Source organism: Clostridium senegalense (assembly GCF_018916625.1).
GTDB classification, from domain to species: Bacteria; Bacillota; Clostridia; order Clostridiales; family Clostridiaceae; genus Clostridium_J; species Clostridium_J senegalense.
On the sequence record NZ_JAHLNC010000013.1, the window covers coordinates 1 to 55,926 of the forward strand.

The 55,926-nt window shown below is 27.2% G+C and carries 38 protein-coding genes, 1 pseudogene, 1 riboswitch and 1 other annotated feature; of the genes and pseudogenes, 37 read left to right on the top strand and 2 right to left on the bottom strand.

What is annotated here, in order from left to right; genetic code table 11:
- The 9 genes and pseudogenes from KQI36_RS16140 to KQI36_RS16180 all read left to right on the top strand — a co-directional run.
- Positions 1-266: pseudogene (locus tag KQI36_RS16140) on the top strand (transposase); the annotation flags it as partial.
- Positions 267-649: 383 nt separating this feature from the next.
- Positions 650-1,168, top strand: a complete 519-nt coding sequence (yyaC, locus tag KQI36_RS16145) for a spore protease YyaC (RefSeq protein ID WP_216451796.1) — start codon at positions 650-652, stop codon at positions 1,166-1,168.
- A 96-nt stretch (positions 1,169-1,264) separates the two neighbouring features.
- Positions 1,265-1,505, top strand: a binding site (T-box leader).
- A gap of 263 nt (positions 1,506-1,768) precedes the next feature.
- The gene (locus KQI36_RS16150; RefSeq protein ID WP_010295622.1) at positions 1,769-3,022 is read left to right on the top strand and encodes a dicarboxylate/amino acid:cation symporter; all 1,254 of its coding nucleotides are present in this window, start codon (positions 1,769-1,771) and stop codon (positions 3,020-3,022) included.
- Between the two features lie 157 nt (positions 3,023-3,179).
- The gene (locus KQI36_RS16155) at positions 3,180-4,220 is read left to right on the top strand and encodes a GIY-YIG nuclease family protein (RefSeq protein ID WP_280527043.1); all 1,041 of its coding nucleotides are present in this window, start codon (positions 3,180-3,182) and stop codon (positions 4,218-4,220) included.
- Entirely contained in the window at positions 4,217-5,575 is a 1,359-nt protein-coding gene (locus KQI36_RS16160; RefSeq protein WP_244991629.1) for a replication-associated recombination protein A, read from the top strand. Before KQI36_RS16155 ends, KQI36_RS16160 begins: the two co-directional genes overlap by 4 nt.
- Positions 5,576-5,805: 230 nt before the next feature.
- The gene (locus KQI36_RS16165; RefSeq protein WP_216451798.1) at positions 5,806-6,984 is read left to right on the top strand and encodes an alanyl-tRNA editing protein; all 1,179 of its coding nucleotides are present in this window, start codon (positions 5,806-5,808) and stop codon (positions 6,982-6,984) included.
- Between the two features lie 154 nt (positions 6,985-7,138).
- Positions 7,139-7,366 (top strand): DUF1292 domain-containing protein, encoded by a 228-nt coding sequence (locus KQI36_RS16170; protein ID WP_216451799.1) that lies wholly within the window; start codon positions 7,139-7,141, stop codon positions 7,364-7,366.
- Positions 7,367-7,416: 50 nt separating this feature from the next.
- A complete protein-coding gene (locus tag KQI36_RS16175) occupies positions 7,417-7,566 on the top strand; it encodes a hypothetical protein (protein ID WP_155844760.1) in 150 nt (49 codons plus the stop codon).
- Between the two features lie 272 nt (positions 7,567-7,838).
- On the top strand, positions 7,839-9,629 hold the full coding sequence (locus KQI36_RS16180) for a MutS-related protein (RefSeq protein ID WP_216451800.1): 1,791 nt from the start codon (positions 7,839-7,841) through the stop codon (positions 9,627-9,629).
- 57 nt (positions 9,630-9,686) lie between these two features.
- Here the strand turns inward: KQI36_RS16180 and KQI36_RS16185 are convergent, their stop codons facing one another.
- Positions 9,687-9,842 (bottom strand): hypothetical protein, encoded by a 156-nt coding sequence (locus KQI36_RS16185; RefSeq protein WP_010295613.1) that lies wholly within the window; start codon positions 9,840-9,842, stop codon positions 9,687-9,689.
- Between the two features lie 182 nt (positions 9,843-10,024).
- Between KQI36_RS16185 and KQI36_RS16190 the strand changes: the two genes are divergently transcribed.
- From KQI36_RS16190 to KQI36_RS16320, 27 genes are all read left to right on the top strand, one after another.
- On the top strand, positions 10,025-11,362 hold the full coding sequence (locus KQI36_RS16190) for an MATE family efflux transporter (RefSeq protein ID WP_216451801.1): 1,338 nt from the start codon (positions 10,025-10,027) through the stop codon (positions 11,360-11,362).
- Positions 11,363-11,766: 404 nt separating this feature from the next.
- Positions 11,767-12,084: a thioredoxin gene (gene trxA / locus KQI36_RS16195; RefSeq protein WP_010295608.1), complete on the top strand. Its 318-nt coding sequence runs from the start codon at positions 11,767-11,769 to the stop codon at positions 12,082-12,084.
- 21 nt (positions 12,085-12,105) lie between these two features.
- Positions 12,106-12,990, top strand: coding sequence for an NAD(P)/FAD-dependent oxidoreductase (locus KQI36_RS16200; RefSeq protein WP_010295606.1), 885 nt, complete (start codon positions 12,106-12,108; stop codon positions 12,988-12,990).
- A 131-nt stretch (positions 12,991-13,121) separates the two neighbouring features.
- Positions 13,122-13,427: a rhodanese-like domain-containing protein gene (locus KQI36_RS16205; protein WP_010295603.1), complete on the top strand. Its 306-nt coding sequence runs from the start codon at positions 13,122-13,124 to the stop codon at positions 13,425-13,427.
- A gap of 322 nt (positions 13,428-13,749) precedes the next feature.
- Positions 13,750-16,353, top strand: a complete 2,604-nt coding sequence (gene clpB / locus KQI36_RS16210; protein WP_216451802.1) for an ATP-dependent chaperone ClpB — start codon at positions 13,750-13,752, stop codon at positions 16,351-16,353.
- Between the two features lie 734 nt (positions 16,354-17,087).
- Positions 17,088-19,946, top strand: a complete 2,859-nt coding sequence (locus KQI36_RS16215; RefSeq protein ID WP_216451803.1) for a DEAD/DEAH box helicase — start codon at positions 17,088-17,090, stop codon at positions 19,944-19,946.
- A gap of 225 nt (positions 19,947-20,171) precedes the next feature.
- A complete protein-coding gene (locus KQI36_RS16220; protein WP_216451804.1) occupies positions 20,172-21,464 on the top strand; it encodes an NCS2 family permease in 1,293 nt (430 codons plus the stop codon).
- Between the two features lie 342 nt (positions 21,465-21,806).
- Complete coding sequence (locus tag KQI36_RS16225) at positions 21,807-23,000, top strand: pyridoxal phosphate-dependent aminotransferase (protein WP_216451805.1); 1,194 nt, start codon at positions 21,807-21,809, stop codon at positions 22,998-23,000.
- A gap of 146 nt (positions 23,001-23,146) precedes the next feature.
- Complete coding sequence (locus tag KQI36_RS16230; protein WP_216451806.1) at positions 23,147-24,964, top strand: S8 family peptidase; 1,818 nt, start codon at positions 23,147-23,149, stop codon at positions 24,962-24,964.
- Positions 24,965-26,674 (top strand): S8 family peptidase, encoded by a 1,710-nt coding sequence (locus KQI36_RS16235; RefSeq protein WP_216451807.1) that lies wholly within the window; start codon positions 24,965-24,967, stop codon positions 26,672-26,674.
- A gap of 258 nt (positions 26,675-26,932) precedes the next feature.
- A riboswitch (cobalamin riboswitch) is annotated at positions 26,933-27,104 on the top strand.
- Positions 27,105-27,238: 134 nt separating this feature from the next.
- Positions 27,239-28,687, top strand: a complete 1,449-nt coding sequence (locus tag KQI36_RS16240) for an ABC transporter substrate-binding protein (RefSeq protein ID WP_216451808.1) — start codon at positions 27,239-27,241, stop codon at positions 28,685-28,687.
- A gap of 29 nt (positions 28,688-28,716) precedes the next feature.
- The gene (locus KQI36_RS16245) at positions 28,717-29,745 is read left to right on the top strand and encodes a FecCD family ABC transporter permease (protein ID WP_216451809.1); all 1,029 of its coding nucleotides are present in this window, start codon (positions 28,717-28,719) and stop codon (positions 29,743-29,745) included.
- Positions 29,742-30,941: an ABC transporter ATP-binding protein gene (locus KQI36_RS16250; RefSeq protein WP_244991630.1), complete on the top strand. Its 1,200-nt coding sequence runs from the start codon at positions 29,742-29,744 to the stop codon at positions 30,939-30,941. The genes KQI36_RS16245 and KQI36_RS16250 overlap by 4 nt, the downstream gene beginning before the upstream one ends.
- Positions 30,942-30,986: 45 nt before the next feature.
- On the top strand, positions 30,987-34,739 hold the full coding sequence (gene cobN / locus KQI36_RS16255) for a cobaltochelatase subunit CobN (protein WP_216451810.1): 3,753 nt from the start codon (positions 30,987-30,989) through the stop codon (positions 34,737-34,739).
- Positions 34,732-35,772 carry a radical SAM/SPASM domain-containing protein gene (locus tag KQI36_RS16260; RefSeq protein ID WP_216451811.1) on the top strand — a complete coding sequence of 347 codons (1,041 nt, stop codon included), beginning with the start codon at positions 34,732-34,734 and terminating at the stop codon, positions 35,770-35,772. The genes cobN and KQI36_RS16260 overlap by 8 nt, the downstream gene beginning before the upstream one ends.
- On the top strand, positions 35,766-36,605 hold the full coding sequence (locus tag KQI36_RS16265) for an ABC transporter ATP-binding protein (RefSeq protein ID WP_216451812.1): 840 nt from the start codon (positions 35,766-35,768) through the stop codon (positions 36,603-36,605). Before KQI36_RS16260 ends, KQI36_RS16265 begins: the two co-directional genes overlap by 7 nt.
- Positions 36,605-37,339 carry an ABC transporter permease gene (locus tag KQI36_RS16270; RefSeq protein WP_216451813.1) on the top strand — a complete coding sequence of 245 codons (735 nt, stop codon included), beginning with the start codon at positions 36,605-36,607 and terminating at the stop codon, positions 37,337-37,339. The genes KQI36_RS16265 and KQI36_RS16270 overlap by 1 nt, the downstream gene beginning before the upstream one ends.
- 31 nt (positions 37,340-37,370) lie before the next feature.
- Complete coding sequence (locus KQI36_RS16275) at positions 37,371-38,411, top strand: magnesium chelatase ATPase subunit I (RefSeq protein WP_216451814.1); 1,041 nt, start codon at positions 37,371-37,373, stop codon at positions 38,409-38,411.
- Positions 38,412-38,428: 17 nt separating this feature from the next.
- Positions 38,429-40,363, top strand: coding sequence for a magnesium chelatase subunit D family protein (locus KQI36_RS17930; protein ID WP_342357405.1), 1,935 nt, complete (start codon positions 38,429-38,431; stop codon positions 40,361-40,363).
- A gap of 38 nt (positions 40,364-40,401) precedes the next feature.
- A complete protein-coding gene (locus tag KQI36_RS16285) occupies positions 40,402-41,451 on the top strand; it encodes an ABC transporter substrate-binding protein (protein ID WP_216451815.1) in 1,050 nt (349 codons plus the stop codon).
- On the top strand, positions 41,441-42,454 hold the full coding sequence (locus KQI36_RS16290; RefSeq protein WP_216451816.1) for a FecCD family ABC transporter permease: 1,014 nt from the start codon (positions 41,441-41,443) through the stop codon (positions 42,452-42,454). Before KQI36_RS16285 ends, KQI36_RS16290 begins: the two co-directional genes overlap by 11 nt.
- Before the next feature lie 30 nt (positions 42,455-42,484).
- The gene (locus KQI36_RS16295; protein WP_342357406.1) at positions 42,485-43,273 is read left to right on the top strand and encodes an ABC transporter ATP-binding protein; all 789 of its coding nucleotides are present in this window, start codon (positions 42,485-42,487) and stop codon (positions 43,271-43,273) included.
- A gap of 35 nt (positions 43,274-43,308) precedes the next feature.
- Positions 43,309-47,058 carry a magnesium chelatase subunit H gene (gene bchH, locus KQI36_RS16300; RefSeq protein WP_216451817.1) on the top strand — a complete coding sequence of 1,250 codons (3,750 nt, stop codon included), beginning with the start codon at positions 43,309-43,311 and terminating at the stop codon, positions 47,056-47,058.
- 43 nt (positions 47,059-47,101) lie between these two features.
- The gene (locus KQI36_RS16305) at positions 47,102-50,854 is read left to right on the top strand and encodes a cobaltochelatase subunit CobN (protein ID WP_216451818.1); all 3,753 of its coding nucleotides are present in this window, start codon (positions 47,102-47,104) and stop codon (positions 50,852-50,854) included.
- A gap of 32 nt (positions 50,855-50,886) precedes the next feature.
- Positions 50,887-52,029 (top strand): adenosylcobinamide amidohydrolase, encoded by a 1,143-nt coding sequence (locus KQI36_RS16310; protein WP_216451819.1) that lies wholly within the window; start codon positions 50,887-50,889, stop codon positions 52,027-52,029.
- Positions 52,030-52,206: 177 nt separating this feature from the next.
- Positions 52,207-53,178: a TIM barrel protein gene (locus tag KQI36_RS16315; protein ID WP_216451820.1), complete on the top strand. Its 972-nt coding sequence runs from the start codon at positions 52,207-52,209 to the stop codon at positions 53,176-53,178.
- A gap of 460 nt (positions 53,179-53,638) precedes the next feature.
- A complete protein-coding gene (locus tag KQI36_RS16320) occupies positions 53,639-54,358 on the top strand; it encodes a hypothetical protein (protein ID WP_216451821.1) in 720 nt (239 codons plus the stop codon).
- 57 nt (positions 54,359-54,415) lie between these two features.
- On the opposite strand, the gene KQI36_RS16325 is transcribed toward KQI36_RS16320, so the two are convergent.
- Complete coding sequence (locus tag KQI36_RS16325; protein WP_216451822.1) at positions 54,416-55,105, bottom strand: hypothetical protein; 690 nt, start codon at positions 55,103-55,105, stop codon at positions 54,416-54,418.
- 399 nt (positions 55,106-55,504) lie between these two features.
- On the opposite strand from KQI36_RS16325, the gene KQI36_RS16330 reads away from it, so the two are divergent.
- On the top strand, positions 55,505-55,926 hold a 422-nt coding region (locus KQI36_RS16330), incomplete at its 3' end, for a transposase (protein WP_216451823.1).

The following is a 55,926-nucleotide window of genomic DNA, read 5'->3' on the forward strand; positions in this document are numbered from 1 at the left end:
AATTTATAGCAAAAGAAATAGGCTTAGAAGTAGAAGAGCTATTAATTAAGAATAGAAGTTATAATAAAGATATGAGAGCAATATTTGCGTTAATGGCTACATCACTATGTGATGTAAACTCATTAGATATAGGAAGAGAATTAGGAGGAATAACTGCAAGTAGGGTATGTACATTAACTAATGATGGAATAGAGCTTATCCGACATAATAGTAAATATAAAAATATATTTAAAAAGTTTATAGAAAAAGAAGCCTCAATAATTTAGTGTTTTTTGGAAAAAATAAAAAATGTTATTAGAGTAATTTATAAGTTGTACAAGCTATAAAAAATTAGTTAAAAAGGCTAATCTTTATAAATTAATGAACTAAATACTAAAAACTAAAGTATTTAAACTATATTTTTAGTGACGGTCATTTAAATATTAAATAAATAATTATTATAAATAGTGACAGACATTAAATAAAATTAATAATTGGTAAAATTTATATTTTATATATTTATGGTAACATATTAATAGTATAATATAAATTATACTATTAATATGTTTTTTTAAAATTAATAGAGATTAAAATTTTTGTTTAAAATAAAATAAATGCCATTTATATAAGTTATAATAATCTAGAATTTTTTTAAAATGAAGGAGGAATAATGAAAGAAGTAGTTTTTTATGATAGTATAAAGCTTGATATATTAAATTGCATTGAAGATATAAATGACAGAGAAATAATAATTTTAGCTATAGGAACAGATAAAATAATAGGAGATTGCTTGGGTCCGTTGACCGGTGAATTTTTAGTTGAGATGAACTGTCCGTGTGTAATTTACGGAACACTTAAAAATCCTGTTGATGCAAAAAACTTGAAAAAGACTTTAAAAATAATAGAAAAAAATCATGAAAACCCATATGTAATAGCTATTGATGCTTCAGTTGGTAATTTAGATGAAATAAACAAAATAATGGTTAAGAAAGATTCTATATTTCCAGGGTTAGGGTTTAAAAAGAAGCTTCCAGAAGTAGGAGATTTATCTATAACTGGTATAGTTGGCACAGAAGAAGAAATGGTTTATGACCTTTTAAATAATTTAAGATTGAACCAGGTTTATACTATGGCTAAAACAATATCAAAAGCTATTATAGCAGCGTTAGATGAAAGTAAACTATATTGATTTTTAATTTTATTTTAAATTTAGGTAATAAAAAATACAAAAAATATATTGACACATATATTTTTTGTAAGTATAATAAATTTCAACAAGATTTAATATAACACGTTGAGTAGGGAAAGTAAGTTAATGTATTTACTACAGAGAAAAACTCATTTGCTGAGAGAGTTTATAAAAAAGTTAGCCCAAGTGCCCCTAGGAGTGGAAATGCCGAAATTTGTAGTAGGCTTTTACGGGTTCTCCCGTTATAGAGATAGGGTATACATGTACCTAAAATGAGATGAGCATACTATGTGCTTAATTAGAGTGGAATCGCGGAATTGTATCTTCTGCCTCTGAGAATATCAGAGGTAGGAGATTTTTTTATTTTCAAGATTTTAAAAGTTAAACATATTAAAAATGCATAACATTTCATTATTTGTACTAATAGCACTAATATCAATATTACTTGGCCAAGGAAAACATTGATAAAAACAGATTTATAGATAAAAAATTCTGGAATAAATTTACTGGAATTTGTATATCTACATAAAACTCTAATTTGGAATCTTGTTTCATTATAAGTTTTACAATTAATTAAAAATAGAAGATGGAGGAAGAAATATGAATTTGTTTATATCAACATTTATCTTAGCAGTAGTTATGATTTTTTTATATTGGTTAAAATTTAAGGAAGTAAACTTTTCTTTGAGAATTTTAGTAGGGTTAGGTTTAGGTGTAGTTGCAGGAATTATATTTAAAGAGAAAATATCTTATGTTCAGTATGTAGGTACTATATACATATCTTTTATTAAGATGCTTGTAATACCTCTAGTTATAGTTTCTTTAATTGGAAGTATAACTAATTTGAAAGATGGAGAAAAGTTAAAGTCTTTAGGCATAAAAACAATATTTTTCTTATTGTTAACAACAGCTATTGCTACTGTAGTAGGGATTTTTATAGGTAAAGTTTTTAATGTGGGTAGTGGCATGAATTATATAGCAGCAGAAGGGTTTAAAGCAAGAGAAATACCTAATTTTAGTAGTGTTTTAATGGACATGCTTCCAACTAATCCTATACAATCAATGGCAGAAGGTAAAATAATACCTGTTATCATATTTTCACTTTTTATAGCAATAGCCATGGTTATTGAGGGAAATATATATCCAGAAAAAATAAAACCATTTAAAGATTTTATTTCAGCTTTAAATGTAATCTTAGTAAGAGTAACTAGAATTATATTAAATTTCACACCATATGGAGTATTTGCATTAATGGCAAAATTGTCAGCGGAAAATGGTATTTCAACATTACTACCATTAGGAACAATGATTATAGCGGTGTATGTAGCATGCATAATACAAATAGGGGTAGTTTATAGTGGCTTGATATTAGCTATAAAAAAGAAGAGTCCTATACACTTTTTTAAAGCAATTTCTCCAGCACAAATAGTAGCTTTTACTACACAAAGTAGTTATGGAGCATTACCTGTTACTATTAAAAGTCTAGTTGAAAGAGCAGGTATTCCAGAAGAAGTTGCAAGTTTTGTGGCACCTCTTGGTTCTACTATAGGTATGAATGGTTGTGGTGGAATATATCCAGCAATTGTTGCTATATTTGTAGCAAATGTATTTGGAATAGATTTAACGATAACTCATTATGGATTGTTAGTAGTAACAACAGTTATAAGTTCTATAGGTATTGCAGGAGTTCCGGGGGCGGCAACTATGTCAACAACAGTAGTTCTTGCTTCTTTAGGTTTACCAATAGAGGGGTTAGCTATGGTTATAGGTGTTGATGCTATCATAGATATGATAAGAACAATGACAAATGTAACTGGATCATCTGTAGTAGCGTTATTAGTTTCAGAAGAATAGCAAAGTTGTTTTAATTTAACATAGCTAAAGGTAGAGGTACTGAAAAAGTACCTCTATTTTTTAGCTATAAGAAAGCTTTTTTTATTAATGATATATTTTTACTTTATAGTTTCCTTGTGTATAATAGTACTAAAGATAAGATGAAAGGATTTCAAAAATGCTTAAAACAAAGGCTAAGAGTTTAAAAGAATACCCTGGAGTTTATCTTATGAAAGATAAATTTGATATAGTTATATATGTAGGGAAATCTAAAAATTTAAGGAATAGAGTATCGAGTTATTTTAGTAATATTAAAAATCGTACAAGTAAAGTGGAAAAGCTTATTAAAAATATAGCAGATTTTGAATATATATATTTAGATACTGAGGTTGAAGCATTACTTTTAGAAAAAGAGCTTATAGATAGGTATAAACCAACTTATAATAGACTATTAAAGAATACTAAGAGGTATCCATATATTGAGATTACCTTAGAGGAAGAATATCCAAGGATTTTGGTTAGTTATGAGCCTACAAGTGAATATAATCTTTATTTTGGCCCTTTTACAAGTTTAAGTGTGGTAGAAAAAGTATGTTTTAGTATAAGTAAAACATTAAAATTAAGAACTTGTAATAGAATACTAAAATCTAGCTGTCTAAATTATAATTTAAAAAACTGTTTAGGTGTTTGTACAAATCCTAACATAAAAGAAAAATATTATAATAACTTGAATATAGCGATAGAATATTTAAGTTTATTAAATACTAAACTTTTAGATGTATTTCAAAGTGAAATGAAAAAGGCCTCTTTGACTTTAGATTTTGAAAATGCAATTAAATTTAGAGAGGATATCAAAAGTTTAAATTTTATAAGAGAATTACTATTAAACTCTGTTAAAATAAAGAATAAAAATGTACTTATGGTAGAAAATTTAGATAAAAATACATTTAAAGTGTTTTGTATATATAATAAGATATTTTACTGTGAAAAGTATAATAAAAAAGATGTGAATATAACAATGTTAGAGAGAACAATAAGAAGCATTTTTAATACTTTTGAGAAAAATTCTTATGATAATAAAAAAAGTAGCATTGATATTACGCTTATAATTAATCGTTATTTAAATAATAATAAAGTTAATTTTTTAGAAATAACAGACCAATCAGATATAAGTTTATTTTTAAATGGATTTATAGAATTACAGAAAGGATTAGAATGAGTAAGATGAATTTTGAAAACATTAGTTTATTTGACCGTGATAATTCACAAAGTGAGAGCAATATAGAAATTAAATACAATTCACCGTTAGCTGAAAGATTAAAGCCAGAGACTTTAGAAGATTATATAGGGCAAGAACATATATTAGCTAAAGATAAACTTTTATATAGAGCTATAAATGCAGATAGACTTTCTTCACTAATACTATATGGCCCGCCAGGTATAGGAAAGACTAGTTTGGCAAGAATAATAGCGAAAACTACAAAAAGTAAATTTAAATCATTAAATGCAGTTACAAGCAATTTGAAAGAACTAAGAGAAACTATAGATGAGGCTGAAAACAGCTTAAATATGGAAGGTAAAAAAACTATAGTATTTATAGATGAGATACATAGGTTTAATAAAAATCAACAGGATGCTCTTCTTCCTCATGTAGAAAAAGGAAGAATAATTTTAGTTGGTGCTACAACAGAAAACCCTTTTTTTGAAGTTAATAAGGCATTACTTTCAAGAGCTATGATATTTAAATTAGAGCCTTTAAATAAAAAGCATATAGAAAAGATGATAAAAAGAGCACTTAATAATAAAGAAAAAGGATTTGGAAATATAAATATAAATCTTCAAGATGATGCTCTTAATTTTTTAGTAGAATGTTCAAATGGAGATGGTAGAAGAGCATTAAATGCTCTTGAACTTGCAGTACTTACTACAAATAAAGACAGTAATGGAATAATTGATATAGATTTAAAAACTATAGAAGAATGTATACAAAAAAAACATATAAATTATGATAAAAATAGTGATAATCATTATGATGTAATTTCTGCTTTTATAAAAAGTATGCGCGGATCGGATCCAGATGCAGCTATACACTATTTGGCAAGAATGCTTTATGCAGGAGAAGACATTGAGTTTATAGCAAGGAGAATCTTAATAGCTGCTAGTGAAGATGTAGGAAATGCAGATCCATATGCTCTGCTTGTTGCAAAAGCTTGTTTAGATGGAGTAAAGGAAATTGGTATGCCTGAGGCTAGAATACTTTTAGCACAAGCAGTAACCTATGTAGCATCTGCACCTAAAAGCAATTCTTCTTATAATGCTATAAATTTAGCACTTAAAGATATGGAAAAAGAAGATATAGGAGAAGTGCCTAATCATTTAAGAGAAAAGGGTTACAACGGAGCTGAAAGGCTGTACAGTGATAAAGAAAAATATTTATACCCACATGATTATAAAAATCATTATGTAAAGCAACAGTATTTACCATATAAGATAAAAAGTAAAAAATATTATAATCCTAGTGATTTAGGATATGAAGGTAAAATTAAGTTAAGATTGGAAAAATTAAGATATTAGATTAATTTGTAAAAATAGTATATAATAGTTCGTAATGTAAAGAATTATTATGTAAAAAATATATATGTAATTAAAAAGTTTATATTTAATTACACTAAATATATTATATAAATTAATATATTAATGAAAAATTAACATTTTTTTGGAGAAATATTTTTAAAAACTGTTGAAAATTTCATTGATAATTATTAAAATGTTTAAAACAATTAATATTGCAGAGAGGTTTATTTATGACTATAAAATTATATTATGATAATTTATATTTAAAAGAATTTGATTCTAAAGTAGAAAAAATAGAAGAAATTGATGGAAAATATCATGTTGTTTTACAGAGAACAGCTTTTTATCCAGAAGGCGGAGGACAGCCTTGTGATATAGGAACAATAGATGGATTAAAAGTTATATATGTATATGAAAAAGATAATTTAATTTACCACGTTATGGAAGAGAAAATTAATAAAAAAAAGGTTAAAGGAATTATAGATTTTAATAGAAGATTTGACTATATGCAACAGCATACTGGTGAGCATATATTATCAGGAGTGTTTAAATATCTTTATGGTGCTAACAATGATAGTTTTCATTTAGGTGAAGAATATGTAAGTATAGATATTGATATTAAAAATTTAACTAAAGATATGGTTTCTAAAGTAGAAGATATAGCAGATAGTATTATATCAATGGATTTACCAGTAAAAACATATGTGGTAGATGATTTAAAAACTCAAGAAATTACATTAAGGAAAAAGGTTAATGTTGAGAAAAATATTAGAGTTGTTCAAATTGGAAATTTTGATTTTAGTGGATGTTGTGGAACACATGTAGAAAATACTTGTCAAGTTGAAACTATAAAAATATTAAAATGGGAAAATTATAAAGGAAAAACTAGGGTGTATTTTAAATGTGGAGAAAGAGTTAACAAAGATTATAATAAAAAACATGAGATTCTTTCTACAGTTTATCAAATTTTAGGGTGTAAATTAGACCAAGTAATTCCAACAACAAGAGAAAATCAAAATGCTATAAAATCTTTAAATAAGGAAGTTAAAGACTTAAAAGAAAAAATAGTATTTTTAGAAACTAAGGAGATATTAAGAAATTTAGGTGAGAAAAAATTAATAAACAAAATTTTTAAAGATGAAACATTACAAGATATAGAATTATATATAAAAGAATTAAATAAAAATAAGGAGTGTATCATTTTAGCATTATCTGAAGTAGATAAACAAGTAGTTTTAACTTATAATGGAGAGTTTCCTATAGAGTGCGGCAAAATATTTAAAGAAGATATAAAATCCTTTGATGGAAAAGGTGGAGGAAATAAAAAAAGAGCACAAGGTGTATTTGAAAGCAATGAAAAGGCTTTAGAATTTTATAATTACCTTTTAGAAAAAATACCAGCATTATAGCTGGTATTTTTTCTTTTAATAAAAGTTTATATTAGTTTCATCCCTATATTTCCTATAAGTGCAATTAAAACTTGTTATATATTTTATAGAATTTGCACATCTTAAATATGTAATGAAAAATATTTTATAAAACTTAATTAAGGAGGTATTTAATATGGCAGAAATATTTAAAATTAACGATTCTCATGGTAATGAAGTTGAAATGGAGCTTATAGATAAGCTGAAAGTAGATGATAAGGAGTATATAATTGCAGGACCTAAAAATGCTAATGAAGCATATGCATACAGAATTACACGATTAAATAATGAAATACAATATACTTCAATAAGTAGAGGCGATGAATTTAATAAAGTACTTAAAGCTTATAATAAAACTGCTTAGAAATAAAAATACTATTCCTGTTAAAAATAATTAGGAAGAAGGTGAATCCTATGAAAACTTCAAAAGAAATAAAAGATAAAAATGAAAAGTATTATAAAGAAAAATTTGAAAATTCTGGACACCTTCCAGATAAAAACACTTTTCCAAATCATCAAGAAAATCCTGGAACACAAAATTATCAAATAAATAATAGACGTTAATATTAATTTAAAGACTATTTCAAAATAAAATTTATATTTTGAAATAGTCTTTTTGCATATCTGTTTTATTAAAAATATAATAAAAATTTAAATTATGAGGTATAATATGTTAATATATAAATAAATTTCTAGTTGTACTTTATTATATAAATATGGAATTTAAAAATTTAACTTATAATTAAATTTAAAATAGTAATATAAGTTAAATTTCTAGTTTTAATTATATTATTAAAAGGAAACTAAATTAAAAGTATACATAAAGGAGAAGTTAAATGGTTTTTGAAGAAAGATTAAGTCATTATAAAAAAGAAGCTAAGAGTCTTACTAAAACTTATAATATTTTAGGTATACTAAGACTTATAGTGTTTATATTAGCTGCTTTTTTTACTTATGCTGTATGGAAGCTAGGGTTTAACCTAACATATGGAATATGTTTAGCTATAAGTTATGTAGCTTTCATAATACTTGTGGTATATCATAAAAATATTAGCGATAAATTACAATATGCTAAAGGTATGATAGGTATAAACAAAAATTATATTGATAGGACTAATGGGAAATGGGTAAATTTCAAAGATTGTGGTGAAGAATTTATAGATAGAAATCACCCATATTCTTTTGATTTAGATATTGTTGGGAATAAATCGTTGTTTCAACTTATAAATACTACCAATACTTTTATAGGTAGAGAAAAGTTATCTAAATCACTATTAAATCCAGATTTTGATATAGAAATTATAAAGAAAAGACAAGATGCAATAAAAGAATTATCCTCCAAATTAGAATTTTGCCAAAGCATAGAAAACTCTGCGTATAGAGATAGAGAAAAACTACAAAATCCAACATTCTTATTTGAATATGGTAATGAAAAAAAGAAAATTATTAATAAAGGGTTTATAAAAAGAATACTATATATACTTCCAATTATAACAGTACCAATATCCTTGGCATTAATATTGTTTAAAGGCACTTTAGGTTTTAAACTAGCATTTCTTATAATAGCGATTCAACTTTTAATTTGGGTAATGGGGTTAAACAAAATAAATGAAAGTTTTTATGAGATATCTAAATTTAAAAGTGGATTTGATGGATACTATAATTTGTTAAAACTTATAGAAAATGAGGAATTTAAAAGTGAATTACTTAAAGAATTAAAAGAAAAACTTTTTGAAACTGGAAATGAATCTTTAAAGGGAATGAAAGATTTAAATAAAATAATGAATAAGATAAATCTTAGGTTTAATACTTTTTTTATGGTACCCCTAAATGGAATATTTCTTTGGGATTATCAATGTATATTTCATCTTGAAAGTTGGAATGAAAAATATGGGGATAATATAGAAATGTGGTTGAGTTTAATAGGTGAATTAGAAAGTTTAATAAGTTTTTCTGTACTTATGCATATAAATGATAATATTACAATGTGTGAAATAAATGATAAATCTTTAAAGATAAAAGCTATAAACTTGGGACACCCACTTATAAATTCTTCTATCAGGGTATGTAATGACTTAAATATGGATGATGAGATATTTGTAATAACCGGATCTAATATGTCAGGAAAAACAACTTTTTTAAGAACAATAGGAATTAATCTTGTTCTTGCTTACAATGGAGCACCAGTGTGTGCGAAAGATATGGTAGCATCTAAAGTTCAAATATATACATCTATGAGAATTAGTGATGATTTGAAAAATGGAGTATCTACATTTTATGCAGAACTTGTAAGGATAAAACAAATAATTGATTATTCTAATAAAAATAGCAAAATGATATTTTTAATAGATGAAATTTTTAGAGGGACTAACTCTGTAGATAGAATTACAGGAGCTAAAAATGTATTAGCAAATTTAAATAAGTTAGGAGCAATTGGATTAATAACTACTCATGATTTAGAACTTTGTGCTCTTGAAACTAAAAATAGGATAAAAAACTTTCATTTTGCAGAACATTATAATGAAAATAAAATTCTTTTTGATTACAAATTAAAAAGTGGAAGGTCCACTTCTACAAATGCGAAATATTTAATGAAGATGATAGGAATAAATATATTAGAAGAGTAAAATTATATATTATAAAAAATAATCGCCAACAAAATGTAGACGATTATTTTTATTGTTTTAAAACCCTTTTTTCTTAGCTATAATCCCACTTTCGTTAGTTCCAGGCTCTTCTATTGTAGTGTTAAAACTATTTTTGGCAAATTGATTTTGAGTTTTATTACCATTTTTTAAATAGTTTTCTTTAGTATATTCTTTTCTATTTGTAGTCTTCATAACTGTCACCCTTTCATTATTAAATTCATAATTAGTATGTGAATAAAATAAAAGAATATTCTGTGTCTTGTATAAGAAAAATTTTATTTTAAAAATATAGAATATAAAATAAAATTTTGATACAATAATCAATATAGTTATAGAAATATAACTGTATATTAACTATAATTTAAGGGGGCAATATGAAGGATTTAACAGAAGGACATGAAGGAAAGCAGATTTTTACTTTCGCATTACCAATGCTCATAGGAAGTTTATTTCAACAATTATATAATACAGCAGATAGTATAATTGTTGGTCGCTTTATTGGTAAGGATGCAATGGCTGCTGTTTCAGGGGCAAATCCAATTATGTTTTTATTAACATCATTACTTATGGGAGTTACTCTTGGGTTTTCAATTTTAGTATCTCAATACTATGGTTCTAAAAATATGAGGAAAATAAAATGCACAATTGATACAACATATATTTTTATATTTATAACATCGATTATTATTACTGTAATAGGTATAATTTTTAGTGAACCTATATTGAAAATTATGAATACTCCAGATGTTATAATGAATCAGTCAAAAGAATATCTTATTATTATTTTTGCAGGGACTATTTTTTCAGCAGGATATAATTCTGTAAGTGCTATATTAAGAGGACTTGGTGATTCTACTAATCCACTAATATTTCTTATAATATCTACAATTTTAAATATATTTTTAGATATAGTTTTTATATTAAATTTTAATATGGGGGTAAATGGTGTTGCATTGGCAACTATAATAGCCCAAGGAATTTCTTTTATATTTAGTATAATTTATCTTAATAAAAAACATGAAGTGTTAAAAATAAGATTTAAAGGATTAATATATGATAATGATATATTTAAGAGAGGATTAAAACTTGGAATCCCTAGTGCTATTCAGCAGATGTTATTTTCTTTTGGAAATATAGCGCTTCAATCATTAGTAAATGGTTATGGAACATCTGCTATGGCGGCCTTTGGGGCAGGAACTAAGGTTGAAACTTTTATATCTATACCAATAATGAATTTAGGTGCAGCAGTATCTACTTTTGTTGCTCAAAATATGGGAGCAGGGAAGTTAGATAGAATAAAAAAGGGCGTAAAATCATCTTTATTTATGGCAGCCTCATTATCAATAGTTGTTTTAATAATGTTTTTAATGTTTAACAAAGAACTTATAGGGCTTTTTAATACAGATAAGGAAGTTGTAACAATTGGAGCGAGATACTTAATGACTGTCGGACCTTTTTTTATAGCAATATCTACATCTTTTATGCTTACAAGTGCTATAAGGGGCGCAGGGGATTCAATGTTTTCATTGATAAGTTCCATGATTTCATTATGGGCTGTAAGAATTCCATCATCTTATGTGTTTTCTAAATATTTAGGTGTAAATGGTATATGGATAGGAATACCGGTAGGATGGATTGTAGGTTGGTTTGTAACTTTTTGGTATTATAAAAGAGGAAGGTGGCAAAAAAAATCCGTAATTAAAAACTCATAAAATATACATATTTTTTTAATATATAGAGTATTAATTTGCTTTATTGTATAGGGTTCCAAGTTAACTCTTAAAGTTATCCATTTCAAAATTTGGATACCTAAAATAGTGAGGCAGGCATTGAATAAATTTAAGTTAGAGCTTGTTTCCCTATATTTTCACATAAATTAAAAAGTTATAATTTGTAATTAATTTCTTTTCATATAAGATACTAAAAATATTTTTAAAATATATTTTAATATTTGAATATATGAATGTTTTATGATAAAATATAGTTAAAGGATAAGGAATCTTTGTTGATAAAAATTATTATAGTCTTTAAATTTTATTAAAATTTAAAAAATATAAGTATATCAATTATGTATTTGCATAATCTAATATTAAGTTTATTTAAAGGAGTGGTAAAAATGATAAAACATATAACAGATAGTAGTTTTAATGAAGAGGTTTTAAATTCAAAAGGGTTAGTTTTAGTAGATTTCTGGGCACCATGGTGTGGACCATGTAAAATGCTTGGACCTGTTTTAGAAGAATTAGCAGGAGAGATGAATGAAAGTTTAACTATAGGCAAAGTAGATGTAGATGCAAATGTTGAAAAGGCATCTGCTTATAAAATATCAGCGGTTCCAACTATGTTATTATTTAAAGATGGTGACTTAGTAGATAAATTTAGTGGTTTTGCACCTAAAGAAATGTTAGTTGAATTTTTAAACAAACATATGTAATAAAGAAAGGCATGGTTTAAAATGGAACAGATGAAACAGTATGATGTAGCTATTATAGGAAGCGGTCCTGCAGGAATTAGTGCTGCATTAAATTTAAAAATAAGAAATAAAAGCTTTGTAATTTTTGGTCAAGAGAATCTTAGTAATAAGTTAGAACTAGCTCCAGAAATAGATAATTACCTTGGCTTCCCAGGTATAAGTGGAAAAGAACTTACTAATAATTTTAAGAAGCATATAGATAATATGGGAATAGAAATAACATATGAAAAAGTAACAAATGTTTATTCAATGGGAAGTTTCTTTGCTGTAGTTTGTAATGATAAATCTTACAAAGTAGATGCAGTTATATTAGCAACAGGAGTAAATTATGGAAAATTACTACAAGGGGAAGAAAAACTTATAGGAAAAGGTGTAAGTTATTGTGCAACCTGTGATGGTCCATTATATAAAGGAAAAGAAGTAGCTGTTGTTGGTTATAATCAAGCTTCTTTAGAAGAAGTTGATTATTTAAAAGGAGTGGCATCTAAAGTATACTTTGTTCCAATGTTTAAAGGCCAATTTAGTTTAGGTGATAATGTAGAAGTTATTCACAGTAAAATTAAATCTATTGAAGGTGAAAATTCTTTTGAAAAGATAATATTTGAAGATAAAGAATTAACAGTATCCGGATTGTTTATATTAAGAGATAGTGTAGCACCAGATGTGTTAATGCCAGGACTTAAATCTGTAGATGGTCATATAGAAGTAAATAGAAATCTGGAAACAAATATAAAAGGAGCCTTTGCAGCTGGTGATTGTATTGGAAAACCTTATGGTTATATAAAATCAGCTGGAGAAGGTCAAATTGCTTCATTAAATGCTGTAAGTTATTTATATGAAAAGGCGATTAGTAATAAAAATAAATAGTGAAAAACTACTTTAAAATGGATATTAATCTTATTTTAAAGTAGTTTTTTTTTATTTAAATAGAGCAATTATAGATAACTTAGTATAATATATTATAAAGATAATTTAAAAGCTTGCTAAGGAGTGAGTTTATGAAAAATATAAGTAAATATGAAGCAATAAATTTTTTAAACAATAGAGATGCTATATTTTTAGATGTAAGATCTTATTCTGAATTTGAGTATGGTCATATACCTAATGCAATATCTATACCAATAGATGAGCTAAATGAAAAAATTGATTTATTAGAACCATATAAAAATGAAAACATTGTTATTTACTGTAGTTCTGGTTCAAGAAGTTTTACAGCAAGTTCATTTTTAAGTAGAAATGGATTTAGATATATATATAATTTAACTGGTGGAATTAGCCCGTTACAAAATTATTTAGTAAGATAAAAAAATCAATTTATAAATCTATAAGTTAAATACGAAAAGTACAATAAGATATTTTATATAAATGTCTTATTGTGCTTTATTTTAGGTAAAAATAAAGGAAAAATAGACTTTGACTTTCTTTGACTTTTATATTATTATAAATATAACAAAGTATTTAGTTGTGTAAAAGTTTATTATATGTATAACTTTTATATGCATTGAAAAACTAATATAAAATAGCTTTAAAGTATTTTATTAAATAATTAAAAATGAAGAGATTTTTATTAAAGGAGGTGAAATGTTGTAATAAGTTTTATTAAAATTTATTACAACATAAGAATATATGAATGTGGATAAAATGACTGTAAGAGTACAACAAAGTTTAAATGATGCATATAGTGAGGCTGTAAAATATAATCATCAACAAGTAGATGTAATACATTTATTTTCAGCACTTGTAAATCAAGAAGATGGATTAATTCCTAATATTTTTGAAAAAATGTCAGTTAACATAAGTGTACTTAGAAATGATTTGCATACTGAGCTAGATAGGATGCCTAAAGTACTAGGTGAAGGAGCTCAAAATTCAGGTGTAGTAGCTACAAGAAGAATAAATGAAGTTTTAGTTAAAGCAGATGAAATTGCAACAGAATTTAAAGATTCATACATTAGTGTGGAACATGTGATGATTGCTATTATGGAAGTTGACAAAAAAGGTGCAGTTGGAAAAATATTAGACAGATTTAATATAAATAAAAATGAATTTTTAAAAGTTCTATCAGATGTAAGAGGTAATCAAAGAGTTGATACGCAAGATCCAGAAGGAACATATGATGCACTTAAAAAGTACGGAACAAATCTTATTGAACTTGCTAAAAAACACAAACTAGATCCCGTAATTGGACGTGATGAAGAAATTAGAAGAACAATAAGAATACTTTCAAGAAGAACAAAAAATAATCCTGTATTGATAGGAGAACCTGGTGTTGGTAAAACTGCTATTGTTGAAGGTTTGGCAGAAAGAATAGTAAGAGGAGATGTTCCAGAAGGGTTAAAAGATAGAATTATTTTCTCATTAGATATGGGTGCATTGATTGCAGGGGCTAAATATAGAGGCGAATTTGAAGAAAGATTAAAAGCAGTATTAAAAGAAGTTCAAAGTTCAGAAGGAAGAATAATACTATTTATAGATGAAATTCATACAATTGTAGGTGCTGGAAAAACAGATGGAGCAATGGATGCAGGTAACTTAATTAAACCATTGCTTGCAAGAGGAGAACTTCACTGTATTGGGGCTACAACTTTTGATGAATATAGACAGTATATAGAAAAAGATAAGGCGTTAGAAAGAAGATTCCAAACAGTTATAATAGAAGAGCCAACAGTAGAAGATACAGTTTCTATTTTAAGAGGACTAAAAGAAAGGTTTGAAATACATCATGGAATAAGGATACATGATTCAGCTATAGTAGCTGCAGCAAAACTTTCAGATAGATATATTCAAGATAGATATCTTCCAGATAAAGCTATTGATTTAATAGATGAAGCTGGTGCTATGATAAGAAGTGAAATAGACTCTCTTCCAACAGAACTTGATATTATAAGAAGAAAAAAATTAATGCTTGAGACAGAAAGAGAAGCATTAACTAAAGAAAATGATGAAGCTTCACAAAAAAGACTTAAAAATTTAGAAAAAGAACTTGCTGAATTAAAAGAAAAAAATGATGAAATGACAGCAAAATATGAAAAGGAAAAAGGCCATATTTTAGAAATAAGAAATTTAAAATCTCAACTTGATAATGTTCGTGGAGATTTAGAAAAAGCTGAAAGAGAATATGATTTAAACACTGTTGCACAGCTTAAATATGGAACAATTCCAGAACTTGAAAGACAAGTAAAAGACAAAGAAGAAGAAATGAAAAAAAATTATGAAGGTGCTCTTTTAAAGGAAGAAGTAACAGAAAGTGAAATATCTGAGATTGTTTCGAAATGGACTGGTATTCCAGTTACAAGATTAATTGAAGGTGAAAGACAAAAACTTTTAAGATTAGAAGAAGAACTGCAAAAAAGAGTAGTAGGCCAAGAAGAGGCAACAAATGCAGTATCTAACGCAGTACTTAGGGCTAGAGCAGGTCTTAAAGATCCTAATAGACCTATTGGTTCATTTATATTCTTGGGACCTACTGGTGTTGGTAAGACAGAACTTGCTAAAACTCTTGCAAGAAACTTGTTTGATAGTGAAGAAAATATTGTAAGAATAGATATGTCCGAATATATGGAGAAATACTCAGTTTCAAGACTTATAGGGCCACCTCCAGGATATGTAGGTTATGAAGAAGGAGGACAATTAACAGAAGCTGTTAGAAGAAATCCATATTCAGTAATACTATTTGATGAAATTGAAAAAGCTCATGAAGACGTATTTAATATATTTTTACAAATACTAGATGATGGAAGACTTACAGATAATAAAGGTAAAACTGTAGATTTTAAAAATACAATTATCATTATGACGTCTAACTTAGGAAGTAGCTATTTGTTAGAAAACCAAGATGAAAGTGGAATAAGTGAAGATGCAAGAAATGCTGTAATGAATGAGATGAAGTTAAGGTTTAAGCCAGAATTCTTAAATAGATTAGATGATATTATAATGTTTAAACCTTTAAGTGGGGAAGGTATCAAAAAAATAATAGATATCTTCTTAAAGGATGTAAGAATAAGACTAAGTGATAGAAATATAACCTTACAAGTAACTGATTATGCAAAGGATATATTAGCAAAAGAAGGCTACGATCCAGTTTATGGTGCAAGACCATTAAAAAGATATATTGGAAATGTGTTAGAGACTAAAATAGCTAGAATGATAATTTCAGGGGAAATTTATGATGGTTGTATAGTTCTTGTTGATGGTAAAGATGAAACTTTAGAAATAACAGTTAAAAATTAATTAAATAGAAAAAGCTATTTTATAGTGATATAAACTTGAAATTAAATTTATTCAATAACTAATAATTATAGTATTGAATTTAGAAAATTTAAAGTTTATATCACTTTTTAGCTATTTATTATAGAAATAAAAGCTTGTTTTTTATAGCAGTCATAGAATTTGTATATTAAAAGTTAGAATACAATAGTATATCGAATATAACTTTTTAAAAATTTTAATATATAATTTGAATTTAAAAAAATGTATTGGAAAGAATCATATATATGATTTAAAATAAGCAACTATTGAAAAAAATAAAAAAATGCGTTAAAATAGTATTTAAAAACCTCATATATAAAAATAAATACTATTTTATTAAGTAAATTTTAAAGGTTAATATGTTTTTATGAAGAGGTTAAATTAAATTTATAAAATTAGTGATAAAAGTTAATATATAATAATATAGTATTATATTAAAAGGAAACCTAAAAGTTCTCATTGAACAGTTTTAGGTTTTATTATGTATTATAATTTTATATGAGTATAGGAATAAAATGGAAATTAGCATTGTTTATAAATTTAAAAAAGTGTTATTATTATGACTATTTTTTATCAATATTTAAATTTAAATAAGAATAAATTAAAAATAAACTTAAAAACCTATAATAACTTAGGATAAATAAAAAAGTGATTTATGAAAAATTGTAAGTGAATTTAAAAGTTATATAAATTACGTTTAATGATTGGTGATGAAAATGATTGATGATTTTATTAATTTAGATATGAAATTAGAATTAAACCTTAATAAGGAAGTTAAAAATACCTTATTAAGGTTTAATGTTATAAGAAAAAATGAAATAGGGGAAAGTTATAAGTTAAAAGAAATACTTAAAAATACAAAAGATGATAAAATAATAAACATTAATAATAGTTTTAAAATATCTTATAAAAATTTTTATGAGCAGTATAATAATTTCTATAAGGTTTTATTAAAAGAGAATTGTTTAGAAAATGACAGTATTATTTTAAATAATGATGAAGAAGTTGAGGTCTTAAAATTCTTTGAAAATTGTAAATTTGATTTAATTGTAAATGGTAAGAAGTATTTAAATAAAAAAATACTAAATAGGAACTTAGATTTAAAGTTTAAATTATTTGTTGATGAGGATAAAGTAAAGTTAACCCAAATTAGTGACATTCCTGATTACAGTACAAATAATTTTGAATATTTTTTGTTAAGTGATGATATTTATAAACCAGAAACAATGCAATCTTTTAGATATAGCACTTTTTATAAAAATTTTAATACATTAAAATCTTCTACATTAACTTTTAAAAATAAAAATTTAGAAAAAACAATAGGATTGATATCTTTTAAATTAAAAGAGGTTAGTAATTATTTTTATATAGAAAAACCTAAAAATAAAGAAAGTCAGCCTTTAAAAGTAGATTTTTATATAGACAGTAATGCAAATGAAATTACAGTGAATCCTATATTTACTTATGGAGATATTGTAATTGATATTTGTAGTGAAGATAAATTTATTCAGTCTAAAAAAGTATCCTCAAGAGACTTGGATAAAGAGAAAAAAGTAAATGATGTATTGAAAAAGTGTAATTTTGATATGAGAAAAATAGGATTTGTTTTAGATAACACAAAAGATATAGTAGATTTTATATTGCATGGAGAAGAAAAGTTAAAAGAATTGGGAACAATTCATAAAAGTGATGATTTTAAATGTAAAAAGGTATATAAAGAAAATGACTATGAGCCCATTATGGATGTTTACAATGAATATATAGAATTTAGTTTAGGTATTGAAGAGATAACTTTTGAAGACATTAATAATATTTTTAATGCTATAGAAAATGAAGAAAAAATAATAACAATGAAGAACGGTTCTTATATATATTTAAATAATAAAAAATTGTTTAAAATTTATGAGGGAGTAGGATCAAGAAATTTTTCAAGTAGTAAATCTAAAAATGGAACATTTTTGGTGTCAAGAATTGCTTCTGTCTTTGTAAAAGGTGGAAGTGGAAATTCTCATACTCAAAAATGGAGAAAAACAGCTAATGATATAGCGGAAAATGAGGCTAATAACAAACTTTATATAGAAAAAAAGGAAAAATTAAAGGAATTTATATATAAAATAGAAAGTGTAGAAGATGATTTTAAACTGCCTAAAAACTTACAAGGGGTTATTCGTAATTATCAAATTGTAGGATTCAAATGGCTTAAAACTTTGGCTTTAAGAAATTTAGGTGGAATACTTGCTGATGAAATGGGACTTGGAAAAACTCTTCAAGCAATATGTCTAATACTTGATTATGTAGAAAATTCTATAGATATTAATAAAAAATGTCCATCTATAGTAGTAGCTCCTACATCGTTGATTTATAATTGGGAAAATGAAATATTAAAATTTGCGCCTAATTTAAAAATTTGTGTTATTTATGGATTAGCTAAGGAAAGAAGGGAATTGTTTAAGACAATAAATGAATATGATGTAGTAGTAACATCTTATAGTACCTTAGCAAAAGATATTGATTATTATAATAATATAGAATTTCAATATTCTTTTATTGATGAAGGACAACAGATTAAAAATTCAAATACATTAAATGCAAAAGCTGTTAAATTAATAAATGCAAAGGCTAAATTTGCGTTAACAGGTACACCTATAGAAAATTCTCTTTTAGAACTTTGGTCTATTTTTGATTATATAATGCCAGGGTATTTGTTATCAAAGTCAAAATTTTATAGAGGATTTCAATATCCAATAGAGAAATTTGGAGATAAGGCTGCATTAGATACCTTAAATGAAATTATAAGACCATTTATATTAAGAAGAATGAAAAAAGATGTACTTTTAGAGCTTCCTGAAAAAATTGAACAACAAATTATAATAGATATGCCTAGTAAACAGAAAAGAGCTTATGATGTGTGTTTAAAAAATGCTAGAAATTTAGTTCAAAATGAAATTGAAGATAAGGGAATAAATAAAAGTCAAATACACATATTTTCATTGCTTACAAGGCTAAGACAAGTATGTTGTGACCCAGCAGTAGTTTTAGATGAATACAATGGTCCCAATGGGAAGATGGAGATATTAAAAAGTATTGTAAGGGAGTCAATAAGCAATGGAAGTAAAATTTTAATATTTTCTCAATTTGTAACCATGTTAGAAAATATTAAAAATGAACTTGACAGTGAGGGTGTAGATACATTAATTTTAACAGGAAAAACAAAAGTTAAAGATAGACTTTCTCTTGTTGAAAAGTTTAATGAAGGAGAACAAAATGTATTTTTAATATCTTTAAAAGCTGGGGGATATGGATTAAATCTAACTTCTGCAGATGTGGTAATACATTTTGATCCATGGTGGAATCCAGCTGTGGAGAGCCAGGCAACGGATAGGGCCCATAGAATAGGGCAAGATAAAACGGTTAAAGTATATAAATTAATAACTAAAGGAACAATTGAAGAACGAATAATAAAACTTCATAGTTTAAAACGAAACATTATAGATAACGTTTTAAAAGATAAAAATTCTGAAGGTAGTTTTATTTCAAGTTTGTCAAAAAGGGAAATAGAACAATTATTTTCATAATACTTTATAAATACAAAAAACTACAGTTGAGAGTTAAAAAATCACTGTAGTTTTTATTAATAAAGAAAAATGCAGAAATTTATTAAAAAAATTAAAAGAAAGAACGTATGAAAACAGATTATTTCTATAAAAAATAAAAAAATATTCGCAAAAACTCTTTTCACTTAAAAAGAATTATGCTATTATAATAAGCGTGTTCAAAAAAAGGTAAAGTGAGTGATAGATATGGAAAAGTATTTTAAGCTTAAAGAGAACAATACTAATGTTAAGACAGAGATAATAGCGGGAATGACTACATTTATGACAATGGCGTATATTTTAATAGTTAACCCATCTATTCTGTCAGTAGCAGGTATGGATTCTGGAGCAGTATTTACAGCAACTGCATTGTCAGCAGTAATAGCAACACTTATAATGGGGCTTTATGCAAAATTGCCTTTTGCACAGGCACCAGGAATGGGATTAAATGCATTCTTTGCTTTTACTATAGTTAAAGGCATGGGATATTCTTATCAATTTGCATTAACGGCAGTATTTTTAGAAGGATTAATATTTATATTTTTGACGTTATTTAATGTTCGTGAAGCAATTGTGGATTCAATACCAGAAAATATTAAAAAAGGAATATCAGTAGGTATAGGTCTATTAATAGCATTAATAGGGCTTGAAGGAGCTGGGATAGTAGTTCATCCAGATGGTGGTGGAACAATAGTTGCACTTGGAAATATTATTTCAGGTCAAGGGCTTTTAGCAATAATAGGTGTAATACTAACATCGATATTATTAACTAGAAACATAAAAGGGGCACTATTTATAGGAATGCTTCTTACAGCAGTAATTGGTATACCTATGGGAATTACTCATATGCCATCTAATATTGTAAGTATGCCACCATCAATTTCGTCTTCAATGTTTGCTTTTGAATGGCATAACATAGTTTCTTTAGACATGGTTATTGTATTATTTACATTGTTATTTATGGATATGTTTGATACAATAGGAACTTTAGTTGGAGTAGCTACAAAAGCTAAAATGTTAGATGAGAATGGAAAAGTTCCTAATATTAAAAAAGCACTTTTTTCAGATGCAATAGGAACAACTTTAGGAGCTTGTTTAGGAACTAGTACAGTTAGTACCTTCGTTGAAAGTGCATCAGGAGTTGCTGAAGGTGGAAGAACAGGATTAACAGCAGTTTCTACAGCAGTAATGTTTTTCTTAGCGTTATTCTTCTCACCAGTATTTGCTGTAATAACACCAGCGGTAACAGCTTCTGCATTAGTATTAGTAGGATTATTTATGATAGAACCTATAAAAGACATAGATTTAGACGACTATACTGAAGCTATACCGGCATTTTTGACAATTATAATGATGCCATTTTCATACTCAATATCAGATGGTATAGTTTTTGGTGTAATATCATACATATTATTAAAATTGTGTTCTGGAAAACATAAAGACATAAGTATAACAACAGTTATAATAGGAATAATATTTCTGTTAAAGTTTTTGATATAATACATATAAAATAAAAATAGCCAGTAAAAGATAAATTAAGCCCTTATCTTTTAACTGGTTATTTTCATTTTAATTAATATAATTAATTAAAATGAAATATCCAAAGATTTTAAAAATAAACTCAATTCGTAGCATTTGTATTTTAAATGACATATTAAAACAAATATGATAAAATTAAATAAAATTATACCTTTACATACATTAAAATTTTGTTTAAAATATTAAACATATTGAATTTTAAATTGTCTCAAATTTTAAACAAGGTATAAAATATAAAACTATATAAAAATATAAAAAAATATATTAATTTGAAATCGTATAGGAATATAGGAGGAATAACAAATGAAAATATCAAAAAGAATAGGAAATGTTGAAGCATCCACAATAATGGAACTTTTAACTTATTCAGCAGAAGCTAAGAAAAATGGTAAAAAGGTATATCATTTAAATATAGGACAACCTGATATTAAAACTCCACAAGGATTTGTAGATGCTATAAGAAACCATAAAGAAGAAGTTTTAGAATATGCATTATCAGAGGGATTACCAGAGTTAATAGAAGCTATACAAAAGTATTATGAAGGATATAATATCAAATTTAATAAAGATGAAATATTAATAGTAAACGGTGGTAGTGAAGCATTGCTATTTGCTATGTTAACAATATGTGATGAAGGTGACAATATAATAGTTCCAGAGCCATTTTATTCAAATTATAGCAGTTTTGCAAATGCAGTTGGTGTTACTATAAGACCAGTTACAACTTATGCAGAAAATGGTTTTCACCTACCTAAAAAAGAAGAAATATTAGCTAAAATAGATGAAAATACTTCTGCTATACTTTTATCAAATCCTGGAAATCCAACAGGAGTTGTTTACACTAAAGAAGAAATTCAAATGATAGCTGAAATAGCAAAAGAAAAAGATTTATGGGTAATAGCAGATGAAGTTTATAGAGAGTTTGTATATGAAGGAGAGTACACTAGCTTTGGAAATATACAGGCAGCAGAAGATAGAGTTATAATAGTTGATAGCGTTTCTAAAAGATATAGTGCATGTGGGGCAAGAATAGGTTCTATAGCATCTAAGAATAAAACTGTTATGACAGAACTTTTAAAATTATGTCAAGCAAGGTTATCAGTTCCAACATTAGAGCAAATAGGAGCGGTTGAGCTTTATAAAACTCCATCTTCTTATTTAAAAGAAGTTAATGAAGAATATAGAGAAAGAAGAGATGTTTTATATAATGAACTTATAAAAGTTCCTGGAGTAGTATGCAAAAAACCAACAGGAGCATTTTATATAATGGCTAAACTACCAGTTGAAAGCGCCGATGATTTTGTAAAGTGGTTATTAAAGGACTTTGAAATAGATGGGAAAACAGTAATGCCTTGTCCAGCAGAAGGTTTCTATGGAACAGAAGGGCTTGGAAAAGACGAAATAAGACTAGCTTATGTATTAGAAAAAGAAACATTAGAAGATGCAGCAAGAATATTAAAAGAAGGATTAAATGAATATTTAAAATTAAATAAGTAATATATGAAAAAAGCTTTCCTAATTTGAACTTATAGGAAGGCTTTTTTTTATATGTTTAAAGTGAATATTTTTAATATAAAGTATTAAAGTAGTAAATAGAAAATATAAATAATAGTATATGTAATAAAGGTGATAGGGAGATAATCATGGCAAGCTTAAATAAGTGTAATTTATATTATGATGAGGATGCATATCATTTTTTAGTAGAGTATAGAGGAGATTTTACAAAAGAAATAAACAAAGTTTCTTATGCTTGTGGATATGCAATTAATAATAGTCTTGCGATAGTAGTTGTTGAATTTGAAAACTTAGAGAAATTAAAACAAGATGTTCCATCAATTATTTATATAGATTTCAGAAGCACATTTATATTACAAGATATTTCTCCAGATTATGCAGATAACATACAAACTGTGAAAAATAATTCATATATATCTTTAACAGGCAAAGATATAATAGTAGGTATTATTGATACAGGAATAGATTATTTAAATGAAGAGTTTATAAGAGAAGATGGTACATCAAGAATACTTAGCATATGGGATCAAACAATTGATAATATGGGGAAAACAGAAGATGGAGTTGATTATATAGGAGCTGTATATTATAACGAGGAGATAAATAATGCAATTAAGGCACATAAAAATAATGAAGATCCATATAAAATAGTACCATCAATAGATGAAGTAGGACATGGAACTAAGTGTGCTGGTATTATAGGAGCCCGTGGGTATAATAAAAATTTTAAAGGAGTAGCGGAGGATTGCGAATTTGTTGTTGTAAAACTTGCTCAATCAGCTAATTTAAAAAAAAGATTAAGAGAAAATAAAATAGAAGATATTCCAGTTTACGATACTCCAGAAATAGTAGCTGGATTGGAATATTTAAGAAGAATGTTTCAAAAATTTAAAAAACCTATGGTTATATTCTTTGCTGTAGGAACTACAGAAGGCACACATGATGGGCTAAGCTTAATTTGCAGATATTTAACAGGGCTTGGAAGTATCAGAGGAATTGCTTTAGTGACTGGTGTAGGAAATGAAGGTAACAGTAAAGGCCATGTGTCCGGCTATATTAAAAGTGATGAAAGTGTAGAAAAAATAGAATTAAATATACCAAGAGAAATTAAATTGTTTTCTATGAATATATGGGTAAGCCAACCTAATAGAGCATCTTTAAATATAAAGTCTCCTAGTGGTGAGGAAACAAAATTTATTAAATCTAAAAAACACAATAAAGTAGATTTTAAATTTTATTATGTGAATACTGCAGTTAATATTAATTATTATGATCCAGAGCATTTTACAGGTCATCAAGTTATAAATATTGTTTTTAAAGATATAAAACCGGGTATATGGGAGTTTAATTTAATAGGTGATTATATAGTTGATGGTAGATATGATATTTGGCTACCTCCATCAATAACTCTACCAAAAGGAACAGAATTTTTAAACCCAGATCCATATAGTACTTTAACAGTTCCATCAACATCATTAGGAGTGATTACATCTACTTATTATGGAGAAAATAATGGGATTTTAGCATCTTCAGGTAAAGGATTTAATACTAATAATATGCCTAATCCTGATTTAGCTACTATTGGAAGTAATGTTTTAACTGTAGACCCTTTAAAGCAAGTTGTTACTATGTCAGGAAGCTCAGCAGCTACTTCAATAATAGCAGGAGCGTGTGCATTACTATTACAATGGGGGATTGTTAATGGAAATGATACTACTATGTATTCAACTAAGGTTAAAAGTTATTTAATATATGGAGCTTATAAAAATCCAATATATAAATTTCCTAATAGAGATATTGGTTATGGTGCATTAGATTTATTAGGTATATTTAATATAATTGGACGATTGTATAAAGGAAATTATAGAAGTATGAAAAATAACATTTTACAGTATAATATTGGTGATTTATTCATAAGAATGCCACAGGAATTTAGGGAGGATTAAATGGAAAAAAATAATACTACCCCAGAAAAAATTTTTAAAGATGTAAATTATAATCATTATATTGTGCAATATCAAGGCAAAGTAGAAGAAGAGTTATCCAAATATGAAGATGTCTATCTTACTATAATTAATAGCAAGTATGCAATAGTATCTATATTAAGTAATTTAGATTTTAATAATATTCAAGAAGAAAATTCAACTATTGTTTATATTAAACCAGCTGATATGTATACACTTCAAGCAGTAGCACCTGTAGATGCAGCTCAAGCTAGAGTGTTACAATTAACTCTTCCTTTAAGTTTGACTGGTAATGGGGTTAATTTAGCAATTATTGATACAGGTATCGATTATTTGAATGAAGAGTTTATGGATTCAAGTGGGAAAACAAGAATAGAGTGTATTTTTGATCAAACAATATTTGAAAGTCAGCCTAATAAGAAAGTACCTTTTGGTACTTTATATGAAAAAAAACAAATTCAAAGTGCTATAAATGCTAATAGAGAAGGAAAATCACCTTATGATATAGTACCAAGTAAGGATAAAATAGGTCATGGAACTAATATGACTGGAATAATTGGAGGAACTGGTAAAAATCCAAATTTAAAAGGTGTCGTTCCAGAGTGTAATTTTGTTATTGTAAAATTAATAGAAGATATTTCATATAAAAAGCAATTTAATGTTGATATACCTGTTTTTAATATAACATCTATTTTTGTAGCATTAGAGTTTTTATATAATTATGCTTTAGAAAGTAACAAACCTATGGTTATATATTTTCCATTAGGTACTAACTTAGGAAATCATAAAAAACCAGGAATATTAGAACAATTTATAGAATTAATATGTTTAAATAGTAGTATCGCAATGGTTTCAGGCACAGGAAATGAAAGAGGAAATGGAACTCACACATCTGGTATTGTACAATATGGAAAAACTGAAGTTGTGGAACTAGAAGTGGACTCAAAACAAAATCAATTATGGGTAGAATTCTGGATTGATTTGGCTAATATAATGTCTTTAGAAATTATATCTCCATCTGGAGAAAATACTGGAATTATTAACCCATTAATTAATACAACTATTTCTTATAAATTTATATTTGAAAAAACTTCCGTAAAAATTAATTATTATTTGCCTGAAGAGAATACTGGAGATGAATTAATAAGAATTAGATTTTATGACCTTCAACCAGGTATATGGAAATTTAATCTTACAGGGGATGTTATATTAAGTGGAAAATATAATGCATGGATACCTCAAAAAGGAATAACTATTGGAGAAACTAAATTTAGTTTAGCTGACCCTTATGGTACAATAACCAATCCAAGTAATGCTTTAGGTATGATTACTACTGCAGCATATGATCAAAATAATAATAACGCTTTAAAATATTCAGGAATGGGCTTTGTAGATTCCTATGTAAGCATAATAGATGTAGCGGCAGGGGGAGTTAATGCATTAACAGTAGGTTTAAATAATAAAGTAGATATTGTAAATGGAACAAGTGTATCAGCGGCTATAACTGCAGGAGCTTGTGCTATGCTTTTTCAATGGGGTATTGTTGAAGGAAATGATACTTATATGCATAATCAAACTTTAAAAACATATCTTGCTAGAGGAACGGTTAAACGAAAAGGAGATAGTTATCCTAACCCACAATGGGGGTATGGTATATTAAATATACCTCTTATATTTGAAAATATGATATAAAAGTTATTAGGATGAAAATTATAAAAAATACGAAAGTTAGAGGATAATCTATAGTTTTTTAATTTCTCAATATTATGGTTATATAATTATACTGTAAAAATATAAAGTAATAAATGAAATTTATTATTTATTAAATATAAAAACTGTAAAATAATTAAAATTTTTTAATGAAAACATGGTATATTTAAGAAAAAAATGAAAAATAGCTTGAAAAATGTAAAATTTAAGAATATAATGAAAGTGCTTGAAATAAAAAATTTAATAGTGTGTATGTTGGGTACCTTTATAGGTATAATAGGGAAAGTGGTGAAAATCCACTACAGCCCCCGCTACTGTATACGGATACGAAATCAAATCCACTGGTAATACTGGGAAGGATGATTAAGGTTAAGCCGTGAGTCAGGAGACCTGCCTAATATATTATGTCATAGATTTCGGAGGGAAATTGGGTGTGTAAAAAATAATAAATATTATTTTAATGTTTATTTTTATTGGATATATAACCTCTGTTTTTCAGAGGTTTTTTTATTTAAAATTATATAAATAAGTTTTTAGGGGGAAAAAATGTTAAGATTAAACAAAAAAATTACAAAGACAATATTAAGTATTACATTATGTACAGTAATAAGCGTAGGATTTGCTGGTTGCTCTAGTTTGAATTCAGCATCTACAACATCTAATGTAGTTGTAGATAATCAAAAAAGTGAAAGTAAAGTTAAAACAAAATTAGAAGATGAAAAAGTATATGTATCTTTAAAAGATACTACTAATTATTTAAAAGGAGAGTTTTTATTAGAAAAAAATACAGTAACAGTTAAAAATAAAGAAGATGTTATAACTATAAATTTAGAAAATGATGAAGCAAAAATAAATTCTACAGTTATAAATCTAAAGGATAAAATAAAAAAAGAAAATGATGATGTATACGTTATAATGGACTTTCTTAATGAAGCTGTAGATGCTAGATTTACATATAATAAAGAAAACAAAGAATTAAACATAAAAACAGAAATGCCATTAGAGTATACAAAGGCTTTTAGTGTTAAGTATTTGAAAGGTGGCATTAAAAAAATAACTGATGGAGAAAATAGAACTTTGATTTTAGTTCCACAAGGAAAAGAAGTTCCAAAAGAATATAAAAATGAAATAGTAATTAATACTCCAATAGATAATGTTTTACTAGGTTCTACAACTCAAGCATGCTTATTAAGATCAATAGGTGCTCTTAATAGTGTTAAAGCTGTAACTACAGAAGCTAAAAATTGGAGCATAGATGAGATAAAAAATGGAATGGAAAAGGGTGATATAGAGTTTGTTGGAAGAGGAGATTCACCAGATTATGAGAAAATATCTATGATAAAACCGGATCTGGCAGTTGTGTATACTGGGCCATCAGGACAACAAAAGCTTATTGAAAAGCTAAAGGAACTGAATATAAATTATGTAGTTGATAATGAATATTTAGAAGAAAATCCTTACGGAAGAATGGAATGGGCTAAATTAATGAGTGCATTTTATGATAAAGAGGAAGAATCAGAAAAGCAATTTAATGAAGCTATAGAAAAAGTTAAGGCCGCAAGCAAAAATATAGAGGGAAAAGATAAGCCTAAAATTGTATGGGCAACAATAAGTAAAGGAAAAGTATATATACCTAAAGGTGATTCATATGTTGCAAAGATGATAGAAATGGCTGGCGGAGAATATATGTTTAAAGATGATGGAATAGGAAGCGGGAACATAAGCATAGAAGAGTTATATGCAAAGGCTAATGATGCAGATATATTTATGTATTCTTCTACTACAAACTATACACCGACATTGAAAAATGTTATTGAACAAGCTCCTATCCTTGAGAAACTTGATGTAGTTAAAAATAAAAAAGTTTGGTGTTTTGCTCCAGATTACTATCAATCAATAGACAAAACAGATGAACTTATTATAGATTTAATGGAAATATTCCATCCAGGTTCTATAGGTGAAGATATAAAACACTATGTTAATTATAAAGAATAAAGAATTTAAAACTAATATTGGAGAGAAATATGGAATTTATAAAGAAATCTAGAGTTAAATATACAATTATTTTTTCTGTATTAATAGTAGCACTATTTTTAACATTAACTTTTTGTATTTGTTTTGGATCTGTAAAAATAGGAGCTTTAAATGTAGGTAATATTTTATTTAATAAATATGTTATAGATGACCCTTTTTATGATATAGTTTGGAATATTAGATTTCCAAGGGCATTAGCTACAGTAATAGGAGGATCAGCATTAGCTTGTTCAGGATTATTACTTCAAATATTTTTTAAAAATCCTATAGTTGAGCCTTATGTTTTAGGAGTATCATCAGGAGCTTCTCTTGCTGTTGGGATTATTATGCTGGGAGGTCTAAGCTTTGGATTTGAAAGTATTTCTCCTTTTATGTTAGTAGCAGCAGCCTTTATAGGTTCATTAATAGTTATGTGTATAGTAATTATTTTTGCAGGAAAAGTAAAAAGTGTAGTTACATTATTGGTAATAGGTATGATGTTTGGATATTTATGCAGTGGAGTTACAAGTGTATTAACAGCTTTTGCTGATAAGGAAAAACTTCAGGGATTTACAATTTGGAGAATGGGGAGTTTTTCAGGATTTACATGGGAACAAGTTAGAGCTTTAATGATCATAGGAATACCAGCTATACTATTAAGTATGATTATTATAAAACCTTTAAATGCATTTTTATTAGGTGAAGATTATGCTAAAAGTATGGGTGTGAAAATTAAAAAATTTCGTATAGCCATTGTAGCAATTTCAAGTATTTTAGCTTCAGTTGTAACTGCATTTTCAGGTCCAGTTGCATTTATTGGCTTGGCAGTTCCGCAAATTTCAAGACTTATATTTAAAACCACAGATAATAAAGTTCTTGTGCCAGGAACAATAATATTAGGAGGAATAGTAACATCTATTTGTGATTTGATTGCTAGAACTATTTTTGCACCAATTGAACTACCAATAAGTGCTATAACTTCTTTTATTGGAGCACCAATAGTTATTTTCCTTATACTTAAAAGGAGGAGTACTATATGATGATGTTAGAAACTAAGAATTTATCTGTTGGTTATGATAAAAAAGTTGTAGTTAAAAATGTTGAGATACAAGTAAATAAAGGCGAAATACTTTGCTTTTTAGGAGCAAATGGAGCTGGAAAAACTACAGTATTAAGAACTCTTTCAACGCTTTTAAAGACTATTGATGGGGAAGTTTATTTAAAAAATGAAAGTATAGATAAAATTGATAAAAAGGAACTTGCTAAAAAATTAGCATTAGTTTTAACAAATAAATTTTCAGGAGAGTTAACTACTGTATATGAAATCGTATCCATGGGAAGGTATCCTCATACTGGTTTTTTTGGACGACTTAATGAAAATGATAATGAAAAAATATTAGAAGCTTTATCAGTTGTAAATGCAGAACATTTAAAAAAAAGATATTTTAATGAATTAAGTGATGGAGAAAAACAAAAAGTTTTAGTGGCAAGAGCACTAGTTCAAGAACCAGAAATTATTATATTAGACGAACCGACAACTCATTTGGATATAAGACATAGATTAGAACTTATGGATATTTTAAAAGAGCTTAGCAAGAAAAAAAATATAGCAGTCATAGTTTGCTTACATGAAATAGATATTGCTATTAAAAGTTGTGATAAAGTAGTTTTAATAAAAGATAATTCTATGTTGGCATATGGAACTCCAGAAGATGTAGTAGATGAAAAAGTAATAAACAATCTATATGGTATGGAAAATAATTATAATAATTTATTGGGCTCTGTAGAAATTAAAAATAAATGTAAACCTGAAGTGTTTATACTTGGTGGATGTGGTAAGGCTTCTCCAATATATAGAGCTCTTACTAAACGATATATAGGAATTTCAACAGGAATACTTTATGAAAATGATATTGATTATGAAGTAGCAAGGACTATGGGATTAGAAATTTATAGTGCCAAGCCCTATGAAGAAATCAAAGAAAAGGATGTAATTTATGCTAATAATGCATTGAATGATGTAAATATAGTTATAGATTCTGGGTCAAGCCTTCAGGGGATAAATAAATTAAATGCTGAAATTATTAGAGAAGCTATAAGAAGAAAAAAGATAGTTTTATCTTTAAGAAATAAATATGAGACTATGAGACTATTTAGTGATTGTTATAAAAATATTAAAAATATAAATAGTATATTAGAGCTTTTAGATGAATGTTATATGATAACTAAAAAATAATTTAATAAACGCAGTAGCGTATATTTCAGGAGGTGAAGGGTTATAATGTTTAGACTTTTATTTATAATGTCTCCAATGGATTCATCATACAAATTAAAAGAAGTAAATATGTCACTTCAAAAAATATATAATAATGAAATTTCTATAGAGTTTATGGACACATATACAATAGATGAAAATAAAGAAGAATTTAATAGGTGCATGAGAGAAATTCAATGTTCAGATATAATTTTTATCACAGCACATGGTGGAATAAGTTACTTTAAAAGCTTAAATAAAATAATGGACAAGTATCAAGGGAAAAAGAAATTCTTTATTCATTCAGGTATAGATGATGAAAACAATGAATTATTTAAAAAATCATCAATTTCCAAAGATGAATACATAAGTATACTAAACTATTTTTTAATAGGAAATACTGAAAATTTAGAAAATATGATATTACATTTGGCTAAAAATTTAGGCAAAAAAAATTATAAAGTTAATCCACCTAAATGTCCTAGATGGGAGGGTATATATTATCCTGGAAAAAATATAGAAAACTATGAAGAATATATAGAAAATTTAAGAAAGACTGAAAAGCCTATTATTGCTATTTTATTTTATAGCAAATATATGCATGAAAATAATGTAGAACATATTGATAGATTTATAAAGGAGATAGAAAACTTACAGGGTCAACCATTAGCAGTATATTCAGCTAGTTCTCCTAATCCATCTATTGGATGCAAGGGATTTCAATGGGTTGTTGATAATATATTGATGAAAGATGGTGAATCTCAAGTTGATGCAATTATAAATACTATAGGATATTCTCAAAGTATATTAAGCAAGCCTGGAGATGGTACAACTGTAGTGGATAAAAGTATATTTGAAAATATAAAAGTTCCAGTATTTCAAGGATTAAATACTTATCAAAATTTTGAAAATTGGGAAAACTCTTTGCAAGGTGTTGACATGATGTCACTTACAGGAAGTGTTTATTATCCAGAATTTGATGGACAAATAATTACTGTAACTACATCTTATTGCGAAAAAGTAAAAGATGAAATAGGAGAAAAATTAGTATTTAAGCCAATCAAAGAAAGAATTAATAAAGTCTGTAGGTTAGCTTTAAATTGGGCAAAGCTTAGAGTTATGGAAAATAAAAATAAGAAAGTAGCAATAATTTTTCATAATATGCCACCAAGAAATGATATGATTGGTTGTGCTTTTGGATTAGATACTCCTGCTACTGTATTTAATATAGTAGAAAAATTAAAAAGTGAGGATGTATATACAGAGTATGATTTTGAAAATGGTGATGAAATAATAAATAGAATTATTGATGCTGTAAGTAATGATATGAGATGGCTATCACCAGAAAAGGCTATAGAAAAGAGTGTAGATATAATAGAGGGTAATTTATATAGAAAATGGTTTTCTAATCTTTCCGAAAAGGTTCAGAATAAAATGACACATGATTGGGATACTCCACCTGGGGAATTTATGGTATTTAATGATAAACTCCCAATACCAGGTATTATTAACGGAAATATATTTATAGGACTTCAACCACCAAGGGGATATGAAGAAAAGGCAGATGAAGTTTATCATAGTACAGATATTGTTCCACCTCACCAATATATAGCTTTTTACAAGTGGGTAAAAAATGTATTTAAAGCTGATGTAATTGCGCATATTGGAACACATGGTACGTTAGAATGGCTTCCTGGAAAAGAAGTTGGACTTTCGAAAGATTGTTACACAGATATTGTAATTGATGATATGCCTCATATTTATCCTTATAGTATAAATGTTGTAGGTGAAGGAATTCAGGTGAAAAGAAGAGGAAATGGAGTGATTTTAGATCACCTTATTCCATCACTTATGCAAAGTGGGACTTATGATGAAATGGAAAATATTGATGATTTAATAAAGCAGTACTATCACTCAAAACAAGGAGATAATACAAAAGTAAAACATATAGAAGATGAGATAGTAGATTTAGTTATAAAAAATAATTATCATATGGATTTAAATATGAGTAAAGAAGAAATACAAAATGATTTTAATCTGTTTATGGAACGTTTTCATGGTTGGATTGAAGAAATCAAAAACTCTTTAATAAAAGATGGTTTACATATTTTTGGTAAAGTTCCAGAAGGAGAAAGATTCGAAAATTTAGTTTCTGCACTTTTAAGAATACCTAATGGTAATATTTTATCATTAATTGAAGGCATCTGTATTGCTTATGGATTAGAGTATGAATATTTAAAAAATAATCCATATGAAATCAATAATGCAGGTAAAACAAATTTAATGTTATTAGATGAAATGGAAGAGATAAGTAAAGAGATAATAAATAAGATTCATAAATCAAATTATGAAATTAAAACTATTGAAGAGATATTAAAGAAATATTTTAAAGAAAAAACAAGTAATTTGAATGATTTAAGTAAAACATTAGAATATGCATGTGCTGTTGTTAAAGATAAATTAAATTCTACAACAGATGAAATTAAATATTTTATAAATGCAGTAAATGGAGAATTTGTGCCACCTGGTGGTTCAGGAAGTCCAACTAGAGGAAGAGTAGATATATTACCAACAGGAAGAAACTTTTATTCTATAGATCCAACTTCAGTTCCTACTAGAGCATCATGGAAAGTAGGTAAACAACTTGGTGATACTTTAATAAGCAAATATTTAAATGATGAAGGAAAATATCCTGAAACAGTTGTAATGATTGTATATTCTGGAGAGACTATGAAAACTTGCGGAGATGATATATCACAGGCTCTTTATTTAATGGGAATAAAGCCTAAATGGTTAGGAGATACAGATAAAGTAATAGGACTTGAAGTTATACCATTAGAAGAATTAAAAAGACCAAGAATTGACGTTACATTAAGAATATCCGGTCTTTTTAGAGATACTTTTCCTAATATTATTGAGTTAGTTGAGGATGCTGTTAATCTTGCATCAAACTTAGATGAAAGTGATGATACAAACTATATAAGAAAAAACATATTAAGTGAAATTACTGATTTAATTAAAAGTGGTGTTGAAGTTGAAAAAGCACAACAACAAGCAAGTTTAAGAATTTTTGGATGTCCTCCAGGAACATATGGTGCTGGTGTAGATACATTAATTAATAGTAAAAATTGGAATGATGTTAGTGACCTTGGAAATGTATATGCATTATGGGGTGGACATGCTTATGGACGTAAAATTCATGGAGATAAACTTAAAGATGTATTTGCAAAAAGACTGTCTTTAGCACAAGTAACTGTTAAAAATGAATCTTCACAAGAAATAGATATGCTTGATAGTGATGATTTTTATAATTATCATGGAGGTCTTATTGCAGCAGTAAGAACTTTTTCAGGAAAAATGCCTAAATCTTATTGTGGAGATACTAGTGATCCATCTAGAACTAAAGTTAAAGAAGTTAAAGAAGAAACAGCAAGAATCATGCGCTGTAGAATTTTAAACCCCAAATGGTTTGAGGGACTTAAGATACATGGATATAAAGGTGCTCAAGAAATTTCAGGTGTGGTAGATTTCGTATTTGGATGGGATGCAACTGCCGATGTTGTTGAAGATTGGATGTATGAAAAAATAAGTGAAACTTACCTTTTTGATGATGAAAAAAGAGAGTGGATAAAAAGTGTAAATTCATGGGCTATACACAGTATGGCTGAAAGATTGTTAGAAGCTAATCAAAGAGGCATGTGGAATGCAAATAAGGAAAGTATAGAAAAATTAAGACAGATATATATGGACATAGAAGGGGATATAGAAGATTATGTTTAAAAATGTGAAGTTTTTAGTACTATGGTTGACTAATGATTGCAATTTAAGATGTAAATACTGCTATGCAAATGCAGGAGAAAAAAAGGAATATATGACATTTGAAACAGCAAGAAAAGCTTTAGAAATACCAAAGTCTAAATTTAAACTCCAATTAGCAGGAGGTGAACCACTTTTAAACTTTAATCTTGTTAGAGATATATATAATTATTTAAGAATTAATAATCCGGAAATCAAAATTCAAATGCAAACTAATGGAGCTTTAATAAATAGTGAAATTGCTAAAGAAATTAAAAAAATGGATATATCTCTTGGTGTAAGTTTAGATGGGACTATAGGAATTAATGAAGAATTAAGAGGGAAAACAAAGGATGTTATAAATGGAATAAAAATTTTAGCACAGGAAGGTATAATGGTAAATCTAAATTGTGTTGTAACCAATGAAAATATTAAACATTTATATAAGCTTGTAGACTTAGCTTTATATTTAGGAAACGTTGGAGGTATAGGCCTTGATTTATTAAGGGAAACAGGAAGAGCTTCTAATGGTGAGGTAAAAAAGGCAACTCCATCTCAGATAGAAAAACATTTAAAAGAGGCATACAATAGGAGCATTGAATTATATAAATTAACCGGAAGAAAAATAATTATAAGAGAAATAGAGGATGCAAGAAAAAGAATTACAGAAAAAAATATATGTACAGATTATTGTCATGCAGTCTATGGAGGTTCTATGGTAATACATCCTGATGGAAGTTTATATCCTTGTGGTTCTCTTAGTAAAGATAAAAAATATTATATGGGTAATATCTATAATTTATCTTCACAAAGAGAGATTAGAATAACTAATAATAAATCTGAAAGTTGTAAAATATGCAAATATGAAAAAATTTGTGTAGGAGCATGTCCAGCAAGAGACATTATAAATGGTAAAAGTAGTGAAATAAACATTGAGGATTGTATTTTAAGAAAAACCTCTTTTGAGATTGTAAAAAAAGAAATTAAACAGGGTGGAGATGAGTATGAAAAATGCTAGTTATTAAAGAGCTCACAAAGAAATACAACGATGTAATGGCAGTAAATAAGTTAAATTTGCAAATTAGCAAAGGGGAATTCTTTGGACTTTTAGGACCTAATGGAGCTGGGAAGAGTACAAGCATTAGAATGATAAGTACACTGACTCCACCTACATCAGGAGATATTATTATAAATAATGAAAATATGAATAGAAATTTGCAAGGAGTTAAAAAGAAAATAGGTGTAGTACCACAAGGAAATAATTTAGAAGTTGAAATGACAGCTTGGGAAAATCTTGAGCTTCATGGAAGACTTTATAAAATGCCTAAACATATAAGAAAAAAAAGAATAGAGGACCTTTTAGAGTTTACCGAACTTACTAAAAGGTCTAATGAGATTGTTAAAGGATATTCTGGTGGAATGAAAAGAAAACTTATGATAGCAATAGCACTTATGCATAATCCGGACTTACTTCTTTTAGATGAACCAACAGTAGGACTTGATGCAAATGCAAGGAGAAAAATGTGGGATTTGCTCAAAAGGTTAAAAGATGAAGGGTTAACAGTATTATTAACAACTCATTATATTGAAGAGGCTGAGGTTTTATGCGATAGAGTAGGGCTTATAGATGGTGGAAGTCTAATAGAACTAGATTCTCCACAAAAGTTAATAGAAAAGGTTGGTAAATTTACTGTTGAGTATTTTGAAAATGGAGAGACTAAAGAAGAATTTTTTGAAACAAGAGAAGAAGCTACTTTATTTGCATCTAAATTAGAAGGAAATGTGAATATTAGATCCTCAAATTTAGAAGATGTATTTATTAAATTAACTAACAGAAAGGTGGAAGCATAATGTCAACATTTACAAGCATTTTATGGCAAGAATATATATTATTTAAACGTAAATTCTGGACTATAACTTTGGCATCAATGGTTTCACCTATTTTGTATTTAATAGCCTTTGGATGGGGGCTTGGTGGAGGTGTAACTGTAGAAGGCAAAGCTTATATTAATTTTGTAATTCCAGGAATTATTGCTTTAACTACAATGACATCAAGTTATAATAATACAGCAACTTCAGTTAATATATCAAGGATATTTTATAAAACCTTTGAAACTTTTATGATAGCGCCTATTTCTATAGCATATTATGCGTTAGGAAAAATAGTAGCTGGAGCATTAATGGGAATGTATTCAGCATTATTGATAATAGTTTTATCTATAATTTTTAAAGCAGGAATAACAATAAATCTTTATTTTATTTTAATAATTATTCTTAATTGTTTAGTTTTCGCAGCAATAGGATTTACAGTAGGGGTATTTATAAATTCACATAGTGACATGTCAAAGTTTTCAAGCTTCGTTATTACACCAATGTCATTTTTATGTGGAACATTTTTTTCATTAGATAAAATGCCATTAATAATAAAGAATATTATATGGTTATTACCACTAACTCATACTAGTTTGGGATTAAGAAGTAGTAGTGAGGATTTAATGAATATGATTATACATCCTATTATTTTAATTTTATATTTTATATTTATATTTTTAATAGGAACAAGGAAATGTAAAAGAGCAGAATAACAATGCTTATATTTGAAGGGAGTCTTATAAAATGAAAAACACAAAAGAAATTTATCCATTTACAGCAATTGTTGGTCAAGATAGCATGAAAAAGGCATTAATACTTAATGTTATAAACCCATCTCTTGGAGGTGTTTTAATAAGAGGAGAAAAAGGGACTGCTAAATCAACAGCAGTTCGTGCCTTAGCACAGCTTTTACCAGAAAAGTCACAGGTTGAAGGATGTATTTTTGGATGTGATCCTAAAAATAAAAGTAATATTTGCATAGAATGTAGTGAAAAAATAGAAAAGAATGAAATTTTAAAAGAAAAAAAAGAAAAGATGAGAGTGGTAGATTTACCAGTTAGTGCTACAGAAGATAGAGTTGTAGGAACTTTAGATATTGAATATGCAATTAAAAATGGAGAAAAGAAATTTGAACCAGGAATTTTGGCTAATGCTAATAGAAATATTCTTTATGTAGATGAAGTAAACCTTCTTGATGATCATGTAGTAGATGTTTTACTTGATTCAGCAGCTATGGGGGTAAACACAATAGAAAGAGAAGGTGTGTCTTTTTCACATCCAGCTAAATTTATTCTTGTAGGTACTATGAATCCAGAAGAAGGAGATTTAAGACCGCAACTTCTAGATAGATTTGGTATGGTAGTTGATGTAATAGGTGAGAGGGATAGCGAAAAAAGAGTTCAAGTAATTAAAAGAAGATTAGAATATGAAAACAATAAGGAAAGTTTTACATTAAGTTATGAGGAAGAGCAAAAAAAATTAAGAGATAAAATTGTAAAAGCAAAGGATATATTAAAAGAAGTTACTTTTGATGAAAAAATATTACAAATGGCAGCAACTATAAGTATAGAAATGGATGTAGATGGTCATAGGGCAGATATAAGTATGATAAAAACAGCAATGACTATAGCTTCATTAAATGGAAGAAAGAATGTAACTAGTGAAGATATGATTGAATCAGCAAAATTAACCCTTCCACATAGAATGAGAAGAAAACCATTTGAAGAAGGAGTTATGAATTTTTCTAAGATTGAAGAAATAATTAACGAAATAGCAATGGCTTAAGAAAGGAGTGCTTTTAGGTGATAGAAAATAGTATATATCCTTTTGCTGCAGTTATTGGACAAGATGAAGTTAAAAAGGCTCTTATTTTAAATATAATAAATCCATCTATAGGTGGGGTTTTAATAAGTGGAGAAAAAGGTACAGCAAAGTCAACGGTTGTAAGAGGACTAGCTCAACTTATGCAAGATATGAAAGTTGTTGACTTACCATTAAATATAACAGAGGATAGGTTAGTTGGAACAATTGACATAGAAGAAGCTATAACTAAAGGTGAAAGAAATTTTCAGCCAGGAATATTAAAAAAAGCACATAAAAATATTTTATATATAGATGAAGTCAACCTTTTAAGCGAACATATTATTAATTGTCTTTTGGAGGTATCTTCATTAGGTATAAATACTGTTGAAAGAGAAGGAATATCTTATAGACACAAGTCGGAATTTGTTTTAGTTGGAACTATGAATCCTGAGGAAGGAAACTTAAGATCTCAATTTTTAGATAGGTTTGGATTATATTTAGATGTTAAGGGTAGCAACAATGTAGTAGAAAGAAAAGAAATAATTAGAAGAAGATTAAAATATGAAGAAAATCCAATTGAATATATAAATGAATGGAAAGATGAATCTAATAAAATTCTAAATAAAATTTTAAAAGGAAAAGAATATTTAGAAAAAGTTGAGGTTTCAGAAAATGTAATGAAGCTTGCGGTAGAATTTTCTAAAAAAGCAAATTGTTCTGGACATAGAGCAGAACTTGTAATTATAGAAACTGCCAAGGCCATTGCAGCTTTTGAAAATAGGAAAAATATAACTGATAATGATATTAAAGAGGCAGCTAAATTAGCTCTTCCACATAGGGTGAGAGAGGTTCCATCTAAAGATGAGCCACAGGAAAATTATGATGAAGACCAAGAAAGTGATGATGATAATTTAGAAAAAAATCAAGTTGAGAATAATCAAGGTGATAATAAAGAGCAAACAGAAACTGAGAATGATACTGAATCACAGGATTCTAACCAAAAGGAAGAAGATAATAGTGATAAAGATACAAGTAATGGTAAAGAAGGTTCAGAAAATGAAGAAAAAAAAGATAAGGAAAATAGCAGTGAAAATGATGTTGTAGACGATATTGGAAGAATATTTACAGCAAAATCTTTAAATATTCATACTATGGATAGAAAAAAACGTAGAGGTAGTGGAAAAAGAAGTAGAACAAAAACAGACTTAGCTCAGGGAAGATACATAAGATATACACTTCCAAAGGAAAAGCCAAAAGATATAGCTTTTGATGCTACTCTTAGAGCAGCTGCACCATATCAGAAAGTAAGAGAAAAACATGGACTTGCTGTTGCAATAGATAAAAATGATTTTAGAGAAAAGGTAAGAGAAAAACGAACAGGAAGCACTATAATGTTTATTGTTGATGCTAGTGGTTCTATGGGAGCAAAAAAGAGAATGACTGCAGTTAAAGGTGCTATAGTATCTCTTCTTACAGATGCATATCAAAAGAGGGACAAAGTAGGTATGATAGCTTTTAGAAAAAAAGAGGCTGAGGTTTTACTAGGAATTACTAGAAGTGTAGAACTTGCAGAAAAAAGTCTTAAAGCATTACCTACAGGAGGAAAAACTCCATTAGCATCAGGTCTTTCTAAAGGGTATGAAATTTTAAAAGCACATAAAAAGAAAGATCCTGATATGGTTCCAGTTATGGTTCTTGTATCTGATGGAAGGGCAAATTCTTCAAAAAGCGAAGGAGATCCTTTTAAAGAAGCTATAAATATGGCAAATATAATTTCTAAGGAAGGAATACAAACTATAGTTATAGACACAGAGCAAGATTTTATAAAGTTAGGACTTGCTAAAGAAATTGCACAGGCTATGGATGCAGAATATTATAAGTTAGAAGATTTAGAAGCAGGAGAAATAGCAGGTGCTATAAGGGAATGTGTTTAAAATGAAAAATTAAAGGTAGAAAAGGGGAGAATTAAGGGATGAAAAAGGTACAAATATTAGCACTGATAATGGTGTTATCTATTGGGTTAACTGGATGTGGTGTCAATAAAAATGATAATAAGATGGAAAATAACACTAAATCAACTATGTCAGAAGATATAAAGGATAAGGATATAGGGTCAAAAGGTAATGTTACTATGTCTGAAGGTAAAGGATACCCTATTGTTATAAAGGATATGATGGGAAATGAAGTTACATTACAAGAAAAGCCTAAAAAAATAGCAGCAGCATCATCAACCTTCTTAGGAAGTTTATATGCAGTAGGAGGAGAATCTATTTGTACTCCTAACTTATCTAAAGGAAGTCCTGCACCAAAGGAAGCTGAAAATCTTCCAACCATAGGTAAGGTTTATAATCCAGATGTTGAAAAGCTAATTTCACTTAAGCCAGATTTAGTAATTGCTCAGTTTGGAATACAAAATAAGCTAGTACCTACACTAAAAGAAAGTAATATACCAGTTTTGGTTTTACAAATGAAAACTTATGATGAGGTATTAGAGAATTTAAAAATAATGGGAAGAATAGTTGGAAATGAAGATAAGGCAGAAGCAATTATAGATAATATGAATAAAGAAAAGAATAGCATAGTAAAAAAACTTCCCAAAGAGTCTAAAAAAATAGTTATATTATATGCTACATCTAATGATATATCAGTAAAACTTGAAAATAGTATAGCTGGAAATGTTGCAGAAATATTAAAATTAAATAATATAGCGTCAGGAAAAAAACCAGAGAAAATGGGAGATGAAGCTATTCCATTTAGTATTGAAGAAATAGTTAAGGAAGATCCAGATGTTATTTTAGTAACGAGTATGGTGAAATCTGATGAAATGGCTAAAGAAGTAATAGAAAAGCAACTAGGAAGTGATCCTGTATGGAAAAATTTAAAAGCAGTTAAAGACAATAAAATAGTATATTTACCTCAAAAATATTTTTTATATAATGCAGGAGAAAATTTTGTAGATGGAATAGAATTTATGGCTAAAGGAGTATACCCAGAAATATATGGTGAGTTAAATGAAAAATAGTTTAAAAACTATTAAAGAAAATAACACTAGTTTTTACAAAGTATTTATGATAATGATTTTTTTAGGATTAAGTATAGTTGCATTTTTAGTAGGAAACATATATGGCTCTATGGATATATCTATAAAAAGTATAATAGATATACTAAAATGTCATAATAATTTAGACCCACAGTGGCTTGTAATATGGAATGTTAGAATTCCAAGAACTATTGTAGGAATATTAGTAGGGATTAATTTATCTATTTCTGGTGCTATTTTACAAGGGGTAATGAGAAATCCACTTGCAGATCCAGGGATAATAGGTATATCTTCTGGAGCTGGGCTTACCGGTATAATTATATTAATACTTTTTCCACAATATCAGTATTTAGTTCCACCAGTAGCATTTTTAGGAGCAATGATAGCAGCTATTATGGTGTATATACTGGCATGGAAAAATGGTATACAGCCAATGAGGGTAGTATTAGCTGGAGTAGCAGTATCAGCAGTATTAGGAGCAGGTATATCTGCACTTATGGTGTTTTTTAGTGAAAGAGTTCATGGAGCTATAATGTTTATGAATGGTGGATTGTCTGCAAAAAGTTGGCCTCAAGTGTATATGATTTTACCTTATACAATAGTAGGTATAATACTTGCATTTCTAATGGCAGAAAGATTGAACATACTAGTTTTAGGTGATGATGCAGCACGAGGATTGGGAATTAATGTGGAATTTGTAAGATTTGAACTTGTTGTTATAGCAGCAATGCTTGCAGCTAGTGCTGTGTCTGTTGTAGGACTTTTATCTTTTGTAGGGCTTGTAATTCCTCATACAGTAAGACTTATATTAGGAAGCAACTATAAGTATTTAATTCCTGGATCAGCATTTTTAGGAGCGGCTATAGTTGTGTTTTGTGATACTTTAGGAAGAACTATTTTTGCACCAATAGAAATACCAGTGGGAATAATAATGGCTCTTTTAGGAGCACCGTTTTTCTTATATTTATTAAGAAGACAAAGATAAAAATTAAAAAATGTTAATAAGGGTGATATTGTGAATGTTTTAAGAGTAGAAAATTTGAAAGTTAGTTATGGAGGAAAAAAAGTATTAAAAGGGATAAATTTTAATATAGAAAGTGGAAAAATAGTATCTATAATAGGCCCTAATGGATGTGGGAAAACTACTCTTCTCAAGACTATAAGTAAAAATTTAAAACCAAATGAAGGTAAGATTTTATTAAATGGAAAAGATGTGTATAAATTTAAAAATAAAAATTTAGCAAGAATTATGGCAACACTTTTACAAAGCAATGTGTGTCCAGATGATGTTTCTATAAAGGAATTGGTATCTTATGGTAGGTATGCACATAAAAAAATTTTTTCAGGATTTACAAAAGAAGATGAAGAAATAATAAATTGGGCAATAAGTAGGACAGGACTTAATGAAATGAAAAATAGAAAAGTGATTACTTTATCAGGTGGTGAAAGGCAAAGGGCATGGATTGCAATGGCTATAGCTCAAAAACCATCAATTCTTATTTTAGATGAACCTACTACCTACTTAGATATAAGTTATCAGCTTGAACTTTTAGATCTTATTAAAAGTTTAAATGAAAAAGAAAAAATAACCATAGTAATGGTACTTCATGACATAAATCAAGCGTGTAAATATTCACATGAGCTTATTGTTATTAAAAATGGATATTTATACGAAAAAGGAAGTCCGTCTAAGATTATAAATGATAATATGCTTAAAGAAGTATTTAGGTTAAAAGCCTATATAAATGAAGATAAGGACACAAAAAAACCAATTATATATCCTAAAGAAGTTTTAGTGAATTAAATATATAAGTAATTTAGTAAAGGGGGAGTAGCGTTTTGAAGGTTACTATTGTTTCTGTTTCTACAAGTGTATTTAAAGAACTTATAAGTGTTTCTAAGTATGTTAATAAAAACTATAATAATATATTAAATTTAAAATTATATTATGTGTCTAAGCCTATGAAAAAAGAAAATTTACAAACTATGGTGGTAGATATAGAAGACTCTGATATAACAATAATAGATTTGATGGGAAGTTATGAAAAGAATGTTGTGACTGTATATGATTCATTAAAAAGGGCAAAAGGAGAAATAATTGTTATAGGTAGACAGGGGAGAGAATATTTGAAACTTGGAAGTTTAACTTCAAAAAATATTCAGATGAATCAATGCAAAGAAAGCAGTAAAAATATAGACGGAAAATCCATAGAAAAAATGATGGATATGACAAAAACTATAGGGAAAATTATGCCCTTTGGAAAGTTAAATCATATGAAAAACTATATAAATATAAAAACATATTGGAATAATGCTACTTTTGAAGATATGAAAAATTTAATACTTTTGTTATTAAGAGATTATGGAAAACATAAGGGATTGCCAAAACCAGTAGAGCCCTTAAAAAGAGAAAATATAAGTATATGTAATATAGAAACTATGGAATTTTTCCAGAATTATAATGAATATGTAAAGAAATATGGTTTTAAAAAAGAATTTCCTACAGTTGCTTTGATTTTTTATGGTCATAGTTATCCTTGTAAAACATCTCATTGTATTGAAGAAGTTGCAAGAAGAATAAGAGAATTTACTAATGTTGTACCTATAGCATTTTCTAGTATTCTGAACTTAGATATGAATAAACTAAAAAATATTCTAGAAGATGCTTGTGGTAAAAAGGTAGATTTAATATTAAATTTTATGAACTTTAGATTAGGTGCAGGACCAATGGGAGGAGATGCTAAAAAAGCTTTAGATGTTTTAAACAGTATAGAAGCCCCGTTATTACATCCTTTTTTTATGACTAAAAGAACAGTATCTGAATGGATAGAAAGCAATCAAGGAATAAGTTCAACTGAATTTTTAATATCAGTAATGCTTCCTGAATTAGATGGAGCTATTGAGACTTATCCTATTGGTGCAATGAAATGCAATGGGAAAAATGAGGAATTTAACATAGAGTTAAATGAACTAACAATAATAGAAGATAGATTAGAAAAACTTATAAGCAGAATAAAAGGCTGGCTTAAACTTAGAGAAAAACCTAATAAGAATAAGAAAGTTGCTTTAATATGTTACAATTATCCTCCCGGCGAAGACAATTTATTTGGAGGAGCTTTTTTAGATACTTTTAAATCCGTAGAAAACATATTAAATATATTAAAAAGTGAAGGTTATGATACAGAAAGCTTAAAAAGTGAAAATTTAATAGAGAGGTTTTCAGGTAAAATAGTTAACTCCGGGAAATGGATATCAGAAGAAAATATTAATAAAATAATAAAGTATAATTCTAAGAAATATAAAAAAGATATTAAAAAAATAAAGCTTTATGAAGATATGATTAAAACTTGGGGTGAAACGCCTGGAAATGTTATGACTGTAGAAGAGGATTTTCTAATACCAGGGATAATAAATAAAAATGTTTTTATAGGACTTCAACCATCTAGAGGAATTCATGAAAATATATATAAAGTTTATCATGACAAATCATATATTCCACATCATCAATATATAGCATTTTATAAATGGATTAAAGAAGAATTTAAGGCAGATGTAATTGTACACGTTGGAACTCATGGAACTATAGAATTTTTAAAGGGAAAAGAATGTGGCATGTCAAAAGATTGTTTTTCAGATATGATGATTTATGATATACCTCATTTGTATTTATATTACATAGGGAATCCAGCAGAAGCTATGATAGCTAAAAGAAGAAGTAATGCTGTTATGATAAGTTATAGCCCACCGGCTTTTATAGAGGGAAATCTTTATGAAAAATATTTGTCTATTCAAAAGGATATTGAAGAATATCATCAGTGTAAGCAATTAGATCCCAAAAGATGTAGTGAAGTGCTAAAAAGTATTAAAGAAAAAGCAAAAGTTGCTAATATGAAATTTGAGACTCTAGAGGAATTAGAAAAAGAAATTTATAGAATGAATCGTTCCTTAATACCTAAAGGATTCCATATATTTGGAGAAGGATATAACCAAGAAGAATTAGCTAATTATATTAAGTTTATTCTTAGATATGATAGAGAAAACATAAAATCTTTAAGAAGAATCTTCTGTGAAAATAAAGGTTTAGATTATGATAATTTATTAGAAAAAAATTCTACGGAAGTTTTAACTGAATTAGATGAAGAAGTGCAATGGCTTTTAGATACTTATAAAAAATGTGGAAATTTAAATTTTTTAAATAAATGTAATAAAAAATTAAAAAAATCTACTATAGAAGATATAACTAAATCTATAGAATATGGAGCTGGGATTAGCTTGAATATTAAGAATAATTTTGAAATACATGGACTACTTAGAGGATTAAAAGGAAAATATTTAAATGCGAATTTAGCTGGAGATATAATTAGAAATCCTGAAATATTGCCATCAGGACATAATTTATATCAATTTGATTCAACACTGGTACCTACAGAAACAGCTTATAAAAGGGGGACTATTATAGCAAAAAAAACTATAGAATTATACTATAAAGAAAATAAAAAATACCCATTAAGTACAGCAGTAATACTTTGGGGTCTTGAAACTTCTAGGACAGGTGGAGAAACTATAGGTCAAATACTATATTACCTAGGAGTTAAACCTGTGAAAACAGGTAGTTCTTTTGAACATTCTTATGAAATAATACCAATTGAAGATTTAAAAAGACCAAGAATTGATGTAACTATAAATATGTGTGGATTTTTTAGAGATATGTTTCCTAATTTAATGAAGGATTTAAATGATATATTTGAGAGAATATCTAGTTTAGATGAAAACATTGAAGAAAATTATTTTAAAAAGAACTCAAAGATTATATATGAAAATTTAAGAAAAAATGGATTAGATGAAGAAAATGCAAAAGAACTTTCTATATCTAGAATATTTGGACCTAAAGAGGCACAGTATGGTACAGGTGTAACTGAATTATTAGAAACAAAGGCTTGGGAAGATGAAGATGATATAGGAGAAAATTTTATAGATAGTTTAAGATATGTTTATAGTAAAAATTTTAGAGGAAAAGAAATAAAAAATTTATATAAAAATAACTTAAAATCTGTAGATGTAGTGTCTCAGGTTAGAAGTAACCATGAATATGAAATAACAGATTTAAATCATTATTATGAATTTTTTGGAGGACTTTCTAAAGCTATTAATATAGTTAAAAAATCAATGCCAGTTATGTATATAAGCGATACAACAGGGGTAAATGTAGAAACTGAAACTGTGGATAAATCTATAAATAGAGGAATAAGAACTAGAGTTTTAAATCCTAAGTGGATTGATGGTATGCTAGAGCATAAATATCATGGTGCTCAAAAGATAGCTGATAGGTTTGAAAATATACTAGGGTTGGCAGCAACTACTAACAGTGTAGAGCAGTGGATATATAATGATTTATACGACAGATATATTGAAGATGAAAATTTAAGAAAAAGATTAGAAAACAACAACCCATATGCATATATGACTATAGTTGAATGGATGATGGAATATGAAAAAAGAGGATATTGGAAAGTAAGTGAAGGTCAAATGGAAAAACTAAGAGATGTATATCTAGAGTTAGAAAGTAATATAGAAAATACGCAAGAATAATTATTTAAAGAAAATATAAAAAATACTTTAGGAGGGGGCTAATGTGAACAAAAGAACTATTGTAGTAATAGGTGGAGATTTTATAAAAAACCAATTAAAAAGAGCATCTGAAAATATAGAATTTATGGATATAATATTTTGGGATAAAACTAAAATAACTAAGGATGAAATAGATGAAACCATTAATTTTATTAAAAATAATGCAAGTGCTGTAATGTTAAGTAATATAACTACAGATGAAAAAATAAATCAATACTTCACTAAATTAAAAAAAGAAATAAAAGAAGTTCCTTTAATACCTATTGGCACAGAAATTATAGAAGAAAATTTTTTTAACATAGGTTTAGATAATGCAATTAAAATTGTTACTTATTTTACTTATGGAGGGATAAAAAATTTTATTAATGTACTTTATTATATATCATATAATTTTTTAAATCTCTCTTTAAGTGAAAAGCAATGTTGCAAGAAATTTATTGCAGAGCCAGAGCAAGTACCTTTTGATTCTATCTTTCATAAGGATACAGAAAAAACATTTAAATCATTTAAAGATTATGCAAAATGGTATGTAAAAAAAGGAAATATAGCTGATTACAAGTGGATAGGAATCTTAACTCATAGACATAATTGGAATAATAATAATACTAAAGTAGAAAATGCATTAATAAAATCTTTTGAGGCATTAGGGGTTAAAGTTATAACGGTATTTAGTTATGCTTCTACAGAAAATAAAAGTGAAATAAAAAATTTTAGTAGTATTATTAAAAATTATTTTTCTATTGATGGTAATTTAATAATAGATGGGCTAGTAAATCTTCAAATGGTTGCTGCTTTAGGAAATGGCGAAAATAAAAATATATTTAATAATGCTGTTGAAAATTTTAAAAATATGAATATCCCTATTTTTAGGCCTATTATAAGTAATTTTCAAGATGAAGAAACTTGGAGAGAAAATTTAAGTGGTGTTTCAATGGAGATTCCTTGGGCTTTTACTAGTCCTGAAATGATGGGAATGACAGAGCCGATTATTATAGGATGTCGAAATAAAAAAGGAATAAATACACCTATTGAGGAAAGAATAGATAGATTTACAAGTAGAGTTTTAAAATGGATTGAATTAAGACATATTGAAAATAAACAAAAAAAAGTTGCACTATTTATTCATAATGCTCCATGCTCTGGTGTTGAAGCAACTATTGGGTTAGGTGCAGGTTTAGATGTTTTTGAAACTGTTGTAAATATATTAAAAGAGCTTAAGAAAAACGGATATGATATTGAAGATATACCTGAAAGTGGAGGAATGCTTCATAAAATAATAATGGAGAGAAAGGCCTATCAAGATTTTAGGTGGACTTCTGTAGAAGATATCATAGAAGCTGGTGGGGCAATATATGAAATGCCTTTGAAAAATAGCTGTGGATATTTTGAATTTTACAAAGAGTTAGATAGAAATGTTATAAAAGAAATTGAAGATACATGGGGAAAACCTCCAGGTGAAGGTATGGTTTTTAAAGAAAAGCTAATTATAACTGGAATTAAATTTAAAAATGTAACGGTTATGGTACAACCTAAAAGAGGATGTTATGGTGCTAAATGCACAGGAGAAGTCTGTAAAATACTTCATGATCCTAAATGTCCACCACCACATCAATATATAGCAACTTATAAGTATGTTGAAAAAATAATGAAAGCAAATGCCATAATTCATGTAGGGACTGGTGGAAGTCTTGAATATTTACCTGGGAAAACTAATGGATTATCTAATAGATGCTATCCAGATGTTGTTCTTGGTACAAGTCCTAATATATATGTATATAATGCAGGGGCAGGAACACAAGGTATTATAGCAAAAAGAAGAAATAATGCAGTTATAATTGATTATCTTCCTTCTTGTATTGGTGGAGATATTGAAAATTCTAAAATAATAAACTTAATAGGAGAGTACATAGAAGCAGAAACTATTAACAATAATCAAAAGGAATTATTAAAAGAAAAATTACTAGTAGAAATAGCTAAAATAGATGGTGCAAAGGAAATTTTAACTTCCGAACGTATGTTTATTGATGGATTAAATAAATTAAAAGATTATTTAATGCAGTCAATAAGTAATAGCAAAGTAGAAAAACTTCATGTTTTAGGGAAAGTACCAAATTTAAAAGAAAGTGTATCTTTTATTAATGAATATATTGGTAATAATAGTAAAAATGCTAAAGCAATCAAGGATTTATGTGAAAATGAATACATTTATAATGTAACAATGATGGAATTGATACTTAAATGTATTGTTGATAGTAATGGGTTAGACTCAAAGTATAATCATATTGAAAAAAATATATTAAATAATCTAAGGCATGAAATTATTGAGGTTTATGATAAATTACAATCAATAGAACATGAGATTGGAAATTTAGTTTTAGCTTTAGATGGAAAGTTTGTAGAGCCTGGTCTTTCTGGAATGCCTTGGGAAGATTTTAAAAATATACTTCCAACAGGAAGAAATTTTTATTTGATGGATTGCGAGAAAATTCCTACAAAGGAATCCTATAAAATAGGATGTCAACTAGCAGACAAGCTTATAGAAAAATATATACAAGATGAAGGCAAACTTCCTGAAAAAGTAGCTATGAATATGATATCTACAGATATATCTATGACAAAGGGAGAACAATTATCACAAATTTTATATTTAATGGGGATAACTCCAGTATGGAATGAAAATGGAAAAGTAGTTGATTTAAAGCCTATATCATTAGAAAAACTTAAACGCCCAAGAATTGATGTAACAGTAAGAATTTCCGGAGTGCTTAGAGATTCGTATCCTGATGCAGTAAATCTCATAGATAAAGCTGTAATTATTGCATCATCACTTAATGAAAGTTTTAAGAGCAATTTTGTTAAAAAAAATACCTTTCAGATTGCAAATGCACTTAAAGCATTAAATGAAGATTGTGATATAAAAAGACGTTCAACTATAAGAGTATTTGGAGATAAACCTGGAACTTATGGTGCTGGAGTTGATCTTGCATTAAGGGCTAGTGCATGGAAAAATGAAAAAGATATAGGAAATGTATTTGTATATTTTTCTTCTCATGCTTATGGTGAAAAATTGAATGGGTGCATGGCACAAAATGAATTTGTTGAGAATATTAAAGGAGCAGATATTTCTTATGATACTACTATTTCAAAGCGATATGATCTTTTATCTTGTGGATTTACAGCTTCTGTACAAGGAGGGTTTAATGTAGTTAAAAAACTTCTTAATAAAAAAGAAATGAGGCAGTATTATGGAACATCAGAAAATAAGGATAATGTTAGAATATCTGCGTTAAGTGAAGAGATTAAAAAAACTATGAATGAAACGTTCTTTAATCCTTTATGGAAGGAAAATATAAAGAAAAATGGGTATATAGGTGCAACAGAATTTATGAGAAGAATTCAAAGTGTATTTGATTGGCAGTGTCTTTCTCAAAATATTGGTGATAAAGATATTAATCAATTAGTAAATTTATACATAAACGATGAAAAGATGATTAAGTGGTTTAATGAAAATAATAAATTTGCACTAGAAGAAATAGAAAGACGATTTTTAGAACTTTATGAGAGAAAAAAATGGAATGCAGATAAAGAAACTTTAGACAAACTAAGAAAAAGCTATATTAAAATAGAAGGTGATATGGAAGAACTATCAGAAAACTCTAAAGGGGAAATTCAAGGTGGCGAGATTGAAGTTTTAAATAGTGATGACATTGAAAGTTGGAGTGATAATTTAAAAAATATTAATAAGATTTTCATATAATTAAAAACAATAGATAAAATGGAGGAATTTTTATGATGATATTTAAATTAGCAACAGGTGATGAAGTACACAAATATGAAAAAAGTATAGTTGTTGTTTTAAAGGATGAAAGAAAAGTATTAAGCACAGGACCTTTAAATGGTGGATATAAAGAAAATTTAAAATATGTGTTTAATAATGATGGAAATCCAGGCTCAGGAATAGCTTGTAAAATGAAGGCTCCAACATATGAGGAGCATATGGAAGTTATTGCGCAGGAACTTGGTTTAGATCCACAATATACAACAGGAATTTCTACAGCAGCATCAATGGAAAATGCATCCATAAAAACTGAGAGTTTTGAAGATTTAGTTGTTACTGCTATAGTAACTGGCGGTATTGAAGTAAATGGTGGAAGAGTTGGAGATCCTGCTTATTATCACGAAAAAAATAATAAATCAGAAATGATAAAGCTTGGAACTATAAATATAATTTTAGTTATAAATAAAGAATTAACTGAAGGAGCACTTACAAGAGCTATGGTAACTTGTACAGAGGCTAAAACTGCAGCAATACAAGAATTAATGGCAGGTAGCAATTATTCAAGAGGACTTGCAACTGGTTCGGGAACTGATGGGACAATTATTATTTGTAATTCTAATTTAGAAAATAAACTTACTAATGCGGGAAAACATTTTAAACTTGGTGAGTTAATAGGCAAGTCAGTTAAAAATGCAGTAAAAGAAGCTTTATATAAACAAACTGGATTAAGTGGTGAGAGTCAACATAGTTTTTTACAACGTATGAAAAGATTCAATATAAATGAAGAGATCATTTGGGAAAAGTATGAGAAAATTTCTTTACATAAAAAAATAGAAAATCCACTTTTAAAACATGGGTTCATTCATAACATTCATACAATAGAAAGAGAAGATGATTTGGTAACATTAACTTCTGTATATGCACATCTTATAGATCAGTTAGATTGGGAACTCTTATCAGAAAATGAGGTTGTAAAAGAATGTAAATTTATACTAGAAAGAATATGTGGACTTTATAATATGGATAATCCCTTAATTGGTCACGGTGATATAAAAATAAATGATAATGACTGTAAAGAGGAAATAATATTAAACCTTATAAATAAATTTGTACTTATAATAGCTATTATTTGTGGAGAAAATAAAGGTAATTAAAGTATATTTATATAGATATGATAAGGATTAAAAAATAAATAAAAATGGCTTTTACAATATATAAGCCATTTTTACGTAAATATTAATACACATTTCCATAAATGTAGTTTAAAATTATTAGTGTAAAAAAATTTATAAAGTAACAAATATTAAATAAGATTAATTTTGGGGGTAAAAATGATAAAATCAATGAGTATGTCCACTTATCAATATGATTTAGCAAGGTATGATGGGGACTTTAAAAAAATAGAAAAATTTTTAAAAAATAATGAGTTAGAAGGAATTGAACTTTTGGGTGTTAATAAGTGGGATGATAACGTTATACCTAAAAGATTAATAAATGGAGTACACTTATCTTATTATCCTATATGGATTGATTTTTGGAAAGAGGATATGGATAGCTTAAAAGAGCAATTTAAAGATGAAGATACAATTAAAATGTACTATGGCGGACTAAATAAAGATATATTAGTTGAAAAATATAAAAAAGAAATAGAGATAGCAGACGAAATAGGAGCTAAATATGTTGTGTTTCATGTATCACATGTAGAGTTAAAATCAAGCTATAATTATAGATTTAAGTATAATGATAAAGAGGTTTTAGATGCTACTTCTGAACTTGTAAATGAAATTTTTAAAGGTTTAAATACTAATATAGAAATTTTATTTGAAAATTTATGGTGGCCAGGCCTTACACTTTTAGACGATGAATTAACTTATAATTTTATTAAAAGTATAAAATATAATAAAAAAGGAATATTGTTAGATACTGGTCATTTATTAAATACTAATAGAGATATAGAGAATATGGATCAGTCTATTATTTACATAAATGAAGTTTTAAATAATCTTAAAAAATCAAGAGAGTTTATAAAAGGAATGCACCTTAATTATTCAGAAAGTGGTAGTTATGTAAAGGGAAAAATTAAAAAGATTTCTAATAATGATGTGGATTTTACCATAGATGGAATGTTTAAAGAAATACACAATCATATAATAAAAATAGATGAACATAAACCTTTTAATTGTAAAGATATAAAAGATGTAATAGATAAGTTGAATTTAAAATATCTAACATATGAGTTTATAAGTAGATCTTTAGACGAATTAGATAATTATATAAAAATTCAAAATAAAGCTTTAGAATAATATAAGGAAACAAGCTCCAATTTGAATTTATTCAATAACTTTAAAATATTTTTATGCAAAATGTAGTGTTAAATTCTAATTGAGTCGGAGCATGTCTCACTATTTTGGGCGTTTAAGTTGGGGATTTAAAATTATTTAAGGAATTTAAAAAAAACTATAAAAATCATAACCATAACTTTAAACAGTTATTTGTTTTGAAAAACTATATATATAAATTAATAAGTTAAATTTATAAAACTATATACCTAGGATTATCACTAGTTATATAGTTTATTTATTATATAAAATTAAATTATGTAATAAAAAGGAAAAAATGATTTATAATTGAATTATTTATTAATAAGAAAGAATCAAAGAAAAATTTTCTAATATATGATATGGAATTTCCTGGGTAATAATAAACGTAATTTTAAATTTAAATTTAAAAATTATAAAAATTACGGTAAATGTGAGGTGTATTATGATAAAAAAAATTAGTTTAATTCTTTGTAGTATTAGTATAGTATTTTTTTATAATTCAAAAGTTTTTGCTTCTGATGAAATATATAATTTAATGCATAATAATCAGCAAGGAATTATTATTGGACAAGTAACTAAAATGGAAGATGATACTATAACTGTTAAGGTAAAGAATCAAATAAGTAGTTCTAAAGATATGAGTTCAGCAAAAGTACAACAAATACCATTAAGAGGAGAAGTGAAAATCGAGAATGTAAAAGTTTATAATTTATTTTGCGAAAATAAATTAGAAGAGGGTAAAATAAGAAATGGAGATTATGTTTTAGCATCTGTTAATAAAAAACAAAATGAAAACTTTGAAATTATAAATGGTTTATATCATGTTGATTCAGATAATTATAAAAATTTAAATGTACTTTCAATAAAAGGAAATTATAGTTTGAAACAGGATGCTGTTGCTTTAAAGATCTTCGTAAATAGCAATGGAAATCAAACAGAATTCAAAACAGATAAAAATAAATTATATTGTAATGGAAGATTAGTATATGATTCTTCACGAGATGTAACATTTATAAATGCGAATAGTAGTGAAAATGGCATAGAGAAGGAAAACATAGAGTTGCTTATAAAAGAGACTCCTAATGTGTATGTTTCATTGTTTATAGGGGTTGGAGTTATTTTCATGATAATAATATATTTAGTTAAGAAGAAAAAAATATAAATACATGATAAAAAGATTCTATTGAATAAAGGCAATAGAATCTTTTGTTTTTAGATATTATTTTATTTTTATATGATGAGCTATGTATGTACTTAACTCTTTATTATTGGCAGTACTATCTGTATTGAAAGAATATGTCATTATAGCCATTTTATCATCTTGTGGTATATGAATTTGAATTTGTTTAGTACTAAGTGCTTCATTTAATTGGTCTAAAGTGCCATTAGTTTTAAGTTCTTCTAATAAGCTTTTATCTACAATGTCGCTAGATTCTAAAGCTTCAAATGATTCTGATGAAATATTACAATCTAATTCTAATAAAGCACCTTTTCCAGTTGGAAGATCTATAACTTCTGAATTAGTTACAGTAAAACCAGATTTTGGTTGAGATTCAAATCCTTCTTTTATAGTTTTGATGTATTCATCCATATCAGTATTATCAAGAGAAGCTTTAGGAACATCTAAGATGTCAATGTTACAGTTAGGAGTAAACGCATCAGATGCCTCATCAACATTAAAAAACATAACAAGAGGAGCAACTATAGTTTCATCTACTTTCCAATTAGCTGGTATTGATGCAGTAAATTTACTTCCATTATATTCTTGTACATCAAAGTTAGCTTCCATAGGTGCTACAGTTTTAATAGCATCCTCATTTTTTGTAGTTTCTCCATTAGAAGAACAACCAGTAAAAGTAAGTAATGCAATTGCAACACTAGCTAAAATTAAACTTTTCAATTTTTTCATTAAATAAATCCCCCTTAAGAATAATGTTGTAAAATGTAACAACATGTAAATATTAACATATGAAATATAAAAAAGTAAAGATTTATTTTTGAAATTTTTAATATTACATTAAAAATATTGAAAAATATAAAATTAAGAAACAATTATTGGTAAAAATAAAACAAATGAAACAATATAAAATTTTAATTGTAGCGCATTAGAGCTATAAAATAGTTGTTTTTAAAAGTAGCAAAAGCATAAACTTAATAGATTAAAAAAATTAAATTTAAATTAATTCTGAAAATATTTTATTAATAGTTTAAAATAGAGTTATTCACAAACAAATATAATAAAATGATTAAATATTTATATGATGTCAAAGCTCTATATAAGAACAATTATTTTAGGAGTGAAATTATTTTGGCTAGACAGGCAAGAGTGAAAACAGAAAATGCAATATATCATGTAAGGATAAGAGGATGTAAAGCAAAACCCTTGTTTGAAGATAATTATGATAAAGAAATGTTTATGGACAAATTATCAAAAAGTATGGAGAAATATAAGTTTAAAATATATGCTTACTGTTTAATGGATACGCATGTGCACCTCATAGTGGATTCTTATGGTGGGGATATATCAGTTATTATGAAAAGTATAAAAGAAAGATATACATTTTATTATAATAAGAAAAAAGGATCAAATGGAACATTATATAAAGAAAGGTTTGAAAGTACCATAATAGAAAGTGATGGATATTTAATAGCAGCATCATTATACATTCATAGAAATCCAAAAGATATTATAGGATATAGAAATGCTCCAGAAACCTATAAATTTTCAAG

Coding starts and splice junctions, on each gene's coding strand:
- yyaC (WP_216451796.1), top strand. CDS start 650: ATGAAAGAAGTAGTTTTTTATGATAGTATAAAGCTTGATATATTAAAT.
- KQI36_RS16150 (WP_010295622.1), top strand. CDS start 1,769: ATGAATTTGTTTATATCAACATTTATCTTAGCAGTAGTTATGATTTTT.
- KQI36_RS16155 (WP_280527043.1), top strand. CDS start 3,180: ATGCTTAAAACAAAGGCTAAGAGTTTAAAAGAATACCCTGGAGTTTAT.
- KQI36_RS16160 (WP_244991629.1), top strand. CDS start 4,217: ATGAGTAAGATGAATTTTGAAAACATTAGTTTATTTGACCGTGATAAT.
- KQI36_RS16165 (WP_216451798.1), top strand. CDS start 5,806: ATGACTATAAAATTATATTATGATAATTTATATTTAAAAGAATTTGAT.
- KQI36_RS16170 (WP_216451799.1), top strand. CDS start 7,139: ATGGCAGAAATATTTAAAATTAACGATTCTCATGGTAATGAAGTTGAA.
- KQI36_RS16175 (WP_155844760.1), top strand. CDS start 7,417: ATGAAAACTTCAAAAGAAATAAAAGATAAAAATGAAAAGTATTATAAA.
- KQI36_RS16180 (WP_216451800.1), top strand. CDS start 7,839: ATGGTTTTTGAAGAAAGATTAAGTCATTATAAAAAAGAAGCTAAGAGT.
- KQI36_RS16185 (WP_010295613.1), bottom strand. CDS start 9,842: ATGAAGACTACAAATAGAAAAGAATATACTAAAGAAAACTATTTAAAA.
- KQI36_RS16190 (WP_216451801.1), top strand. CDS start 10,025: ATGAAGGATTTAACAGAAGGACATGAAGGAAAGCAGATTTTTACTTTC.
- trxA (WP_010295608.1), top strand. CDS start 11,767: ATGATAAAACATATAACAGATAGTAGTTTTAATGAAGAGGTTTTAAAT.
- KQI36_RS16200 (WP_010295606.1), top strand. CDS start 12,106: ATGGAACAGATGAAACAGTATGATGTAGCTATTATAGGAAGCGGTCCT.
- KQI36_RS16205 (WP_010295603.1), top strand. CDS start 13,122: ATGAAAAATATAAGTAAATATGAAGCAATAAATTTTTTAAACAATAGA.
- clpB (WP_216451802.1), top strand. CDS start 13,750: ATGAATGTGGATAAAATGACTGTAAGAGTACAACAAAGTTTAAATGAT.
- KQI36_RS16215 (WP_216451803.1), top strand. CDS start 17,088: ATGATTGATGATTTTATTAATTTAGATATGAAATTAGAATTAAACCTT.
- KQI36_RS16220 (WP_216451804.1), top strand. CDS start 20,172: ATGGAAAAGTATTTTAAGCTTAAAGAGAACAATACTAATGTTAAGACA.
- KQI36_RS16225 (WP_216451805.1), top strand. CDS start 21,807: ATGAAAATATCAAAAAGAATAGGAAATGTTGAAGCATCCACAATAATG.
- KQI36_RS16230 (WP_216451806.1), top strand. CDS start 23,147: ATGGCAAGCTTAAATAAGTGTAATTTATATTATGATGAGGATGCATAT.
- KQI36_RS16235 (WP_216451807.1), top strand. CDS start 24,965: ATGGAAAAAAATAATACTACCCCAGAAAAAATTTTTAAAGATGTAAAT.
- KQI36_RS16240 (WP_216451808.1), top strand. CDS start 27,239: ATGTTAAGATTAAACAAAAAAATTACAAAGACAATATTAAGTATTACA.
- KQI36_RS16245 (WP_216451809.1), top strand. CDS start 28,717: ATGGAATTTATAAAGAAATCTAGAGTTAAATATACAATTATTTTTTCT.
- KQI36_RS16250 (WP_244991630.1), top strand. CDS start 29,742: ATGATGATGTTAGAAACTAAGAATTTATCTGTTGGTTATGATAAAAAA.
- cobN (WP_216451810.1), top strand. CDS start 30,987: ATGTTTAGACTTTTATTTATAATGTCTCCAATGGATTCATCATACAAA.
- KQI36_RS16260 (WP_216451811.1), top strand. CDS start 34,732: ATGTTTAAAAATGTGAAGTTTTTAGTACTATGGTTGACTAATGATTGC.
- KQI36_RS16265 (WP_216451812.1), top strand. CDS start 35,766: ATGCTAGTTATTAAAGAGCTCACAAAGAAATACAACGATGTAATGGCA.
- KQI36_RS16270 (WP_216451813.1), top strand. CDS start 36,605: ATGTCAACATTTACAAGCATTTTATGGCAAGAATATATATTATTTAAA.
- KQI36_RS16275 (WP_216451814.1), top strand. CDS start 37,371: ATGAAAAACACAAAAGAAATTTATCCATTTACAGCAATTGTTGGTCAA.
- KQI36_RS16285 (WP_216451815.1), top strand. CDS start 40,402: ATGAAAAAGGTACAAATATTAGCACTGATAATGGTGTTATCTATTGGG.
- KQI36_RS16290 (WP_216451816.1), top strand. CDS start 41,441: ATGAAAAATAGTTTAAAAACTATTAAAGAAAATAACACTAGTTTTTAC.
- KQI36_RS16310 (WP_216451819.1), top strand. CDS start 50,887: ATGATGATATTTAAATTAGCAACAGGTGATGAAGTACACAAATATGAA.
- KQI36_RS16315 (WP_216451820.1), top strand. CDS start 52,207: ATGATAAAATCAATGAGTATGTCCACTTATCAATATGATTTAGCAAGG.
- KQI36_RS16320 (WP_216451821.1), top strand. CDS start 53,639: ATGATAAAAAAAATTAGTTTAATTCTTTGTAGTATTAGTATAGTATTT.
- KQI36_RS16325 (WP_216451822.1), bottom strand. CDS start 55,105: ATGAAAAAATTGAAAAGTTTAATTTTAGCTAGTGTTGCAATTGCATTA.